We start from the raw sequence: 56,863 nt of genomic DNA on the forward strand, positions 1-56,863 counted from the left end.
ACGCCGCCATCTGGCACAACTGGCAGGTAGGCGCCCCCACCAAACGATCACTCACCGCCTACGACCACTAACCAAATTTCACATCAACGATCTAGCGGCGGCGGGTCGGTTCGTCTCGGCGGCGGTCGATGATCGGCCCGGCGATCGCGCCGGCGATCGCGCAGAGCGGTGGGAGGAGCGCGACGGCCGCCGGGCGGTCGGGGTCGTCCAGCAGGAGCTCGCCCATCAGCCCGATGAGCACCTCCAGGAAGAAGCCGGCGACGAGTCCTCCGATGAGGCCGAGCAGGACCGCTCCGAGCGTTCTCATGTGGATGCGTTCTCCGGGTGGGTGCACGGGGTGGACGCACCGATTGTGGGCGGAGCGGGCCCGGTCGCGGATCCTGCGTGAGGGGGCAATCGGCCTACGCGTCTGGCGCAGGCGGCGGGTGCCCGTCTACTGCGCGAGATGTAGCGGGAGGCGTTCGCCTCAGGGGGTGGGGAGCGTCGCGGTGACGGTGAAGCCGCCGTCCGGGCGCGGGCCCGCGGTGAGGGTGCCGCCCAGGGATTCGGCGCGTTCGGTCATGCCGCGGATGCCGTTGCCGGGTTCGGCGGCGGCGGCATGGGCGCCGTCGTCGTCGACCTGGATCCGGACCGAGCCGGGCTCGTAGCGGATCCGGACCGTCACGGTGGTGGCGTCGGAGTGCTTGGTGACGTTGGTGAGCGACTCCTGGACGATGCGGAACGCGGCCAGGTCGGCGTCGGCGGGGAGGGCACGCGGCTCGCCCTCGATCTCGGTGCGGACGCGCGGGCCGACGCCGCGTTCGGTCAGCTCGGCGAGGCGGTCCAGGCCGGGGGCCGGCGTGACCGGCGCGGCCTCGTCCACCTGGCGGAGCACCCCGAGGGTGGCGCGCAGTTCGCGCAGCGTCTCCTTGCTGGTGTCCTTGATCGCGGCGAGCGCCTCGGTGGCGCGGTCGGGGTCCTTGCCGTGCAGGGCGGCGCCGGCCTGCACGTTGATCAGTGAGATGTTGTGGCCGAGGACGTCGTGCAGCTCGCGGGCGATGCGCAGGCGTTCCTCGGTGGCGCGGCGCCGCGCCTCCTCCTCGCGGCCGCGTTCGGCGGCGGCCTCGCGCAGCTCGGTCTCGCGCAGGTAGGCCCGGCGGTTGTGCGCCACGGCGCCGACCGCGATCACCGCCACGAACCAGCCGGCCAGCAGGTAGAGCGCGGCGTCCGCGAGGTGGTTGACGTCGCTGCGCAGCTCGCCGTACGCGGTGGCGGCCATCGCTCCCCCGCCGGCGACCGAGGCGATCAGCAGGTGCCCGGCGGCGGCGGCGGAGTAGAGCGCGACGACGAACGTCAGCATCATCGGCCCGTCGGGCTCGGCCAGCGGGTAGTAGGCGGCGCTCGCCATGCCCGTGACGGCGACGGCGACGACGGGGTGGCTCCGCCGCCAGACCAGGGCGGCGCAGCCGGCGACCAGCAGCAGCCAGCCGGCGACCGGGACCGGGGCCCGTGCGGACTGCTCGGCCGACTGCGTCAGCGTCGCGCCCACGATCAGGACGAACACGAGCAGGGCGAACGCGACGTCGCCGACCGCGCCGCGCAACGGCCATGACCACCTCACGTCCCAATCCTGCCAGCAAACCCACCCATTGCGGGTCTGCGAGAAGATGTAGTAGAACTACTATCAAATACAGCGGACATGCTGAGGCATGTCGCGGTGATACGAAGAGAGGAGGGACGCGAGCCGATGACCCCGGGCAAGGACGACAAGGAGCAGGTCCACAACCGGATCCCCATGCTCCGCGCCGAGCGCGGCATCTCCCGTCGCGACCTGGCCGCCGCCCTCGGCGTGCACTACCAGACCATCGGCTACCTCGAACGCGGCGAGTACAGCCCCAGCCTCCACCTGGCGCTGCGCATCGCCGAGCACTTCGAGGTCCCCGTCGAGGTCGTCTTCTCCCTGACCCCGTTCCCCCGGATTGGAGCCCCATCATGATGAGCGCGACGCGCAAGAAGGCCCAGGACAGGCGCACCCGGCGGATCCAGGACCTGGACGCCGAGCTGGAGGAGCGCATGAAGGGCCGCTACACCACGCGGCGCAGCCGCCGGACGCTGGCCGGCCTCGGCGCCGCGGTGCTGAGCCTGCTGTGGGTGGACGCGGCCGTGTCGTGGGTACTGGCGCCGAGCGACGCCGCGATGATCACCAACTTCGTGGTCCTGGGCGTCCTGCTGGTGGTCGGGATCCCGGTCGCCGGGCAGCTGGTCGCGACCACCCGGGGCGTCACCGCCAAACGCGAGCACGAGCTGGACGAACGTCAGCTGACCGCGCGCCTCCAGGCGTTCCGGACGGCGCACAAGGGCACCTCGGTGGTCATGCTCGCGGTCGTCCTCGTGACGTCGGTCGCCGACCGGGACGGCCGCGACTCGCAGATCCCCGGGGCCGCGCTCTTCCTGATCCTCTTCGCGCTCCTGGTCACCCACCTGCTCCTGCCGCTGGTGGTGGCCGGCTGGCAGAGCCCCGACCCGCTGCCCGACGAGGACGACGACGTGGCGGGCGCGAGCTGATCAGCGGAGGTCTCCGTTGGTCATGCCGTGCGGCGCGGGCGGCAGCGCGACCAGGCCCATCTCGGCGCGGGTCGAGAGCATCGGATGGCGCGGCACGACGCGCACGCTGTAGCCGAACGCGCCGCTGCGGCCCAGCGGGACCATGCCGAGGTAGCGCAGCAGCCCCTTCTCGACCGGCTCGCCGCCGGTGAGCTCCAGGTAGGACGGCTCGATCAGGGCGTCGGTCTCGTCCACCCGGCCGTAGGCGATCTCCACCGCCACGTCGGAGCGCTCCAGCCCGCCCAGATCGACGACCACCCGGACCGGCAGGTCGGAGCCGACGTGCGGGCTCTCCTCGCCGCTCGACTCGACGTGCTCGACCGCGACGCCCGGCCAGGCCTTGACGACCTTCTGCTTCCACGCCGCCAGGGACCGCGCGCCCGCGTGCTCGTCGGCCGCCATCGCCCGGCCGGACGCCGCCGCGGGCGCGTAGAGGTCCAGCACGTAGTCGCGGACCATGCGCGAGGCCAGCACCTTGGGCCCGAGCGTGGCGACGGTGTGCTTGACCATCTCCAGCCAGCGCCGCGGCAGCCCGGCCGGGTCGCGATCGTAGAACATCACCGCGACGTGGTCCTCGATCAGCTCGTACAGCGCCGCCGACTCGATCACGTCCCGGCGGTCGGGGGCGGCCAGCCCGTCCGCCGACGGGATCGCCCACCCGTTCTGCCCGTCGAACCACTCGTCCCACCAGCCGTCGCGGATCGACAGGTTGAGCCCGCCGTTCAGCGCCGCCTTCATGCCGGACGTGCCGCACGCCTCCAGCGGGCGCAGCGGGTTGTTCATCCAGACGTCGCACCCCTGGACGAGCGACCGGCCGAGGGCCATGTCGTAGTCGGGCAGGAACACGATCCGGTGCCGCACGTCCTCCTGGTCGGCGAACCGCACGATGTCCTGGATCAGCCGCTTGCCTCCCTCGTCGGCCGGGTGCGCCTTGCCCGCGATCACGATCTGCACGGGCCGTTCCGGGTGCAGCAGCGACGCCCGCAGCCGGTCCGGGTCGCGCATCATCAGCGTCAGCCTCTTGTACGAGGGGACGCGCCGCGCGAAGCCGATCGTCAGCACGTCCGGGTCGAGCACGTCGTCGACCCACGACAGCTCGGCCCCGCTGGCGCCGCGCTGCCGCCACGACTCGCCGAGCCGCCGCCGCGCGTCGCGCACGAGCCGTTCGCGCAGGGTGCGGCGCACCCGCCACACCTCGTTCTCCGAGACGTCGCGCACGCCCTCCCAGCCGCGCGCCTGCTCGACCACGTCCGGCACCTCGCGCGCCGCCAGTTCGAGGATCTCGCGGGCCACCCAGGTGCCCGCGTGCACGCCGTTGGTGATCGAGCCGACCGGCACCTCGGCGGTGTCGAAGCCGCCCCACAACCCGCCGAACATCTCCCGGCTGACCTCGCCGTGCAGCCTGCTGACGCCGTTGACGCGCTGCGCCAGCCGCATGCCCATCACGGCCATGTTGAACACGGTGCGGTCGCCGTCGGGGTAGTCCTCGGCGCCCAGTGCGAGCACCCGCTCGGCCGGGACGTCGCGCTCCTCGTTGACGCCGCCGAAGTAACGTTCGATCAGGTCGCGCGGGAACCGGTCGATGCCCGCCGGCACCGGCGTGTGCGTGGTGAACACCGTGCCCGCCCGCACCACCTCCAGCGCCTCGTCGAAGCTCAGCCCGGACTCCGACACCAGGACGCGGATACGTTCGAGGCCGAGGAACCCGGCGTGCCCCTCGTTGGTGTGGAACACCTCGGGCGCCGGGTGCCCGGTGATCCCGCAGTACGCGCGGATCGCGCGCACGCCGCCGATGCCGAGCAACATCTCCTGGAGCAGCCGGTGGTCGCCGCCGCCCCCGTACAGCCGGTCGGTGACGTCGCGCGCGGCCTGGTCGTTGTCCTCGACGTCGGAGTCGAGCAGCAGCTGCGGCACCCGGCCGACCTGCGCCAGCCACACCTGGGCGTGCAGGTCACGGCCCTGTGGCAGGCCGATGGTGATGCGCACCGGCAGTCCGGCGGCGTCGCGCAGGAGCGTGAGCGGCAGGCCGTTGGGGTCGAACGTCGGATAGCGCTCCAGCTGCCAGCCGTCGGGCGACAACGACTGCGAGAAGTAGCCGTGGCGGTAGAGCAGCCCCACACCGATGATCGGCACGCCGAGATCGCTGGCGGTCTTGAGATGGTCGCCCGCCAGGATGCCCAGGCCGCCGGAGTACTGCGGCAGCGCGGCGGTGATCCCGTACTCGGGCGAGAAGTAGGCGATGGCCTCGGGGACGTCCCGGAGGTTCTGGTACCAGCGCGGCGCGGTCAGGTACTCGTGCAGGTCCTCGGCGGTGTCCTGCAGGCGGCGCAGGAAACGCCGGTCGACCGCGAGGAGCGCGAGCCGCTCCGGCGACACCTCGCCGAGCAGCCGGACGGGGTCGTGCCCGACGGCCTCCCAGAGAACGGGGTCGACCGCGCGGAAGAGGTCGAGGGTCTCGTGGTGCCATGACCAGCGAAGATTGAGCACCAGCTCGTCGAGCCGCTGGAGTGGGGCGGGAAGGACAGAACGTACGGTGAATCGTCTGATTGCCTTCACGTAGCGCAACGCTAGGCGCAGAACGGGCCATAACGCGACCCCGGTGGACGATAACGTCACCGGAAGGTCCCTATGTGAGGCGCACGTTACCGCGACGTCGCAAACGCAGGAACGCGGCGGCCGCCACCGCGCCCACGGCCACGCCGAACGAGTTGAACGCCCAGTCCCCCGGGTCGCACCAGCGTCCCGGGTCGAGGGTCTGCACGAACTCCACCACCACGAAGCCGCCCGCGACCGCCGCCGGCGCCGCGACGGCCCGCCGCGTCGCCAGGACGGCGAAGAGCCCGCACGGCACCCACAGCACCACGTTCATGACGTCCTCGACACCGCGCGCGCCGAACGTCCGCACCATCCCCGACGCCCCGGCGGCCGGATCGGCGAGGCAGTTCGCCAGCCGCGCGCCGGTGCCGGGCTCGACGGTCGTCGGCAGGGTCAGGGCCAGCACGAGCCCGGTCCAGACCAGCAGGGCCAGGGTCGGCCGCGGCGCCCAGCCGGTGCGCCGCGTCAGGGGCCGCCAGGCGAGCACCATCGCCCCGGCGAGCACCACCCACAGCGTGAGCGCGTAGACGGCCTGCATGGGCAGGTGCCGCGACACGTCGGGAAGAACCGCCAGGTCGAAAGGGAGCGTCACACCAGGAGAGACGCCACCACCGCCCGCGGGGTTGCATCGGTCCACGGCCACTGGCGGTCACCTGACGGACAGTGTCCGCATTCTCGCCCAAAGTTATCCAAAACTACAGGACGGTAAGGGCCCGATCGCGGGCATGGACGGTTTTGGAAATCGCGAGCGGGTAGAGGTGGCGCATGCGAGTCGAGTCCAGAATGTCCGGCAGGACCGTTACGCCAAAGATCGGCCGCATCCCCATCCTGGACGTCGAACCCGCCCGCACCTGCGCTCCCTGGACCGCCAAGGCCGTCACCGGCGAGACCTTCACGGTGAGCGCGACGGTGTTCCGCGAGGGCCACGAGATGCTCGGCGCCGCGGTCGTGCTGCGCACGCCCGGCGGCGAGGCGCTCCCGCCCGAACGCATGACGCCGCACGACGACGGCACCGACCGGATGAGCGCCGAGGTCACCCCGACCGCCGCCGGCCACTGGCACTACCGGATCGAGGCCTGGGGCGACCCGATCGCGCACTGGCGGCACGACGCGCTCATCAAGGTGCCGCGCGGCCAGGACGTCGAGCTGATGTTCACCGAGGGCGCCCAGCTGTTCCGGCGCGCCGCCGAAGGCGTGCCCGGCAAGGACCGCCCGCGGCTCACCCGCCTGGCCTGGCTGCTCACCGACGTGACCGCCGACGCCGCCGCCCGGCTCGAGGCCGCCACCGACCCGGACGTGCTCGACCTCCTCGACCGGCATCCGCTGCGCGAGCCGGTCACCGAGTCGGAGTGGTTCCCGCTCGTCGTGCACCGCGAGCGCGCGCTCACCGGCTCCTGGTACGAGTTCTTCCCGCGCTCGGAGGGCGCCACGTCCGACCCGATGGGGCGCCGGGGCCCGCAGTCTGGCACGTTCCGAACGGCGGCCAAGCGGCTCCCGGCGATCGCCGCCATGGGCTTCGACGTGGTCTACCTGCCCCCGGTGCACCCCATCGGGACCACGTTCCGCAAGGGCCCCAACAACACCCTCGACGCCGGCCCGTACGACCCCGGGTCGCCGTGGGCGATCGGCTCGCCGGAGGGCGGCCACGACGCCGTGCACCCCGACCTCGGCACGCTCGACGACTTCAAGGCGTTCGTCGAGGCGGCCGCCGACGCCGGCCTGGAGGTCGCGCTCGACCTGGCGCTCCAGTGCTCCCCCGACCACCCCTGGGTCGAGGAGCACCCCGAGTGGTTCACCACCCGCGCCGACGGCACCATCGCCTACGCCGAGAACCCGCCCAAGAAGTACCAGGACATCTATCCGCTCAACTTCGACAACGACCCCGAGGGCATCTACGCCGAGGTCATGCGCGTCGTCCGGCACTGGATGGACCACGGCGTGCGGATCTTCCGCGTCGACAACCCGCACACCAAGCCGGTGCCGTTCTGGGAACGGCTGCTGGCCGAGATCGCCGGGACCGACCCGGACGTGATCTTCCTCGCCGAGGCGTTCACCCGGCCCGCGATGATGCACACCCTCGCCAAGATCGGGTTTCACCAGTCGTACACCTACTTCACGTGGAAGAACTCCCAGTGGGAGCTGGAGGGGTACTTCCGCGAGCTGGCCGGGCCCGCCGCCGCCTACATGCGGCCCAACGTCTTCGTCAACACACCCGACATCCTCAACGAGTACCTCGTGCACGGCGGCCGCCCCGCGTTCGAGATCCGGGCGATCCTGGCCGCCCTGCTGTCCCCGACCTGGGGTGTCTACTCCGGCTACGAGCTGATCGAGCACACCCCCGTCCGCCCCGGCAGTGAGGAGTACCGCGACTCTGAGAAGTACCAGTTCAAGCCGCGCGACTGGGAGCGGGCCGAACGGGAGGGCGCGAGCATCGCGCCGCTCATCGGCCGGCTCAACAGTTTCCGACGAGCACACCCGGCCCTGCACAGGCTGCGCAACCTGAGGTTCCACTCGGTCGACCAGCACGAGATCCTCTGCTTCTCCAAGCGGTACCTCGACGACGTGGTGCTCGCCGTGGTCAACCTCAATCCCCATCAGGCCCGCGAGGCGACCGTCCATCTCGACCTGCTCGCCCTGGGCCTGGCAGCCGACGCGGAGTTCGCCGTGACCGACGAGCTCTCCGGCGAGACCTACACCTGGCACCAGGCGAACTACGTACGCCTCGACCCTCATGTCCAGCCGGCCCACATCTTCACGCTCCGGAGAAACGCGAGTTGAGCAACCCCCGACCGTCATCACCAGGGCAAGTACCCAAAGACGAACCGATCCCCGAGATCCCGCCCGAAGCGATCCCCGTTCCCTCCGAACCCGTCCCGGACTCGTTCAGCCCGGGGACGCCGCGCGACCCGCACTGGTACAAGACCGCCGTCTTCTACGAGGTGGCGGTGCGCAGCTTCCACGACTCCGACGGCAACGGCGTCGGCGACCTGCGCGGACTGATCCAGCGGCTCGACTATCTGGAGTGGCTGGGCGTCGACTGCCTGTGGCTGCTGCCGCTCTACCAGTCGCCCCTGCGCGACGGCGGGTACGACATCGCCGACTTCACCAAGATCCTTCCGGAGTTCGGCGAGCTGGGCGACTTCGTGGAGCTGATCGAGGAGGCGCACGCACGCGGCATCCGCGTGATCGCCGACCTGGTCATGAACCACACCTCCGACCAGCACCCGTGGTTCCAGGCGTCCCAGAACGACCCGGACGGGCCGTTCGGCGACTTCTACGTCTGGTCCGACAACGACGAGAGCTACTCCGACGCCCGGATCATCTTCGTCGACACCGAGACCTCCAACTGGCAGTACGACCCGGTGCGCGGGGCCTACTACTGGCACCGCTTCTTCTCGCACCAGCCCGACCTCAACTACGACAACCCCGCCGTGCAGGAGGCGATGCTGGAGGTCCTGCGCTTCTGGCTCGACCTCGGCATCGACGGATTCCGGCTCGACGCCGTGCCCTACCTGTTCGAACGTGAGGGCACCAACTGCGAGAACCTCCCCGAGACGCACGCGTACCTCAAGAAGGTCCGCAAGGAGGTCGACCGGCTCTACCCCGACCGGGTGCTGCTGGCCGAGGCCAACCAGTGGCCCGCCGACGTGGTCGAGTACTTCGGCGACCCCGGGGTGGGCGGCGACGAGTGCCACATGGCGTTCCACTTCCCGGTGATGCCGCGCATCTTCATGGCGGTGCGCCGCGAGCAGCGTTACCCGATCTCGGAGATCATGGCGCAGACTCCGAAGATCCCCGAGAACTGCCAGTGGGGCATCTTCCTGCGCAACCACGACGAGCTCACGCTCGAGATGGTCACCGACGAAGAGCGCGACTACATGTACTCCGAGTACGCCAAGGATCCCCGGATGAAGGCCAACATCGGGATCCGGCGGCGGCTCGCCCCGCTGCTCGACAACGACCGCAACCAGCTGGAGCTGTTCACCGCCCTGCTGATGTCGCTGCCCGGCTCGCCCGTGCTCTACTACGGCGACGAGATCGGCATGGGCGACAACATCTGGCTCGGCGACCGCGACGCCGTCCGCACACCGATGCAGTGGGAGCCCGACCGCAACGCGGGCTTCTCCAAGTGCGACCCGGCCCGGCTGTACCTCCCGGTCATCATGGACCCGATCTACGGGTACCAGGCCGTGAACGTCGAGGCCCAGCGCAACAACCCCGGCTCGCTGCTGCACTGGACCCGCAAGATGATCGAGATCAGGCAGCGGCACCCGGTGTTCGGCGTCGGCGAGTACGTGGAGCTGGCCGCGTCCAACCCGAGCGTGCTGGCGTTCGTCCGCGAGTTCAACGGCGGCGGCAAGACCGACGCGCAGGGCAACCAGTGGGGCGGGGTCGACCGGGTCCTGTGCGTCAACAACCTGTCCCGGTTCCCGCAGCCGGTGGAGCTCGACCTGCGCCGTTTCCAGGGGTCCACCCCGATCGAGTGCATGGGCGGGGTGCAGTTCCCGGCCATCGGCGAGCTGCCCTACCTGCTCACGCTGCCGGGCCACGGCTTCTACTGGTTCCTGCTGCCCCCGCCGCCCGACGCCCAGGAGACGAGGTGATCTGACCGTGCGGCCGTCCGACCGGCCCGTGACCGAACTGATCGCCGGCTGGCTGCCCCGGCAGCGGTGGTTCGCCGGCAAGGACCGCGCCATCGGCGAGGTCTCCGTGGCCGCCGCCACCGAGCTGCGGTCCGGCGACCCGGCCGTGCACCACCTGGTCCTCGCCGTACGGCAGGACGAGGAGGTCGACCACTACCAGGTGCTGCTCGGCATGCGGGGCCACCTGCCCGAACGGCTCCGGACCGGCGAGATCGGCCGGCTGCCGGGGCCGGACGGGCCGTGGCTCTACGACGCCGCCCACGATCCGGAGGCGTCGCGGGTGCTGCTGGAGCACATCGCGGCGGACGCGGTGGTGGGACCGCTGCGGTTCCGCCGCGCGCCCGGCGCGACGATCGACACCGGGCTGGAGGGCCTGGTCGGCACGGCCGAGCAGAGCAACACCTCGGTGGTGTACGGCGACCAGAGCATCTGCAAGCTCTTCCGGCGGCTCTCCCCCGGCGTCAATCCCGACCTCGAGGTCAACCTCGCGCTGTCGGCCGCCGGGTCCGAGCACGTTCCCGCCGTGCACGGCTGGATCGAGCTGGATCCCGCCGGGCCGCTCTCCGGAGGGGGCTCGCGGGCGCCGGCCGCGGCCGCGTCCTCGGCCGAGGAGTGGGCCGAGGAGGGGGCCGAGGAGGGGGCCGAGCCCACGACGCTCGCGCTGCTGTCGGAGTTCCTGCGCACCGGCACCGACGGCTGGCAGCTCGCGGTGACGAGCGTCCGCGACTGGTTCGCGCGCACGCTTCCCGCGGGCGTCACGCCGGACCCGGGCACCGCCGGCGGCGACTTCGCGGCCGAGTCCGAACGGCTCGGGGCCGCGACGGCGGCGGTGCACCGCGATCTGGCGTCGGCGTTCGGGGAGGTGCCGCAGACCGCCGCCGCCGTGCGCGCGGCGGCCGGCGACATGCACCGGCAGCTGGCCGAGGTGCGCCGGGACGTCCCCGACCTGGCGCCCTTCTCCGCCGCCATCGGCGCGGCCTTCGACGACCTGGCCGCCCTGGGCGCGCTGCCGCCGTTCCAGCGTGTCCACGGCGACCTGCACCTCGGCCAGGCCATGCGGACCGACGGGGGGTGGGTGCTGCTCGACTTCGAGGGCGAGCCGGCCCGGTCCCCCGGCGAACGCCGGGCACTGTCGCATCCGCTGCGGGACGTGGCCGGGATGTTGCGTTCCTTCGAATACGCGGCGCGCTTCCTGCTCGCCGACGCGGAGAGCCTGTCCCCGGAGGGCGCGCGCGAACTCGAATTGCGCGCGCACTCCTGGGCGAAGCGTAACCGCACGGCATTCTGCCGCGGCTATGCGGAGGCCGGCGGCGCCGACCCGGTGGCGCACTCGGCCATCGTCAAGGCATTCGAACTCGACAAGGCGGTGTACGAGGTCCGATATGAAGCGCGCAATCGGCCGTCATGGCTGCACGTGCCCCTTCGTTCGCTCGCGCATCTGGCCGCCTGACCGTGGCCGGACGGACACGGATCGCCGTCCACTCGCACCGGCGATCCGTTTTCCGTCGGCCATTCAGGGCCTTGCTCAGTGCCTGCCGGGCGTCCGCCTGAGGGGTGTGACGTTCTCCGCCTGCCCGACCGTCCTCGCGCCCGTTCTCCGCCCGTACTCGTAGGCGACGCTCATGGCGGTGGAGCGGAGCTCGAGCCAGGCGCCGAGGGTCAGGACGACACCGACGGCGAGCGCGACGAAGAACAACAGGTGAATCGGATGCAGTCCCGGATGCGGATCGATGACCTCGGCGACGACGATGCCGAGCGCGAATATCCACGAAGCGCCAGCGACTCCGGTCAGGACCCACCGCTGCGTCCTACGCATGGATCTGCCCTTTCTGTGAATTGTCGCTAGCCCCCGACAGCGGAGATCTTAGTCAGATATGTGACGAATGCGAAAGTCCGGCTTTCAGGTGGGACGTATCCGGCTTCGCGGCGCCCCACGGCGGACATCGGGAGGGGCGGTAATGCGACGGCCGTCGTCACATACCGGCAATTCTCCCGTCATACGACGCCACCTTGACGCCGTTGTGACTTTGCCTGCCCTTTACTATTTGACCGTGTCATTTTCCCAGGTCGGAAGCCTATTCAGGCGCCGCCGCCGACGACCCGGATCATGGTGCGGAACTGGTCCTGGAGGTTCTGCACGTCCCGCTGGAGGCCGGTCACGAAGGCCTCTTCGAGCTGCCGGCGCTGCCCCGCGGACAGCCGGTCGTCGGTCCGGATCTCGTCCAGGACCTGAAGGATCTGCTGGAGCAGCGCGACCGGGGTGGCCTCGGGCTGCACGATCCCCGCCAGGGCCGGCTCGGTCTCCGCACGGTCCCGGGTCACGGCGCTCAGGATGCGGGCCGCGTCCGCGCGCCCGGCCTCCTCGAGCTGCTCGGGGCCGATGCCGAGGACCTTGGCGATGTCGGCCAGGGTCTGCGCGCGGGCCTGGGTCGGACGCCCGTTGGCGTCCAGGCCGCGCTCGATGTCCCGCCACCGCTTGCCGCTGATGCCGATGACCTTCGCCAGCTTCTCCGGCGAACGCGGCGGGATGAGCTCTTCGCGATGCCTGCGGACGAGCTCCGCCTCCAGCGGCGCCCCCGCACTCTCCTGCACCATCGGGCCGCACGCTCCTTCCACCCGCACCCGGTTGAACGGACATGCAGACGATAACAGAAACGTGCAGAGGTTTACCCCGAGTTGGCAAGGGGAATGGACCACTTTAGAGAGTTGCTAAAAGTTGCTAGAAGGTATTGCACCTTCTAGCCGCTGGCCCCTAGGGTCGTTCCCGTGACCGAAACCCCTGTGCAAACGGTCGGCCGGGCCGGCGGCGGCACCGCCGTCATGGAGATCGAGCCGATCCTGCTGGACATCTACAAGGCGGCGGCCGTCCTGAGCCTCAGCCCGCGCAAGGTCTACGACCTCATCTACGCGGGCGAGCTGGAGACGGTGATGATCGGCCGCTCCCGCCGCGTCCTCTATTCGTCGGTGCGCACGTTCGTCCAGAGCCTGCGCCGCCACGACGAGGGCCCGCGGTCCCCGTCGCCGGGCGCGCACCGCGCCGGGGCGCACCCGCCGACGCCGATCCCCGACCCGAGAGAGATCCGATGAAGACCACCGTCAAGGTCCCGGTGGAAGGCCGGGACGTGCAACTGGGCGACCTCCTCTTCGACTCCGCCGGCATCCCGTGCCGGATCACCAGGTTCGACCCGGTCCACGGGCTGCTGCGGGAGTACTTCGGGGAGGGGACCCGGGTCGCCTACCACCGCGCCCGCCCGATCCGCGTCATCACGCCGCAGGACCGCGTCGTCCTGCTGCTCCACCGCGGCGACGTCCGCTGCGACGACCGGGAGGTGGTGGCGTCATGAGGGAGATCTACGTGCACGACCGCGGCGTCGAGGTGCCGGACGTGACCCTGCGCGCCGACGAGCACGAGATCGCGCTCCAGATCGGCAACCTGCGCCTGGTCGGCGCGCTCGCCACCGACGGGGCGCGCGACATCCGCTCCTCCCGCGCCACGCTGCGCCAGGTCGAACGGGCCGCGGGCCAGGCCTGCAAGGCGCTGGACGTGCTCCTCCACCGCCTGGAGTCCGAGCGGCCCGCTCCCTGACCCGGTCGGGGTACGAGCACAGCTCCCCCGACCGTGCGGCCGGACCGTTTCCGGGGGGCTCCGGTCCGGCCCGCGCCCGCCCTCCTCCGTCCGCGCTCACACATCCCGGAGGAGGGCGGGCGCTCTCTACGCGGCATCGAGGCCGCACCACCCTGGGAGCGCCCGAGAGAAACGGGGTCTCGCCCGCTTTGCCCGAGGGGACGGGGACGGGCGAGGCCTCGCGGAAGTGTGCGCTGCCCGTCCCCATTCCCGGACGGGCAGCCGGAACGCCGCACGGGGGCTAGCCGGACGTTTCGCGTTCCACCATCTAGTCCTCCCGGCGGCCACGAAAGGTTGCCGCGATTCCCAGCTTTTTCGGTGCTTTCTTTCCGACCGCGCCGCCGGGCGCCGGCGCCGACCCGCCGCCGGTGGCCGATCCGCCGGCGCGGACGGCGATGATGCGGTCCAGCAACCGCGCGCGAATACGGCGCCGATCCGGCCGGTGACGCCCGGCCTCGGCCGTCAGGACGGCGCGCAGCCGCTCTTCCCTCCGTGACATGTACGGTCCTTCCCCGTCGGAGACGCCCCTCCTCAGTGACAGGGGGTCCGCGCACCGGGCGCCGTCTCCTCGCCGCCGCGCGGGCCACGCGTTTCCAGCGGCTCGAGCCGGCCGGCGAGCAGCCGTTCCAGTTCGGCCGCCCCCTTGGACGTCTGACTCTTGACCGTACCGACCGAAATCCCCAAAATCTCGGCCGTTTCCCGTTCTGAAAGATCGAAAGCGTGGCGGAGGACGACGCATGCGCGTTTTCTGAGCGGCAGGCACTGCAATGCGTCACGGATATCGACCACCGCCGCGACATCCGGACCCTCGGTCCGGTCGACGAGGAATGGCCCGAGCGCCTCGATGCGGCCCCGGTCGCGCACCAGCGATTTGATGCGGTCTCCGGCGATATTCACCAGAATGCGACGGACATAGGCGATGGGACTGTCGGCGCGCCTGATCCGCGCCCAGGACCGCCACGCCTCGAACAGAGCGTCGGCCGCGAGGTCGTCGGCGGCGTCGGGATCACCCGTGAGCAGGTAACCGAGCCGTGCCAGCTCCCGGTGATGCCGCTCGAAGAAATCATGGAAAGAGCGCTGGATCGCCTACTCCTCCCCGACGGACCTGGGGAAATACCGGCGTACTTCGGACCGGATCGGATGATCTTAACAAAGCCATCCGGACGTGCCCATATGTGGTCAGCGGACCCTAGATCATTGTGGCCGGATGCGGACACGCGGCGATCGGCGCCGCCGTCCCCTTTCCCCCCTGCTGACCGGCGAAGCGGTCCGTGACGAGGCCCTTACCACTCGGAGCCGTACGCGTTGCGTAGCCGATCCTGCGCCGCTTACGGGAGTCCTCGCCGGGGGCGCCTGAACATGATGGGCGAACGCGCCATCTAACCATTCAAGACGCCGATCAATTACGGGGACTTCCCATGCATACTCCTGACTCCGTGCGCGCTACGGGGCGCGGCTCGGGGCGCGCAGACGCGGCGCCGAGGGCGGCCTCGGTACAGCACGCGCGTCCCGCAAGCCTCATGTCCGTAAGCGGTCACAGCCGCCGCTGGCCGACCGTCACCGCGGTCGTCCCGACCCTCAACGAAGCCGCCAACCTCCGATGGCTCATGCCGCGGCTGACGGCGGTGGACGAGATCGTGATCGTCGACGGCCAGTCCACCGACGGGACCGTCGAGTACGTGCTGTCCGTCCGCCCGGACGCGCGGATCATCATCGAGCCGCCCACCGGCAAGGGCACCGCGATGCGGACCGGCATGGCCGCCGCGACCTCCGAGATGATCATCATGCTGGACGCCGACGGCAGCATGGACCCCGCCGAGTTCGACTCGTTCCTCGCCCTGCTCTGCCGCGGCTACGACTTCGTCAAGGGCACGCGGTACGGCTGCGGCGGCGGCTCTGACGACCTGACCGGCCTGCGCCGGCTCGGCAACTCCGTCCTCACCGGCCTGGCCAACCGCCTCTACCGGCAGAACTGGTCGGACCTCTGCTACGGCTACGTGGCCATGCGCCGCGACGCGGTCGAGCGGCTCCGGCTCGAGTCGACCGGCTTCGAGATCGAGACCGAGATGTGCGTCAACGCGGTCCGCGCCGGGCTGCGCATCGCCGAGGTCGCCAGCCACGAGACCGAGCGCCGCCACGGCGAGTCCAACCTCAACACCTGGCGCGACGGCTGGCGCGTGCTCAAGACCATGGTCCGGCTGCGCTTCGCCAAGCCGCTGGCCACCGAGGCCGGTCCGCCCGCCGCGGAACCCGTGCCGATCCACATCCAGGCGGCGGCCTTCAGCCCGACCGGCACGGAGTAGGGACCTCGGCACGTGAAGATCTCCATCGTCCGCCCGCGTGACCTCGGCGAGGCCGAGGTCAAGCGATGGCGTGATCTCCAACTGACCGACCCCGCCCTGGCGAGCCCGTTCCTCTCCCCCGAGTTCACCATCGGCGTCGGCCTGTTCCGGGACGACGTCCGGGTGGCGGTCGTGGAGGACGGCACCGAGACCGTCGCGTTCTTCCCGTACGAACGCGGCGGCCTGGGCACCGGCCATCCGGTCGGGTTCGGCCTGACCGACCTGCAGGGCATCGTGGCCCCGCCCGGCCTGGGGCTGGACGCGCGCGTCCTGCTGCGGGCCTGCGGCCTCGGCGTCTGGGACTTCGATCACCTGCTGGCCCACCAGGCGACGTTCGCCCCGTTCCACGCCGTGCGGCGGGTCGAGCCGGTGATGGACCTGAGCGGCGGATTCGAGTCGTTCATCGGCGAGGCGCGCAAGGCCGCGCCCAAGACGCACAAGACCATCAAGTACAAGGAGCGCAAGCTCGGGCGCGATGTCGGCGAGGTGCGCTACGTCTTCGAGTCCGACGACCCGGCCGAGCTTCGCCGGCTCATGGACTGGAAGTCCGACCAGTACACCCGCACCGGCCGGACCGACCGGTTCGCCCGCCCCTGGATCGTCAAGCTCGTCGAGCACTTCCACACGACCGGCTTCGGCGTGCTGAGCGTGCTGTACGCGGGCGACGAGCCGGTGTCGGCCCACTTCGGGCTACGCAACGGGCACGTCATGGCGGGCTGGTTCCCGGCCTACGACACCCGGTTCGGCAAGTACTCCCCCGGCATGATCGGGCACATCCACCTCGCGGCGGGATGCGCCGCCAACGGCATCACCGAGATCGCGATGGGCCGCGGCGGCAAGGAGTTCAAGGTGGGCTTCACGAGCCGCGAGATCCCCATCGCCGAGGGCCGGGTCGCCCGCCGCACCGCCGGCGCCGCCCTGCACTGGACGCGCACCACCCCGCTCAACAGGGCGCGCGGCGCCGTCCTGGACAACCCGGCGCTCTACAAGCGCGCCGACCGGGTGCTCAAGACCTACGCGCGCCTGAGGGGGCGGACCAGATGACCCACTCCGGCGACGGCAACGGCGTGACGTTCTCGGTGGTGATCTGCGCCTACACCGACAAGCGTTGGGACGACGTGCACGCGGCGGTGGCCTCGGTGCGGGCGCAGCGGCGCGCGCCCACGGAGATCATCGTGGTGGTCGACCACAACCCGGCGCTGCACGCGCGCCTGCGGCGGTCGCTCACCGGCGTCACCGTGGTGGAGAACCGCGAGGGCCGCGGGCTGTCCGGCGGCAAGAACACCGGCGTCGCGGTGGCGACCGGCGACGTGGTCGCGTTCCTGGACGACGACGCGGTCGCCGCGCCGGGCTGGCTGGAGGCGTTCGCGCGCCACTACGACGACCCCGCGGTGGCGGGCGTCGGCGGGCTGACCCTGCCGATGTGGCCGGGGTCCACCCCGTCCAGCGCGCTCGTCACGGCGCCCGTGCCCGAGACCACGGGCACCAGGCCCGGCTGGTTCCCCGAGGAGTTCGACTGGACGGTCGGCTGCACCTACCGCGGCATGCGGCCGGGCCTGATCCGCAACCTGATGGGCGGCAACGCCTCGTTCCGCCGCGAGATGTTCCCGGTCGCGGGCGGATTCGCCACCGGCATCGGGCGCAGCCACCACAAGCGGCCGCTGGGCTGCGAGGAGACCGAGTTCTGCATCCGGCTGCGGCAGCGCAGCCCCGAGTCGGAGCTGGTCTACGACGACCAGGCCGTGATCTGGCACCGGGTGCCGCGCGAGCGGGCACGGTTCTCCTACTTCCGCGAACGCTGCTACGCCGAGGGCCTGTCCAAGGCGCTCGTCACGCAGAGCGTCGGCAGCGAGGACGGGCTGGCCAGCGAACGTTCGCACGCCCTCAAGACGTTGCCGCGCGGCGCCGTCAAGGGCGCCGGCGACGCCGTCCGCGGCGACCTCGCCGGCCTGGGGCGGGCGAGCGCGATCACGATCGGGCTCGCCTGGACCGCGTGGGGCTACGCCGTGGGCCTGGCCGCCGCCCGCCGCCAGGCGCGCCGCGACCGGCGCGCGGTCGCCCGCGGGCGGACGGCATGAGCTCCCCGGGCGGCATGGGCTCCGCGAGCGGCACGAGCTCCGCGGGCGGCGGGATCCCGGTGCTGATGTACCACTCGATCCGCGAGCACCCGCCGCGCGAGACGGCGGGGCTCGCGGTGCGGCCGGGCGCGTTCGCCGACCAGATGGCGCTGCTCGCCGACCGCGGCTTCACCCCGATCCCGTTCTCCGCGCTGCGCGGCGGCGGCGACCTGCCCCGCCGGCCGGTCGTGATCACCTTCGACGACGGCTACGCCGACTTCCACGAGCACGCGCTGCCGGTGCTGGACGGGCACGGGTTCACCGCGACCGTCTTCGTGACGACCGGCTGGCTGGCCGACGCCGGCGCCGACGCGGCCGGGCGGCCGCTCGACGCCATGCTCTCCTGGGCGCAGGTCGGCGAGGCGACCGCGCACGGCATCGAGATCGGCGGCCACAGCCACAGCCATCCGCAGCTCGACCAGCTCGGCGACGCCGCGCTGCGCGACGAGCTGACCCGCAACCGCGGCCTGCTCGAAGACCGGCTCGGCCGCCCGGTGCGCACCATGGCCTATCCGTTCGGTTACTCCAGCGTGCGGGTCCGGCGTGCGGTCCGGGCGGCAGGGTATGACGCCGCGTGCTCGGTCGAGAACAGACTCGGTGGCGTCGACGACGTGCTGGCGATCCCCCGCCTGACCGTCCGCATGTCCACCTCGCTCGGCACGTTCGAACGGGTCGCGGACGGAAGGGGCATCCCCCTGATCTACCTCAAGGACCGCGTGCTCACCCGGGGGTACGCCGTCGTCCGGCGCACCCGGTTCGCCGCGCGGAAGGCGGCGGGCCGTGTCTGATCCCGGGGTGCTGGCGCCCCAGCCCGCGGACGAGCCTGGCTGGCTGCGCCGCGAGCTGTCCAACCCGCTGTTCCGCAACGCCTACGCGCTGGTGGCCAACGGCGGTCTCACCGGCCTGCTCGGGCTGGCCTACTGGGCGCTGGGCGCCAAGTTCTACGCGCCCGACGACGTCGGGCGCAACTGGGCCGTGATCCAGGCGATCATGTTCGTCGGCAGCGTCACGATGCTCAACTTCGTGCTGATCCGGTTCGTCCCGCAGACCGCGCGGAGCACGCGCCCGCTGGTGATGGCCTGCTACGGCATCGGCGCGGCGGCCGCCGCGCTGCTGGCGATCGGCTTCCTGCTCACGCTGGACCTGTGGGGGCCGTCCTTCGACCACCTGCACAACTGGAAGTCGGCCGCCTGGTTCCTGGCGATGGCCGTCGCCTGGAACCTGTGGAACCAGCAGGAGGGCGTCTTCACCGGCCTGCGGCACGCCGGCTGGGTGCCGGTCGTCAACGTCGTCTTCGGCGCGACCAAGCTGGTGATGCTGGTCGCGCTGGCCGCGGCCTTCCCCGACAACGGCGTGACGCTCTCGTGGTTCGTGCCGGTGATGATCGCGCTGGTCCCGGTGAGCTTCCTGATCTTCGGACGGATGATCCCCGCGCACCGCCGCGAGAACTTCGGCCGCGGCCCGCGCCCCACCTACCGCGAGATCGCCCGCTACACCGGCGGCGCGTACGTGGGCGGCGCGTTCCAGTACGCCTCGATCAGCCTCATCCCGGTCGTGGTCGCCGCGCACATCAGCGAGACCGCCAACGCCTACTTCCAGATGGCCTGGGCGCTCGGCATGATGCTCGACCTGCTGGCCCTCACGTTGTCGCTGTCACTGACCGTGGAGGGCTCGTTCGACCGCGCCAGGCTCGCCGAGTCGACCCGCGCGGCGCTGCGCCGCACGGTGACGCTGATGACGCCGGTCGTGGTGATCGTGATCGTCGCGGCGCCGTTCGCGCTGGAGTTCTTCGGCCACGAATACAGCGAGAAGGGCGCGCCGCTCCTCCAGATCCTGGCGCTCGCGGTGCTGCCCAAGGCGCTCATCGAGCTCTACATCGGCGTGCTGCGGGTGGAGAACCGCACGCGCCTCATCGCGATCCTCCAGGCGGTCCGGTTCTTCGGCGTGCTGGCGCTCATCCTGGCGTTGTTCGACTCCGAGCACCTGGCCACGATCGGCCTGATCATCGTCGGCGTGAACGTCGTGGTCGCGGCGGCCGTCCTGCCGGGGTTGCTGAGGGCTTCCCGGCCGAAACCTTCCCTCGATACCGAAGGCGGGATATCTGTAGATGGGGGCGGTGGGAGTAGTCATGGGGGGTGAAACACGTGTGACGGTTCGCCAGGCTTCGCAGAGCGAGGGGGGCGCCCCTCGCGAGGAGCCGGCCGCTCAGCCGCCGGTGCCGCAGACCCCCCGGGCGGTACTGGCCGCCCTGGGCGGGATGCTGACCCTCGGCCTCGCGCTCTTCTGGTTGCCGCTGCGCGGCGTCGACCTCGAGGCGATGGACGGCTACGGGCTGATCGGCGTGCTGCCGGTCGCCACGCTGCTCGGCGCGGCGCTGCTGGTGCTGACGTTCATGGCGACGCTCGCGCTCGCCCGGCCGCAACGGCTGCTGCTCGCGCTGCAGATCCTGCTGCTCATCCTCGCGCTGCACGGGGTGACGCTGGCGCTCGAGCCCAACGCGCGGTTCCCCACGGCGTGGCAGACCGCCGGGTTCATCGAGTACGTCACCCGCAACCACGACGTGAGCTGGGACCTCGACGCACGCTTCTCGACCCCGGGCTTCTTCGTGTTCGTCGCGTTCGTCATGAAGGCGGTCGGCCAGAACGACATCGAGCCGATCCTGCGCTGGGCGCCCGCCGTCACCAACATGCTCTACCTGCTGCCGTACGCGCTGATCCTGCGGACGCTGCGGGCGACCTGGCGGGCCAAGTGGTTCGCGGCGTGGCTCTTCATCGCGGCCAACTGGGTCGGCCAGGACTACCTGTCGCCCCAGGCGTTCGCCTACCTGCTCTACCTGTTCTTCGTGGCGATCCTGGTCAACTGGTTCCGCCACCACGACGAGACCACCCAGCGGTCCGGCCGGCGGCGCAGCACCGTCACCCGCGAGCGCCGCGGCGGGCTCTGGCGGATCTACAACTGGCTGTTCGGGCCCAAGGACCCGGGCGAGCTGCCCGCCAAGCCGGTCGGCGTCCGCGAGCAGTCGATCCTGCTGATCCTGCTCTTCGTCCTGATCCTCGTCGGCACCGCCGCGCACCAGCTCACCCCGTTCCTGATGACCGCGTCGTGCGCCGGGCTGGTCATCGTCCGCCGCTGCAGCCTGCGCGGCCTGCCGTTCATCGCGGGCGTGGTGTACGCGGCGTGGATCAGCTTCATGACCGTGGGCTACTGGTCCAGCCGCAAGGGCGAGCTGTTCGGCGGGCTGGGCAAGGTGTTCACCAACGTCCAGCAGAGCACCGGCGGCCGCATCGGCACCGCGGCGGGCGCCACCCAGGACATCCAGCTGCTGCGCATCCTCATCGCCCTGGCGGTGGTGAGCCTGGCGGTGGCCGGCCTGATGCGGCGCCGGTCGCGCGGCATCGACGACCGGGTGGCCCTGGTCCTGCTGCTGGTGCCGTTCTCCTCGTTCGGCCTGCAGAACTACGGCGGCGAGCTCGCGCTGCGCATCTACTTCTTCATGTTGCCGGCGGCCTGCCTGCTGATCGCCTATCTCTTCTTCCCCGCGCCGTTCGACGCGCCGCGGGTGCGCGATCCGAAGGTCAAGCTGTGGCTGGGCCGGCTGCGCACCGGCTCGCGCCGGCACTGGCCCGCCGTCGCCGCGGCGTCGGTCTTCGCGGTCCTGCTCGTCGGCGGCTTCCTGTCGGTCCGGTACGGCAACGAGAAGTACGAGCAGGTGCGCAAGAGCGACGTCAAGGCGTTCGACGTCATGTTGCGCTCGACCGACGGCGCGGTGGGCGTGGTGTGGCTGAGCGCGGAGAATCCCGAGCTGGTCGGCGGCGAGCCGGTCATGCCGTGGTCGTACCGCAGCTGGGAGCGCTTCACCCGGACGCCCGTCGTGGCCAACCGCAACAACCCGGCCGACATCTCGCAGATCGTCCAGCGGCTCAAGGAGCAGGGCCCTGGCGGCTTCTTCGTCACCACCCGCAGCCACGAGGACTACCAGGTGCTCTCCGGCGGGCTGGCGCCCGACTACGCCGTCAAGCTGAGACGGGCGATGGCCGCCTCGCCAGAGATCACCACGGTGTTCGCCGACCGGGACGCGGCCGTCTACCGGCTCAAGAACCCGCCGGCCGAGCCGCGCCCCACCGTGCCGACGACCGCCGGTCTCGGCATGCGCAACTCCCCCTGGACCCCGGCGGGCCTGATCTACCTGCCCGTGCTGCTGGGCGTGCTGCTGGCCCGCGAGCTGCGCCGCCTGCGGCTGCTCGCGCCCAGGCAGGCCCGCCCCGGCGTCCCGGCCGCCCCCGGCGACATGCGCCGGCTCCGTCCGCTCACCGTCCTCGCGATCCCCCTGCTCATCAGCGTGGTCGCGGTCATCATCGAGAGGTTCGTGATCATCTCGTGACGATCGTGCTGGCGCTCCTGCTGTTCGCCGTTCCGGGCGCGGCGTTCTGGTCGCTCATGCGCGGCTTCGACCCGGTCGGCCGGCTGGTCGTGTCCACCGCCGCGAGCATCGTCACCGTCGCCGGTGCCGCGCAGATCCTGCTCATGGCCAGTGCCTGGTCGCCCGGCGCCGGGCTGGTCGCGGTGCTGGTGCTGAGCGGGCTCGTGGCGGGCCTGGCCCGGCTCCACAGGCCGCGCCGGCTGAGCCACCTGGCGATGCCGATACCGCGCCCGCCACGCCCGCCCGCGGACGTGACCAGGCGCGACCTCCCGATCCGCCGCCGCGACGACGACAGTGAGGACTGGCTCTACCAGGACTGACGGCGGCGGAGGGTCGGGAGCGGTGATCGTTCGAAAGGGTCGTCAGAGGTCGATGGAGTAGTCGAGGACGACACGGTCGGCGGGGATGACGATCTCGCGGCACACCTCGAGGACGCGGGCGCGGGAGATCATGCGACGGGTGATGGCCAGGACGGGAACACCGGAGGAGATGTGCAGGGTATCGGCCTCCTCGGGGGTCGGCATGCGGGAGCGCACGGCCTCCTCGACCCGGGTGGGCGGGTGACCGAGGTATTCGAGCTGGGCGAGCGTGCCGCCCGGCCAGGGTTCCCTGTCCGGGTCGGCCACAGGTGTCTCACCGACGACGTCCCACGGCAGGTAGTTGACCGAGATCTGCTGGGGATCACCGCGGGCGAAGAAGACGAACCTGCGTCTCAGCAGCTCGACGCCGGTCGGGAGCTCGAACAGCGACGCGAGGCCGGCGTCCGCGCGGGTCCGCCGGTATTCGCGGTCGAGCCGGTAGTCGGACCAGCCGATGCGCTGGTCGTGGGTGAACGTGGTCGCCGGCACCGCGAGCGGCCGGGCGACCGCGCGGTACCTGTCCATCGCCACCCGCCGCGCGGGCGGGGCGACCTTCACGATCGTGCCGCCGCCACGCCGGGTCTCGATGAGCCCCTCACCTCGCAGGTTGGCGATGGCCTGACGGACGACGATCTCGGAGACGCCATGGCTCACGGTCAGCTCCGACATGGTCGGCAACCGCGAACCCGGCGGGTAGGTACCGTCCCGGATCTGGTCGCGCAGCCTGTCTGCGATCCGGAGGTACGCGGGACGGTCGGGCATAGGCGCCACCTCCCCTCGTCGCGCCACCCGCTATCCGCGGGGGGACGGTCCGCTTACGGACAGCTTGACACCACTTATAACCGAGTAAGACTTGTGTATACGAAACATCCTCCTCGGGGAAAGGACGACCTTGATGGGCGACTTCGAGGATCTGAAGGCGGCCATCGAGTCCGAGCACCCCGGGTGGCTGGTCTGGCGCAGCGACGCCGGACGCTGGTACGCGACCCGGAGCGGTGATCTCACCGACGCCCAACTCCAGGCGGGATACGCGATGACGCTCGCCGCCGACGACGAGGGCGGGCTGCGGGAGTTGCTGATCGATCAGGCCCGCAAGGACACCGAGGGGATCTGATGCCGGAGCGGCATGCCAGGCGGCCCGATCCGCTGACGGGGGCGGACCGGGCCGGATGGTGTCGCCGGGACGGAAGGGACCTCTGTCGCTGAGGTGACAGAGGAGTGGAGACCCGGGCGGTGGGGTGGAGGTCACCGCCCGGGCGACAAAGACGTGGCCGCACGGGCGGCACATGGCGCGACCCCCCGACACTGTGTCGTGCCGTCCGTGCGGTCGCCATTGATCAATTGCGGTTCCGCGCACTCAACGTGACCGGAACCCTTGGGGGACGGTGTCCCATTCCGGCCATGCTCGGTAAGGCGACCTCGCCCTGGCCGTGGGTTGCAGGCCGGCGCACCCGAAGGTAAGCCAGATATCACGGAAACCTGCGCCGACCGACGAACTCCCACCCTCTTCCCGGCGTTCTAACAGTTGTGCCGAATCCGTTGCGGCGCGTCTTGTACTTACGGCCGAGGCCGTCCCTTTCCCGGAGGCCCCCCATTGGACGTTCGACCCCGTACCGAACCGGGCCGCGCCGCGCTGTTCAGCAATCGCCACGGGCGCCATGGCCGCCAGGGCGGCCCCCGGCGGCGCCTGTTCCTCATCGCGCTCGCCGCCGCGCTCGCCGGCGTGCTGACCTCGACCGTCGTGCTCGCGGTGACGGGCTGGCGACCCGGCGGAGGCGAGCCGGCCGTGGACGCGCCCGCCGCCCCCGCCACGCGGGTCGGCGCCGGGGTGTCGTCCGGCTGGCCCGCGTGGGGCATCACCCACACGCAGAACTCCGTGGACCATGAGCAGGGTCCCGCTCAGGGGCTCGCCGACCTCTCGGCGACACCGATTCCGCAGGTCACACCCATCATGGGCTGGGGCGTCGACAACCCGCTGCCACGGCCGGGCGAGGTCAACTGGGCCTCGCTGGACCGCCGGATGCAGACCATCAAGCAGACCAAGGGCACCCCGGTGGTCACCCTCTGCTGCGCCCCGGACTGGATGAAGGGCGGACCGGCGGGCAACACCGACTGGAGCCGGCTGGAACTGGCCGTCGAACCACGACATTTCGACGATTTCGCCAAACTCGCCGCCGCGGTCGCGAAGCGTTATCCGGAGGTCCGCTACTACGCGGTCTGGAATGAGTTCAAGGGGTTCTGGTATCCGCCCGGCAACCGCTGGGACTACGCGGGTTACACCAAGCTCTACAACAAGGTCTATACCGCCCTCAAAAAGGTCAATAAGGAAATCAAGGTGGGCGGCCCCTACATGGTCCTCAACAGCAACGCCCCCGGCCGCGAGACCGGCCCGTCGGAGGTGCGCGGCTCGTGGGGCAGCATGGACCAGCGCGATCTCAACGCGATCAAATACTGGATGAAGCACAAGAAGGGCGCCGACTTCCTCGTCGTCGACGGGCACAGCATGCCGGTCCAGAAGGAGATCCGGCCGAACGAGTTCCAGGTGTTGTCGAAGTTCTCCGACCTCACCCGGTGGTTGCGGGCCCTCGGCGGCGACCTGCCGGTGTGGTGGGCCGAGTGGTACGTCGAGCCGGTGCCCTCCGACTGGACCGACCAGCGCCGCGGCGCCGTGCAGACCGCCGCGATGATGGAGTTCGTGCGAGGCGGCGCGGCCGCCGCCTACTACTGGAGCCCCCAGACCACGACCACCACCGACTGCGCGGGCTGCCTGTGGTCGGGCACCGCGCGGGGCGGCGGCGCGACCCCGACGCTCGGGATGTTGCAGAACTTCGCGCGCTGGTTCCCGCCCGGCACCGGCCTGAGCAGCGTCACGTCGTCCAACCCGGCGATCCGGGTGCTGGCGCAGCCGCGGCAGATCGTCGCCGTCAACACCACCGCCCAGCCCGCGCAGACCCGGCTCGAGGGCAGCCCGCTCGCCCTCGGCCCGTACGAGGTGAAGTGGATCAGCCGATGACCCTCGACTCCTACTCTCCGGCGCGAGCGCGCGAACTGGGCGTCGACCTGGTCGACATCGCCTTCTGGGACCGGCCGGGCGAGGCCCGGCTGGCCGACTTCGCCCGGCTCCGCGACGCCGGCGCGCCCGTCTACTTCGCCGAGCCGCGGGTGCCGTTCGTCCGGGCCGGCAAGGGTTTCCACGCCCTGGTCAGGCATGCCGACGTGGTCGAGGCCAGCCGCAACGCCAAGGTCTTCTCCAGCGAGCCGGCCGCCACCTCGCCGGAGCCGCCGCCCTGGCTGGCCAAGCTGTTCGGCACGCCGATGGTCAACATGGACGACCCGGCGCACGCCCGGCTGCGGCGCATCGTGTTCCGCGCGTTCACCCCGAAGATGCTGGCCCGGATCGAGGACGAGGTGCACGCGATCGCCACCGGCATCATCGACCGGGTGGCCGAGGAGGGGCCGCGCGACTTCGTCGCCCAGGTCGCCGCGCCGTTCCAGCTCGCGGTCATCTGCGCGATGATGGGCATCCCCGAGAAGACCCGGCCGTACGTGCTGTCGCGGGTCGACGCGATGACCGAATACTCCGGCGTGCGCGGCTCGCTCGCCAGCCCGCGCACGCTGCGGCTGCTCTACGGCAACCTCAAGGCCATCGTCGACCTGCACCGGCTGGTGGCCAGGCTGGGCCGGATCCGCCGCGAGCACCCCGCCGACGACCTGGTGTCGGCCCTGGTCAACGCCAACCCCGACGGTGAACGCCTGTCGATCCGCGAGCTCGGCTCGTTCTTCGACCTGCTGCTGGTGGCCGGCAACGAGACGACGCGCAACACGCTCACCCACGGCCTGAGGTTGTTCACCGACCATCCGGACCAGCGCGACCTGCTGCTGGCGGACTACGACGCGCGCATCGGCCCCGCGATCGAGGAGCTGGTGCGCTACGTCTCCCCGATCATCCAGTTCCGGCGCACCCTCACCACCGACCACGAGCTGGGCGGGCACGCCTTCAAGGCCGGCGACAAGGTGGTGCTGTTCTACCTGGCCGCCAACCGCGATCCGGCGGTGTTCAAGGATCCCGACACCTTCGACATCACCCGCGAGCCCAACAAGCACGTCGCGTTCGGCGGACCGGGCCCGCACCTGTGCCTGGGCGCGAACCTCGCCCGGATGGAGCTCAAGATCATGTTCCGCGAGCTCTACACCCGGCTGCCCGGCCTGCGCGCCACCGGCGAGCCCGACTACCTGCTGTCGAACTTCGACAACGGCATCACCCGGCTGCCCTTCACCTACGACCGGTAGCCACGACCCACGCTTCCCGCGTTCTGGAGACGCCCCATGCACGTGTCCGTGATCCGTCCCGGTGAGCTCGGCGCGGCCGAGCTCACCGCCTGGCAGAAGATGCAGGTGGACCTTCCCCACCTCGCCAACCCCTTCCTCTCGGCGGGGTACGCCGTCGCCGTCGGCGAGGTCGTCGACGGCGCCCGGGTGGCCGTCCTCAGCGACGGCCAGGACATCGTCGGCTTCTTCCCGTTCGAGCTGCACGGCCGCGTCACCGCCGGCGCCATCGGCGGCTGGTTGTCGCTCGGCCAGGGCCTGGTGCACACGCCCGGCCTGGAGCTCGACGCCCGGGGGCTGCTGGGGTCCTGCGGCCTGGCCGCCTGGGAGTTCGGCACGCTGGTCGGCGACCAGCCGTGGTTCGCGCCGTACGCCACCAAGCACCTCGACTCGGCCCTGATGGACCTGGGCGGCGGCTTCGACGGCTTCACCGAGGCGCTCAGGGCCAAGGGCTCCAAGGTCGTCAAGCAGACCCGCTACAAGGAGCGCAAGCTCGGCCGCGACGTCGGCGAGGTGTCGTTCGACTTCGACGTGCGCGACGACGCGGCGCTGGCCCTGGTCCGCGCGTGGAAGTCCGACCAGTACCGCGCGATGGGCCGGGCCGACCGGTTCGCCAAGCCGTGGGTCGTCGAGCTGGTCGAACGGCTGCACCACACCCACGACGAACGGTTCGCCGGCTCGTTGTCGATGCTCTACGCCGACGGCAGGCCGGTGGCCGGGCACTTCGGGCTGCGCAGCGACCACACGCTCGTCACCTGGTTCCCGGTGTACGACCCGGAGTTCGCCAAGTACTCCCCCGGCCTGGCCCTGCACCTGCGGATGGCCGAGGAGGCCGCGGCGCTCGGCGTCCAGCAGATCGACATGGGCCCGTCCATCGGCTGGCGCTACAAGCAGGAGCTCCAGACCCGCTCGCACGTGGTGTCCGAGGGCGTGGTCCGCCGCCCGTCGCCCGCCGCCGCCGCGCACTGGCTGCGCCACGAGCCGGCCGCCCGCGCCCGCGACATGATCCTCAACAACGAGCGGTTGTACGGGATGGCCGACCGCGCCATGCGCCGCATGGGCCGCTGGCGCTCGCGGAAGGCGGCCGGCTAGCCCCCGCGAAACCAGACCGTCACAAAACAGACCGATCCCGCACGTGAGAGAAGCCGATCTCGGGGCAGGCCTACGTTCGTAGTCACGGACCCTGCGATGAGGAGGCCATGGAGCGATGGCACGGGTGACGCGCGCCGAGATCGACCGACTCGTCGGCGGAGACCACCACGACCCACACGGCATCCTCGGCGCCCATCCGGGCCGGGACGGCGTGACGATCCGGGCCCTGCGGCCTCTGGCCGAGCAGGTCGAGGTGATCCTGCCGGACGGCGGACGCCACCCGCTGAGGCACTTCCACGAGGGCGTCTTCACCGGCACGCTGCCCCCGGAGACGTCCCTGTCCGGATCCGGACAGGACGAGCCGCCGCTCGCGGTCCCCGACTACCGGCTCGCGGTGCGCTACGCCGACGGCGAGGAGGTCGTCCAGGACGACCCGTACCGCCATGCGCCCACCCTCGGCGAGCTCGACCTGCACCTGATCAGCGAGGGCCGGCACGAGGAGCTCTGGCGGGCGCTGGGCGCGCGGACGCGCCGGTACACGTCCGCGTTCGGGGCCGTCACCGGCACCGGCTTCGCGGTGTGGGCGCCGACCGCGCGCGGCATCCGCGTCGTCGGTGACTTCAACCACTGGGACGGGCGCGCGTATCCGATGCGGTCGCTGGGCTCGACCGGGGTCTGGGAGCTGTTCCTGCCGGACGTCGCCGACGGTGCCACCTACAAGTACGAGATCCTCGGCCCGGACGGGGTGTGGCGGGGCAAGGCCGACCCGATGGCGCAGGCCACCGAGACGCCGCCCGCCACCGGCTCGCGCGTCTTCACCTCGCGCTACGAGTGGGCCGACGGCGACTGGATGGACCGCCGCAAGGAACGTTCGTGGGTCAACGAGCCGATGAGCGTGTACGAGGTGCATCTGGGGTCGTGGCGGCCCGGGCTCGGCTATCGCGAGCTCGCCGAGGAGCTCACCGACTACGTGCGCGACATGGGGTTCACGCACGTGGAGTTCCTGCCGGTCGCCGAACACCCGTACGGCCCGTCCTGGGGATACCAGGTCACCTCCTACTACGCGCCGAGCGCGCGGTTCGGCGACCCGGACGGCTTCCGCCACCTGGTCGACCGGCTGCACCAGGCGGGCGTCGGAGTGATCGTCGACTGGGTGCCCGCGCACTTCCCGAAGGACGAGTGGGCGCTGGCCCGCTTCGACGGCAGCGCGCTGTACGAGCACGACGACCCGGCGCGCGGCGAGCACCCCGACTGGGGCACGCTGGTCTTCAACTTCGGGCGCGCCGAGGTGCGCAACTTCCTGGTGGCCAACGCCTGCTACTGGCTGGAGGAGTTCCACGTCGACGGGCTGCGGGTGGACGCCGTGGCCTCGATGCTCTACCTCGACTACTCGCGCGAGGACGGCGAGTGGACGCCCAACGTCTACGGCGGCCGGGAGAACCTCGAGGCGATCTCGTTCCTCCAGGAGATGAACGCGACCGCCTACAAGCGCAACCCCGGGGTCATGACGATCGCCGAGGAGTCGACGGCCTGGCCCGGCGTCACCCGGCCCACCCATCTCGGCGGGCTCGGCTTCGGCTTCAAGTGGAACATGGGGTGGATGCACGACACCCTGGAGTACCTGCGCCACGAGCCGGTGTTCCGGCACTACCACCACGGCGAGATCACGTTCTCGATGGTGTACGCGTTCTCCGAGAACTACCTGCTGCCGCTGTCGCACGACGAGGTCGTCCACCTCAAGGGCTCGCTGCTGGGCAAGATGCCGGGCGACTCCTGGCAGAAGTTCGCCGGGCTCCGCGTGCTGCTCGCGTACATGTGGTCGCATCCGGGCAAGCAGCTGGTCTTCATGGGCGGCGAGTTCGGCCAGGGCGCCGAGTGGGCCGAGGAGCGCCCGCTGGACTGGTGGCTGCTGGACGACGCGGCCGAGGGCGCCGAGCATCTGGGCGCCCAGCGGCTGGTCCGCGACCTCAACCGGCACTACCGTGCCCAGCCCGCCCTGTGGACGCGCGACAACGAGCCGGAGGGCTTCCACTGGATCGACGCCAACGACGCCGCGGGCAACGTGCTGTCGTTCCTGCGGTACGGGACGGCGGCGGCCGGCGACGACGAGCCGCCGGTCGTGGCGTGCGTCGTCAACTTCTCCGGCAGCCCGCACGAGGACTACCGGCTGGGCCTGCCGCGCGCGGGCACCTGGCGCGAGATCCTCAACACCGACGCGTTCGACTACGGCGGCAGCGGCGTCGGCAACCTCGGCCAGGTCGAGGCGGTCGCCGAACCCTGGCACGCCCAGCCCGCCTCGACCGTCCTGCGGGTGCCGCCGATGGGCGCCATCTGGCTCGTCCCGGAGGAGCCCATCGAGAACATCGTCGACGTCGCCCCGGCCGAGATCGAGGCCGCCGTCGAGAACGACTTCCCGCCCGCCCCGTCCGGCGTACGCTCCGACGCCCCCACCGTTCCACCCGACGACGCCCCCGCCCCCGTACCCACCACCCAAACCCCGGCAGTCACCACAACAGCCGCCCCGGCGGACGCTCCCGCACCCGTCCCGGCGGACGCTCCGGCGGATGCTCCTGTGGCCGTTGTGGGGGGTGCTCCGGCGGGTGGGACGGCGGGCACGCCGGTCGACGTGCCGCCCGGCGGTGCGGCGGGCGACCTGGCGGGCGGGCTGTCGCCGAGCACGCCCGGAGCACCGGTGAGCACCGCCGCGACGAACGAGCCGCCGCGGGACGCACCGGCCGAGGAGGCGACCGATCCTCCGGACGCGCCGGACGCGCCGAGCGCCGTCGAGCGGGCGGCGGACGCGGGAGACCCTGGAGACGCGCGGGACGAGGAGGACGTCGCGGAGGACGTCGCCGACGACGAGGGCATGACGGCCGACGGCGACGGGACGGTGGGAGGCGAGCGCTGAGCCCGCCAGGGGGCGTTCGGGCGGCCCCTAGACTGCCCGCGTGACCTCATCTACCTCCCAGAAGCTGCACGTGGTGCCGGGCCAGTTCCTGGTGGAGCATCTGCCGAACGCGACGTTGCCCGAGGACGACGAGTGGATCTCGATGGTGCGGGCGCCGGAGGGGCTGACGGTGGTCCGCGAGGCGCCGCCGTACGCGGAGGTCGAGCGCTGGGTGGGCTTCTACGGCGGGGCCACCGCCCACGGCCTTGAGGTGACCGGCATGCTGGCCGCGATCGTCGGGCCGCTGGCCGCGGCGGGCATCTCGGTCTTCGTGTCCTCGACGTACCACGCCGACCTGGTGCTGGTGCCCGAGCACCGCTTGGAGCAGGCCACGCAGGCGCTCCGGGACGCCGGCCACCAGGTCAGCGCCTAGCTCCCGCAAGGCGGCGCCTGGCGCCCCCGCGGTCAGTGCGGGGTGATCCGGTCGAGGAGCCAGCGCGGGCCGGTGACGGCGGCGCCCTCGCGGACGCACCGTTCGCGCAGCTCGCGGTCGGCGGTCACCACCAGGTAGGTGACGTCGGGCGCCGGGTCGCGGACCAGGTCCACGATCTGGTCGTCGCCGCTGCGCGGCGCGGTCACGACGTCGACGCCCGGCACGCTCTCGATCCCGCGCGCCGCACCCTCGACCACCAGGACCACCTCGGGGAAGCTGCGGTCGAACGGCAGCAGCGCGGCCACGTTCTCGGGCAGGCCGGTGACGCCGTCGTCGAGCCGCTTCAGGTCGTCGCGCAGGCGGGTGTTGGCCCCGACGCGGTCCTTCCACCACCCGTCGGCGCGCGCGCCCACCACGTTCGCCGCGTCCACGACGAGCACCAGGCGGGTCATGGCGAGCCGCAGTCTCGGCCAGGACCGTGCGAACGGCTCGAACAGGCGCTTGCCGGTGACGTTCTCCACCGGCACCCAGGCGGCCTTGCGGGTCTCCATCGAGGCGGGCCTGACGTCGGGCATGCGGACCACCGACCCGACCACGGAGGCGAAGTCCCATCCGCCGTGGTCCTCGGTGCTGACCCCGTGCAGCCGTACCGTCGTGACATCGAGCGTGCACTCCTCGGCCGTCTCGCGTAGGGCGGCGGTCACCGGGTCCTCATGGCTGTGCCGCGCGCCGCCGAACATGCCCCACGTTCCGCCGCCGAGCCCCCACCAGGCGCGCTGTTGCAGGAGTACCCGGACGACGTCGTCCTTACCCCGGTGGAACGGCAGGAGCCCGGACGCGCCGAACCTGCCCCAGTGCGTGTGGCCCAGCTCGCAGCGGCCCCACCCGTCGCCGTCTCCACCCATGAAGGTGACCCTAACCGCTGCCCGCGCGGGCCCGGTGAGCAACGGCACATCGGCGGTGTGCGAATGTGAAGTTACCCTTGCGTACAGACATCGTGATCGTTTGGAGCGCTCCGTGAGCATCGACGAGGCCGCCGACCTCTGGAACACCCTGTCCGGCGCGGAACTGATCCACGCCATGGGCCAGGGCCGGTTCCCGGAGCTGGACGAGATCGGCACGCACCTCGGGCAGCGGGTCATCGTCGCCGAGCCGGGCCGGGTCGAGATCACCTGGACGCCCGGCGCGCACCTCTGCAACCCCGCGGGCGGCGTGCACGGCGGCTACATCGCGATGATCCTGGACAACACGGTCTGCTTCGCCGGGGCCAGCACGGGCAAGCACTTCGTGCCCCAGCTCACGCTCAACCTCAACGTCGACTACCTGCGCGGCGTCCAGGCGGGCGAGACGTACGGCGTCGTCGGCACCTGCCTGAAGCCGGGCCGCACCCGCCTGTTCTCGACGGCCCTCATCACCGACGCGCAGGGGCGCGCCGTGGCCCAGGCCAGCGGCAGCACGGTCCCCAACCAGGCGTTCGCCCGCTGAGCACATAGGCTGGGGCCATGGTGGATCCCGGCTCAGTTGTCAGTGCGATCAAGCAGGCCCGCGACCGGCGGACGGCACCGCTCGTCCTGGAGCTCGACCTCACCGAGGGAATCGTGGAGACCCCTCCGGCCGACCCGCTGGCGGCGCTCCTGTCCATGCGGCGCACCCACCTCCGCGACGTCCTCGACGGGCTGCGCCGGGCACGTTCCGACGCCCGCGTCCGCGCCCTCGTCGTCAAGATCACCGGCGGGATCGGGCTGGCCATGGCGCAGGAGCTGCGCGAGGCCGTGATCGCCGTGCGCGAGGCGGGCAAGCTCACCGTGGCCTGGGCCGAGACGTTCGGCGAGGGCGGCCGCGGGACGGTGCCCTACTACCTGGCCAGCGCGTTCGACCGCGTCTACCTCCAGCCGACCGGCGAGGTCGGCCTGACCGGCGTGGCCCTGGAGGAGCCGTTCTTCGCCGGGGCCCTGGAGAAGGCCGGCGTCAAGCCGGAGTTCGCCAAGCGCTACGAATACAAGACCGCGGCCAACACGTTCATGGAGAAGGCCTACACGCCCGAGCACGAGGAGTCGTCGCAACGCCTGGTGACCTCGCTCGGCGAGCAGATCACCGCGGGCGTCGCCGCGTCCCGCGGCCTGCCGGTCGACAAGGTCCGCGAGCTGACCGACCGGGGCCCGCTGCTGGCCTCCGAGGCGCTGGACGCCGGGCTGGTCGACCGGCTGGCCTACCGCGACGAGGTCTACGCCGACCTGCGCAAGGAGGCCGGCGACAACGCGCTGCTGCGGTACGTGGCACGCTACAACCGGACGCACTCGCTCTCCCGCCGCCTCCCCCAACCGGGCAAGCACGACGTGGTCGCGCTGGTCAACGCGCACGGCCCGATCCGGCTGGGCCGCAGCGGGCGCGGCGGCCCGCTGCCCGGCCAGGGGCCCGCGATGGGCTCCGACACGATCGGCGCCGCGCTGCGCTCCGCCGTCAAGGACGAGCGGGTCAAGGCGATCGTGCTGCGGGTCAACAGCCCGGGCGGCTCGGCGGTGGCCTCCGACGTCATCTGGCGCGAGGTCGTGCTGGCCCGCGAGGCGGGCAAGCCCGTCGTCGTCTCGATGGGCAACGTGGCGGCGTCCGGCGGCTACTACATCGCGATGGCGGCCGACACCATCGTGGCGCAGCCCGGCACGATCACCGGGTCGATCGGCGTCGTCGTCGGCAAGGCCGTGGTCAACGACCTGCTCGAACGGGTCGGCGTCGGGCTCGGCAGCGTCGCCGACGGCGAGCACGCGCGCATGTTCAGCGCCACCAAGGACTTCTCCGAGTCCGAGTGGGAGCGCATCAACGCCTCGCTCGACCAGATCTACGCCGACTTCACCGGCAAGGTCGCCGAGGGCCGCGGCCTGTCCCGCGAACGGGTGCACGAGCTGGCCCGCGGCCGGGTGTGGACCGGCTCCGACGCCAAGGAGCACGGCCTCGTCGACGAGCTCGGCGGGCTCGACCTCGCCCTCGACCTGGCCCGCAAGAAGGGCGGGCTCGCCACCGACGCGCCCGTCCGCCCCTACCCGCACACCTCCCCGCTGGAGCGGCTGCGCCCGCCGGAGTCGAGCGAGGACCGCACCGCGGCCGGCGCCCGGCTCGACGGCTGGGGGTCGCTCGGCGGCCTGGCCGCGCGGCTGGGCCTGCCCGCCGCCGGCCCGCTCACCCTGCCCGGCGTGTGGGAGGTCCGCTGAACGCGGAGGCCATGGACGAGGGCGAGTTCACCGAGGCGGTCGCCGGCTTCGCCACCGGGGTCGTCGTGCTGACCGTCCGGGACGGGCGCGACGACCTCGGCACCACCGTCACCTCGTTCATGTCGGTGTCGATGGAGCCGCCGATGGTGCTCGCCGGGGTCGCGTCCACCTCCTACCTCAGCGAGGTGCTCGGCCGCCGGGACCGCTGGGCCGCGACCGTGCTGAGCAGCGGGCAGCGCGCCCTGGCCGGCCGGTTCGCGGCGGAGGGGCGGCCGAGCGCCCGCCTGCTGCTGGCGAGCGAGCCGCACCACCGCGGGCCGCTGTCGGACGCCCTGATCCTGGACGACGGCCTGGCGGCGCTCGAATGCGAGACCCGCGAGCGCATCGTGGCCGGCGACCACCATCTCTTCGTCGCCGAGGTGCTGGCCGCCGACTACATCGCGCGCCGCGAGAAGCCCCTGATCCGCGTCAACCGCCGCTACCTCGGCTCGGGCTCCTCCTGAACGACCTGGATCAGCCCGTGCACGAAGCGCGCGAGGTAGTCACGGTCCTTCCAGGTGAACGCCACGCCCCAGTGGCCGGGGGCCGACCCCTCGACGTGCCGCGCGTCCTCGAACCGTTCCCCGATGTCGGAGACGACGCACGACCAGGGCGTCAGGTCGTCCACCCCGTTCAGCCCGGGGACGGGTGAGTCGCCGGCCCGCACCAGCCAGTGGTTCCAGGTGGAGCCGTCCGGCGCGCTCAGCACCTCGAACCGCAGATCGGGCCAGAGCGGCAGCTCCCACCAGGCGTACGAGCAGTCCAGGTCGCCGAACTTCCGCGGCCCCGTCTCCCCGGGCGGCCCCAGCACCATCCGGTAGCGGGCCATGCCCTTGGGGGCGGTCCGGGAGTAGGGCATCGACACCCACCGCCGGTGCGCGGCCCGCATCTGGACCCGGCTGGCGCCGATCTCGTTCAGCGCGTCCTCGACCCGGCCGGGGGCCAGGTCCAGCATCCGCCACATCAGCACCAGCTGGAACTCGAATCGCGCGAACCCCACCGCCATCTCTCAGCCGACCCGGCCGCCGGCTTTGAAGACCGCCGCCACCTGCGGAACTCCCGGCCGGTAGGCCAGATGGACGTACGAGGGGGCGTCGAGCACGAGCACGTCGCCGCGAGCCCCCGCCCCCAGCCGTCCCACATCGTCCCGCCGCAGCGCCTTCGCTCCCCCGGCCGTGGCGCTCCACACCGCCTCCGCGGGGGTCATCCTCATGTCCCTGACGGCCACCGCGATGCAGAACGCCATGCTGGAGCTGTAGCAGGAGCCCGGGTTGCAGTCGGTCGCCAGGGCCACCGTCGCCCCCGCCTCGATCAGCCGCCGCGCGTCCGGGTACGGCTGCCGGGTCGAGAACTCCACCCCCGGCAACAGCGTCGCGACCGTCTCCGACCCCGCCAGCGCGTCCACGTCCTCCTCGCTCAGGAACGTGCAATGATCGGCGGCCGCCGCGCCCAGCTCCACCGCCAGCCGCACGCCCGGCCCGTACGTCAGCTGGTTGGCGTGCACCCGCGGCGTGAGCCCCGCCTTGATGCCGGCCTCCAGCACCTCCCGCGCCTGGTCGGCGTCGAACGCCCCCTCCTCGCAGAAGACGTCCACCCACCGCGCGTAGGGCGCGCACGCCGCCATCATCTCGCCGGACACCAGTCGGACATACCTGCCCGTATCGTCTCCATACTCCGCAGGCACCACATGCGCCCCGAGAAAGGTCACCTCGTCGGCGATCTCCCCCGCGATCCGCACGGCCCGCCGTTCCTGCTCCACCGTCAGCCCGTACCCCGACTTGCACTCGACGGTCGTCGTCCCCTGCCGCGCCATCTCGCCGACGAGCCGCCGCACATTGCTCCGCAGCTCCTCGTCCGACGCGGCCCGGGTCTTCGCCACCGTCGTCCGGATGCCGCCCGCCCGATAGCTCTGACCGCTCATCCGCGCGGCGAACTCCTCGGCCCGCTCCCCCGCGAACACCAGATGCGCGTGCGAGTCCACATACCCGGGCAGCACCGCCCGCCCGCCGGCATCGACGACCTCGTCCGCCTCGGGCCCCTCCCCCGTCCCGACCCAGACGACCCGCCCCTCGTCCAGCACCAGCGAGGCGTCCCGCAACAGCCCGAGCGGCCCCTCGCCGACCCCGGGCTCGTTGGTGACCAGTTCCCCGATGTTCCTGATCAGAGTGCTCACCCGGCCAGGATCGCACCCGCCCGGCCCCCGCCCCAAGGCCACCCCCACCACACCCGTCTCGGATACGGGACAAGGTCACCACTAGATCAAGGATCTCCCCCCGCCCCCGTTCCCCGTGTATCGTCCCCGCCCGGAGGCGGCTAGGCGCCTGGTGGCCCTCCCGGTCTTCAAAACCGATGGTCCCGAGCACCTCGGGACGGCGGGTTCGATCCCCGCCCGCCTCCGCCAAGCTCTGCCACGACGGGTGCGAGCGTGTCGGCGAAGTCGGCGCCGAAGACGAAGTAGGAGAAGCCGATCTCCTCTCGCCGCCGCTGGATCTCCTCGGCGGCCGCCGCGGGGTCGTCCGGAAGCACCGCCAGCGAGTCCGCCGCGTGAAGTGCGGCGGGGTCGGTGTCGGGGGACGCCATGAACGGCGCGACAGCGTCGCCGATCACCGCCACGTGCTGCGCGAGTTCGACGTCTCGGACGGCGCGGAAGTCGCGTACCACCCGTGTGATTTCGTCCCGGTCGTCTCCCGGCATCAGCGCGAAGGCGACGGTGTCCGCGATCTCGGCCGCCATCGCCTGCGCCTTCGGCCCGCGCACGGCCATCACCACCGGCGTGTGCGAGTCGGCGCCGTCGAGATCTCGCAGCGCCGTCACGGTCTCACGCACCCGGGTCAGCCGCTGGCTCGGTGGCGCGACGGGCAGTCCCAGTTCGCGGAGTTCGTCTTCGATGCCGGGCCTGCCGGTGCCGATGCCCATCTCGAAGCGACCGCCGGTGAGCACCGACAGCGAGTGCGCCTCCCACGCGGTGCTCCAGGCCGGGCGCAGCGGGGAGGCATACACCCACGTGCCCACCCGCAGGTCGGTCAGGGTCGCCGCGACGGCCAGCGCGGGGGCGGGCGCCGGCTGCCATTTCGGGACGTCGGGCATCAGCAGCGTGGAGTAGCCACTGTCGGCGATACGGCGTACCCGGTCTCGCCACGTCCGCAGATCTGCCGTGAGCGGGGCGACGACCCCGAAACGGAAGGGCCTGGTACCGCCGGTCACCGTCGAATCAGTCATCGGTCCTGTCCTCATCAGTTCCAGGGATGGGCTTTCCGTACTGCTCTGTCACATGCTTGTGTCGGTTGGATGCTGTGGGGTCCGGCCGGGCGATGGACCTGGATCGTTACGCCCTTCGAGCCGGCTCGCGAGTCGACCGGGTCAAGCGCGGTGCCCGAGCCGCTGTCGGGGAACAGGCGGTCCAGTTCGGTCTGGAACGCGGCCCGATCGACGACCTAGGCGGGGCCGCGTCTCGGGCCCGGTGGACTGGTCCGTCATGGTGAGACCCTTGCCGGCGCCTCGGTGGGCTTTGCCGTGGCGGCCGGCGCGGGCTCGGGCACCGGCTCGGTCGCCTTGTCCTTGTTCGTGGTGTCGTCATGGCCGCCGTGTGCGTTCCGCACGTGCCTGAACGCCCACATGGCCAGTACGGCCAGGCCGGCGTAGAAGATGGCGCTGATGATGCCCACCGTGTGGATGCCGGAGGTGAACGCCTCGCGGGCCGCCGCCAGCAGGTCACCGCTCTGGGCTGCGGGCAGTTCACCAGCCGCGGTGACCGCGCGGTCGATACTCTCCCGGGCGGCATCGGCCGCGTCGGGTGGTACCGCGCCGAGCGCGCCCTCTACGTCGCTGCGGTATACCGCGGTCCCGAGGGTGGCGAGGGTGGCGATGCCGAGCCCGATCGCGAATTCGGTGGTCGTCTGCACGATCGAGGCCCCGGAGCCGGCCTTGTCCGACGGTACGGCTCCCATGGCCAGGTGGTTGCACAACGCGGCCAGCGGCGCGGTGCCGAACATGACCACGCACATCGCGATGAAGATCATCTCGGGGCCGGACGTCGCGTCGGCCAGCATGAAGATCAGGTAGCCGGCACCCGCGACGAGCAGTCCGCCCGCGATCAGGTACACCGGACGGATGCGGTCGGCCAGTTGCGGAGTGGCCAGACTGCCGACGATCATCAGCGCGTTGGGCAGCAGCAGGAGCAGGCCGGCCGCCAGCGGGGTGAGGCCGGTGACGTTCTGCAGGTACAGGGTGACGAGCAGGAGGGTACCGGCGCCCACCAGGGCGGTCACGAAGAACAAGCCCACCGTGGAACTGAACGTGCGATTGCCGAACAGCCGCAGTTCCAGCAGCGGGTGGGGCAGGTGCCGCTGCCGCTGGACGAACACCACCCCGGCCGCGACGCCGAACACCAGCGCCACGGCGGGCCACCACTCCCAGCCGTTGCGGGCCAGTTCCTTGAGGCCGTAAATGAAAGGCAGGATCGCCGCCAGGCACAGCACGACGCTGACCGGGTCGAGCTTCCCGGCCCGCGGCGCCTTCTGGTCGGGCAGCAGCCAGGGACCGAACAGCAGCAGCAGCACGATTCCCGGCACCGACACCAGGAACACCGAACCCCACCAGAAATACTCCAGCAGCACACCGCCCACCAGCGGGCCGAGCGTCATACCACCCATGAAACAGGCCGTATAGACGGCCAGGGCACGGCTACGTTGCTTCTGATCGGTGAACATAACGGTGACCAGGGCCATCACCGACGGCATCACCGCGGCACCGGCCACCCCCAGCAGCGCACGGCTGGCGATGAGCATCTCCGGGCTGGTGGAGAACGCCGCGGCCACTGAGGCGATGCCGAACACCGCGGCACCGACGAGCAACAGCTTCCTGCGGCCGATCCGATCACCGACGGTGCCCATGGTGACAAGGAAGCCCGCGATCAGAAAGCCGTAGATGTCCACGATCCACAGCTGCTGGACACCGCTGGGTGCCAGGTCGGCGGTCAGGTGTGGAACACCCAGGTACAGCACGGAGAAATCCATCGAGACGAGGAACGTAGGCAGGCCGAGCACGGCCAGCCCAACCCATTCCCGCCATCCGGCTCCGGACCTAATATTGGCAGTGGGTTTTACAGTGGTCACGATCTGATCCTTTCGTCGTTGGCGCGCACCTGAGGCGACGCGCAGTCATGCGGTTTGTCGTGGCGAGATCGGATCGAACGCCGGTTCTGTCGCCTCGGGAGGCTGCTCGATGCTCGCCACGGTGGCCGGCGCCCGAGCGCTCATCTCCGGACTCCGGAGGCGGATGTGCCCCAGAGTTGATTGATTGCGGCGGACACTGCGCGAAGCCCGCGTGGTTGGGATGGAGGTAGTCGCGCTGTGTCGGGGTGCCGTCGTACGCGGGGTTGAGCCGCCAGGATCCCGGTATAACTCCATCGATGGAGACGTTGGTGGTGGCCGCCAATTTCCTGGTGGTCAATTCACCGTCGAGGCTCCCTCTCGCTGAGTACGTCGTCGTTCGATTTCACCGGACCACTGCGGTAATTCGGCTGTCACGCGTTTTCCTGCGTGTCGACTCCATTGCGACCAAGCCCAACTCTCCGCCCCCGCCCCTGCCGCGACCAGATGCCCGATAGCCAACATGCGATAAAATCGGGCCATGCATCGCGTGGCCGTCCTTGCCCTCGACGGGGTCTGGCCGTTCGAGTTGGCGATACCGGCCCGGATCTTCGGGGCGGCGTTCGACCCTGACGGGCGTCCGCTCTACCAGGTCACCACCTGCTCCCTCGACGGCGGCCCCGTTCGCACCAACACCGACTACACGATCACGGTCGAGCATGGGCCCGAGGCCATCGCCGACGCCGACACCGTCGTACTGCCGCCCATCGGCGCCATCGTCCCGGCGCCACGCGCACCCAACCCACCTGCGCCGCTCACCGCGGCACTCACCACGGCACTCAGCCAGATGCGCCCCACAGGCCGCCTGGTCTCCCTGTGCGGCGCCGCCTTCCTTCTCGCCGCCACCGGACGACTCCAGGGACGCTCAGTCACCACACACTGGCTGCTGGCCGCAGAGTTCCGGCACCGCCACCCCGACCTCACACTCGATTCCGACGTGCTCTTCTCCGACGAGGGTGACGTCCTGACCGCCGCCGGAGCCGCCGCCGGAATCGACCTGTGTCTGCATCTGATCCGCCGCGACCACGGCAGCGACATCGCCAACCAGGTCGCGCGCCACTGCGTCTCGGCGCCTTACCGCGACGGGGGCCAACGCCAATTCATCCGCCGCCCGACCCCCGACCCGGCCGCCGCGACCACCGAGCCGTCCCGCCGCTGGGCGCTCGAACATCTCAACGAGCGCATCACACTGAGCCAACTCGCAGTCCACTCCCGATTGAGCGTCCGCTCGTTCACCCGCCGCTTCCGCGAAGAAGTGAACCAAACCCCCGGCCAGTGGCTGCTCCAGCAGCGACTGGAACGCGCGCGCACCCTACTCGAGTCGACCGATGCCTCGATCGAGCACATCTCGAGCGCCTGCGGCCTGGGCACCGCATGCAGCCTCCGCCTGCACTTCCGCCGCCACATCGGCGTGTCACCGTCGGCCTACCGACGCACCTTCCGCACCCGCCCCGCACCTGGGGGGATCCGCCCAGAGAATCCTGGAAGAGACCTTCGAGTCACGGGTTCAGATGATTGATTCCACGTTGCCTGGTCGTGGTCAGTGACCGTAGGCGGTGACGGCCATGATGCGGGTGATCACCCAGATGATGACCGCGTCATTCCCACCCCGACACGGGACGGGACCGCGTTGGTCGAGAGCGGGCCGTCGGGTCATTCGCCGATCTTCTTGCTGTAGAGCGTGATCGTGGTGTCGGCGCCGGCGACCTCGCCGGCCTTCGGGGATTGCCGGACGACCACCCAGTTGCGGTCCCAGACGAGCATCCGGTTCTGCCCGGTGGCGTCCTCCTCGGCGAGCGTGAAGAGGCCGGCCGCTTGCATGAGGTTCTGGGCGGCCTGGTGGTTCTTGCCAACGACGCGGGGCACCTTGACCTTCTTCGGGGGCGCAGCGGACGGCGTGGGCGCGGCCGGCGCCGCGGTGGTGGGCTCCGCGGCGGCGGGCAGGGTGTGCGGGAGCGCGGCCGTGGTCAGGTTGCGGTGGTTATGGCTTGTTCCAGGGCTGTGGCGACGTCGGGGACCAGGAGGTGGCGGGCTTCTTGGACTATTTGGCGGCCGGAGACTACGACGTGGCGGACGTCGGCGGCGGTGGCGGTGAAGACGGCGGTTTCGGCTTCGAAGCCGGGTGAGCCTGCCGTGCGGACGGAGTTCAGGGCGAGGGTGGTGAGGTCGGCGTAGGCGCCGGGTTCCAGGCGGCCGGCTTCGGGCCAGCCGAGGGCGTAGTGGCCGTTGGAGGTGGCGGCGGTGAGGAGCTCGCCGGCGCTCCAGTGGCCGCGGCGGCGGGTGCGGAGGCGTTCGTTCAGCTCGACGGCGCGGGCCTCTTCGAGGAGGTCGATGACGGCGTGCTGGTCGGAGCCGAGGCAGATCGGGGCGCCGGCGGTGGAGAGGTCGCGGGCGGGGCCGATGCCGTCGGCGAGGTCGCGTTCGGTGGTGGGGCACATGCAGATGCCGGTCATGGTGGTGCCGAGGAGGTCGATGTCCTCGCCGGTGAGGTGGGTGGCGTGGACGGCCACGGTGCGGGCGCCGAGGGCGCCCGACTCGGCCAGGAGGCGGGCGGGGGTGAGGCCGTACTCCGTCTGGCAGGCCTCGTTCTCGGCGGGCTGCTCGGAGAGGTGCACGTGGAGGGGGGCGTTGTGCTCCTTGGCCCAGGCGGCGACGGCGGCGATCTGCTCGCGGGGAACGGCGCGGACGGAGTGGATCGCGGCGCCGACGCGGGCGTGCAGGCGGCCCGCCTTGTCGGTGGCCTCGTAGAGGCTGTCGACGCGGCGCGCCCAGTTGCCCGCGGTGCCGTCGCCGAAGCGGAGCTGGGGGCCCTTGAGCGGCTGCCCGAACCCGCCGGTGAGGTAGCAGGTGTCCAGGAGCGTGATGCGGATGCCCGCGTCGGCGGCGGCGGCGATCAGGGCCTCGCCCATCACGTTGGGGTCGCCGTAGGGTTCGCCGCCGGGCCGGTGGTGCAGGTAGTGGAACTCGCCGACGCAGCTGATCCCGGCGAGGGCCATCTCCGCGTAGACGGCGGTGGCCAGGGCGCGGTAGGAGTCCGGGTCGAGCCGGTCGGCGATCTTGTACATGGTCTCGCGCCACGTCCAGAACGTGCCGCGGTCTCCCTGCGCCCGGCCGCGGAGGGCGCGGTGGAACGCGTGGGAGTGGGCGTTGGCCAGCCCGGGGAGGGTCAGGCCGGGGAGACGGGTGGCGTCCGCGGGCGCGGGGACGCCGGGGGTGACGGCGGTGAAACGTTCGCCGTCGGCCTCGATGAGGACGTCGCGGGCCACTCCGTCTCCGAGCCAGGCAAACTCGGCATGCCACTGCATAGTGGACATCTACCCGCCGGCCAGGTCTTTGAGCACGGTGGCGAGCGCCTCGACTCCGGCCAGGCAGTCGTCTAGCTCGGCGTGTTCGGACGGGGCGTGCGAGACGCCCGTCGGGTTGCGCACGAAGAGCATGGCCGTGGGCAGCCGGGACGCCAGGATCCCTGCGTCGTGCCCGGCGCCGGTGGGCAGCACCGGCGCGCCGCCGAGCGCCTTCACGACCCGGTCGCGCAGGTCCAGGTCGAGGCCGACGACCTCGGTGTAGGACTCCTCGGCGACGTCCAGCGTCACGCCGTGCGCGCCGGCGGCGACGCGGGCGTCCTCGCTGATGTCGGCCACCGTGCGCCGCACCGCGTCGTCCACCGGGCCGCGGCCGTCGAGCCAGGCCGCGACGTGCGACGGGATCGCGTTGACCCCGCCGGGCGTCACCCGCACCTTGCCGACGGTGGCCAGCGCGCCGTGCCGTTCGGCGGCCTGGCGGGCGGCGATGACCATGATCGCGAACGGGAGCATCGGGTCGTGCCGGTCGGTGATCCGGGTCGTCCCGGCGTGGTTGCCCTCGCCCGCGAAGTCGAACCGCCAGCGGCCGTGCGGCACGATCGAGCTCGCGACGCCGACCGGCTCGGTCAGCGCCCGGCCCTGCTCGACGTGCAGCTCGACGTAGCAGCCGATGCGGCCGAGGATCTCCTCGTCCGGGCCGATGGCGTCCGGGTCGAGGCCGTTCTCGGCGGCGACGTCGGCGAACGTGCGCCCATCGGCGTCGGTGAGGCGGCGGGCCCGGCCCGGGTCGATGGTGCCGGTGAGCAGCCGCGAGCCGAGGCAGGCGACACCGAAGCGGGCGCCCTCCTCCTCGGCGAACGCGCCGACCCCGATGGGGCGCGACGGCCGGACGCCGCGTTCGCGCAGCAGGTCGATCGCGGCGAACGCCGACACCACGCCGAGCGGCCCGTCGTACGCGCCGCCGCCGGGCACCGAGTCCAGGTGGCTGCCGGTCAGCACGCCCTCGGCGGAACGGTCGGCGCCGTCGGGGTACCACCAGGCGACGAGGTTGCCGTTGCGGTCACGTTCGACGTCGAAGCCGCGGACCCGCGCCTCGTCGAGGAACCACGCCCGGCACTCCAGCTCGGGCGGCGTCCACGTGAAGCGCCGGTAGCCGCCGCCCGCCGGGTCGCGGCCGACCGGCAGCAGCGCCGCCCACATCTCCTCGAAGCCCATGGTGCTCCCCGCTCTCGTCAGGACTCGGACATCGGGATCCGGACGCCGCGTTCGGCGGCGACCTCCCGGGCGCGGTCGTAGCCCGCGTCGGCGTGCCGCATGACGCCCGTGCCCGGGTCGTTGGTCAGCACGCGCTGGAGCTTCTCGCCGGCGAGCGCGGTGCCGTCGGCGACGCAGACCTGGCCGCTGTGGAGGGAACGGCCGATGCCGACGCCGCCGCCGTGGTGGATCGAGACCCAGGTGGCGCCGGACGCGGTGTTGAGCATCGCGTTCAGCAGCGGCCAGTCGGCGATCGCGTCCGAGCCGTCGAGCATGCCCTCGGTCTCGCGGTAGGGCGAGGCCACCGAGCCGGTGTCGAGGTGGTCGCGGCCGAGCACGATCGGCGCGCTGATCTCGCCGCGGGCGACCAGGTCGTTGAACAGCGCCCCGGCCTGGTCGCGCTCGCCGTAGCCGAGCCAGCAGATCCGCGACGGCAGGCCCTGGAAGTGCACCTTCTCCCTGGCCATCGTGATCCAGCGCTTCAGCGGCTCGTTGTCGGGGAAGAGGTCGAGGATCGCCTGGTCGGTGCGCGCGATGTCCTTGGGGTCGCCGGAGAGCGCGGCCCACCGGAACGGGCCCTTGCCCTCGCAGAACAGCGGCCGGATGTAGGCGGGCACGAAGCCCGGGAAGTCGAACGCCCGGTCGTAGCCGGCGATCTGCGCCTCGCCGCGGATCGAGTTGCCGTAGTCGAAGACCTCGGCGCCGGCGTCCTGGAAACCGACCATCGCCTCGACGTGCGCGGCCATCGACTCGCGGGCCCGGGTGACGAAGCCCTCGCGGTCCTTGTCGCGTTCGGCCTGCCAGTCCTCGAACGCCACGCCGCGCGGCAGGTAGGCCAGCGGGTCGTGCGCGCTGGTCTGGTCGGTGACGATGTCGATCGGGGCGCCGCGGCGCAGCAGCTCGGGCACGAGGTCGGCGGCGTTGCCGAGCACGCCGATGGACAGCGGGCGGCGGGCGGCCTTGGCCTCCTCGGCCTGCCGCAGCGCCTCGTCGAGGTCGTCGACGCGGATGTCGCAGTAGCGGTGCGCGACGCGGCGGTCGATGCGGGACGGGTCGACCTCGAGGCAGATCGCGACGCCGCCGTTCATGGTGACGGCGAGCGGCTGGGCGCCGCCCATGCCGCCGAGCCCGGCGGTGAGCGTGATCGTCCCGGCGAGGGTGCCGCCGAAGCGCTTCTCGGCCACGGCGGCGAACGTCTCGTACGTGCCCTGGAGGATGCCCTGGGTGCCGATGTAGATCCACGAGCCGGCGGTCATCTGGCCGTACATGGTGAGCCCGAGCGACTCCAGCCGCCGGAACTCGTCCCAGTTCGCCCACTGCGGCACCAGGTTGGAGTTGGCGATGAGCACGCGCGGCGCCCACTCGTGCGTGCGGAAGACGCCGACCGGCTTGCCGGACTGGACGAGCAGCGTCTCGTCGCCCTCCAGCCCGCTCAGCGACCGGATGATCCCGTCGAACGCGTCCCAGTCGCGCGCCGCCTTGCCGGTGCCGCCGTAGACGACCAGCTCGTCGGGGTGCTCGGCGACCTCGGGGTCGAGGTTGTTCTGGATCATGCGCAGGGCGGCCTCCTGCGGCCAGCCCTTGGCGGCCGTCAGCGAGGTGCCGCGCGGCGCGCGCACTGGGCGGGGACCGGACATGGGTTGCTCCTTCTGGTGAACGGACGGGCGCGGGCGGGCGCGGACGCGGGCGCGGCGCCTCAGGTGAGCGGGCCGATCACGCCTTCGGCGGCGGCGACGAGCGCGCCGTCCCGGACGAGGTCGGTGGCGGCGGCCATCTCGGGCGCCAGGTGACGGTCGGGGCCGGGGCCCGGCACCCGCTCGCGCAGCCGGGCGACGACCGCGCCGGTGGCGGGGCCGGGGCGCAGCGGCGTGCGCAGGTCGAGGGCGCGGGCGGCGGTGAGGATCTCGATGGCCACGACCTGGGCGAGGCCGTCCACGGCCTTGCGGAGCTTGCGCGCCGCGTTCCAGCCCATCGAGACGTGATCCTCCTGCATCGCCGAGCTCGGGATCGAGTCGGCGGACGCGGGCACGGCGAGCCGCTTCATCTCCGAGACGATCGCCGCCTGCGTGTACTGGGCGATCATGTGGCCGGAGTCGACGCCCGGGTCGTCGGCCAGGAACGGCGGCAGGCCGAACGAGCGGGCCTTGTCGAGCATGCGGTCGGTGCGGCGCTCGGACATCGAGCCGACGTCGGCGACCGGGATGGCCAGGAAGTCCAGCACGTACGCGACGGGCGCGCCGTGGAAGTTGCCGTTGGACTCCACCCGCCCGTCGGGCAGCACCACCGGGTTGTCGATGGCCGAGGCCAGCTCGCGGGTGGCGACCAGCTCGGCGTGCGCGAGCGTGTCGCGGGCGGCGCCGTTCACCTGCGGCGAGCAGCGCAGCGAGTAGGCGTCCTGGACGCGGGTGCAGTCGGGGCCGCGGTGCGAGTCCATGATCTCGGAGTCGGCGAGCAGGGCGCGCAGGTTGGCGGCGGAGACCGACTGCCCGGGGTGCGGCCGCAGGTCCTGGAGGTCGGCGGCGAAGACCCGGTCGGTGCCCAGCAGCGCCTCGACGGTCATCGCGGCGGCCAGGTCGGCGGTGGTGAGCAGCCGGCGCAGGTCGCGGATCGCCAGCACCAGCATGCCGAGCATGCCGTCCGTGCCGTTCAGCAGGGCGAGGCCCTCCTTCTCGCCGAGGGCGACCGGCGAGATCCCGGCCTCGGCCATCGCGTCGGCGGCGGGCCGGAGCTCGCCCCGGGCGTCGCGGACGGAGCCCTCGCCGATGAGGGCGAGGGCGACGTGGGCGAGCGGCGCGAGGTCGCCCGAACACCCGAGGCTGCCGTACTCGTGGACGATCGGCGTGATCCCGGCGTTGAGCAGGGCCGCCAGGGTCCGCGCGGTGACGGGCTGCACGCCCGTCCGGCCGGAGGCCAGGGTGCGCAGGCGCAGCAGCATCATCGCCCGCACGACCTCGCGTTCGACCTCGGGTCCCGACCCGGCCGCGTGCGAGCGGACGATGTTGAGCTGGAGCTTGGCCCGCAGCTCGGGGGCGATGTGCCGGGTGGCCAGTGCCCCGAAACCGGTGGAGACGCCGTAGACGGGCGTCGGGCGGGCGGACAGCTCGTCGATGTGCGCCCGGGTGGCCGCCATCCCCTTGAGCGCGTCGCCGCTGAGCGTGACCGGTGCGCCGTCCCGCGCGACCGCCACGACCTGATCGAAGGCCAGAGGTTCCGGTCCGACCTCGATGTTCCTGTCCCCCATGCCAAAACTCATACCCACCATTGGAACGCCCGGACCCGCGCCAACGAAGGGCCCCCTCGGGCTATCTGTCTCAAATACGAGACAATGTGGTGATTTCGGAAGGCCTCGTGACCACGGAAGGAGGCCGGCCATGAGCCAGGTGCCCGCGGCCCGCCGCGCCCTCGCCGTCCTCCGGCTGCTGGCCGCGTCGGCGGGCCCGCTGCCGGCGTCCTCCATCGCGCGGGCGCTGGACCTGCCGCGTTCCAGCACGTACCACCTGCTCACCGCCATGGCGGAGGACGGCTTCGTCTCCTACCTGCCGGAGGAGCGGCGGTGGGGGCTGGGCGTCGGCGCGTTCGAGGTCGGCTCGGCCTACCTGCGGCACGGCCCGCTGGAACGCCTCGCCCGGCCGCTGCTGCGGCGGCTCGTGGACCGGGTGGGCGACATCGCCCAGCTCGGCGTCCTGCACGGCGCCGAGACGCTCTACCTGCTGAAGGAGCAGCCCAGGCGGCACGTCACGCTGGTGACGGACGTGGGCGTCCGCATCCCCGCACCGCTCACGGCGAGCGGCAGGTCGATGCTGGCCTTCCTGCCCGCCGCCCAGGTCCGCGCGCTCTTCCCCGGGCCGTTCGTGGACCGCACGGGCCACGGGCCGACGTCGCTGCGCGAACTGCGGCGGGTCCTGGCCGAGGACGCCCGGCGCGGCTGGTCGATCGAGGACGGCCATGTCACCGAGGGCTTCGCCAGCATCGCCGCCTGCTCGTTCGACCACACCGGGCGTCCCGCCGCCGCCCTGACAGTGACGTTCCGCCGCGAGAAGCGCCCCGAGGACACCTGGCCCCAGCTCGCAGCCCAGATCCGCGCCACCGCCGCCGAACTCACCACCCGCCTGGGCGGCCACCCGCCGGCCGGGGAAACGGAGGGGAAACCGCCGCCCCGGTTGCATCACTCTCCATGACACGACACGCCTCATCTCCAGAATCTCCAGAACCTCCAGCACCGCCGGAACACCCTGGGACGTCGCGCCGGTCGGCGCTCCGGCTGATGGGCGGCGCGGCCCTCGCCACGGGCGCCGCCGCCGGCTCCGTGGCCGCGGCGCCCGGCGCCCTCGCGGGAACGAGCGCGGGCGGGCGGGTGCCCGAGGGGCTGCGGCCCGGCGGTGAGCTCGACCGGTACGTCGCGGGCCTGGCGGCCAAGGACGAGTTCTCCGGCTCGCTGCTCCTGACACGGCGCGGGAAGCCCGTGCTCAGCCGGTCGTACGGCATGGCCGACAAGGCCGCAGGGGTGCGCAACGGGCCGCGTACCCGCTTCGGCCTGGCGTCGCTGACCAAGATGTTCACCTCGGTCGCCGTGCACCGGCTCGCCCAGCAGGGCAAGGTGCGCTTCGACGAGAAGGTCGGCGCGTACCTCGACGGCCTTCCGGCCGAGATCGCGGACAAGGTGACCCTTCACCACCTGCTCACCCACTCGTCGGGGCTCGGCGACTTCCACAACCTGCCCGGCTACCGGGAGGCGGCGGCGAGCTGGGACGAGGCCGACGAGGTCCTGAACGGAACGGTCGAGTTCATCAAGGGCACCCGGCCGTCCTTCGCCCCCGGATCCGGCCACGCCTACAGCAACTCCGCGTTCTGCCTGCTCGGCGCGGTCGTCGCCGCCGTGTCCGGACGGTCCTACCACGCGTACATGGCGGAGAACGTCTTCGCCGCGGCCGGGATGGCCGACAGCGGCTTCTTCACCAAGCCCCGGTGGCGTGCCGACCGGAGGATGGCGCATCCCTACGCCCGCCGGCCCGGTGAGACCGAACGTTCCGACAGGCTCGAAGAGCACGCCTTCATCGCGCTCCCGGCCGGAGGGTCGTTCGCGACCTGCGCGGACCTCGGACGTTTCGCGCACGCGCTGCTGGACGACCGGCTGCTGCCCGCTCCCTACGGGGACCTGATGCTGAGCCCGAAGATCCCGATGCCCCCGCCCGCCCAGTCACCGCCCGGCAGCCCGCCGCCGTCGGGTCCGCCGCCGGTGTCGTTCACCGGGTACGGCATCATCACCACGCTGGCGGAGGGGCAGCGGATCCACGGCCACGGCGGCGGGAGCACGCTCGGCGCCTCCACCAGCATCGCGATCTTCCCCGACAGCGGCTGGGTCGCCGCCGTCCTGTGCAACTACGACTCGGGAGCCGAGGGCGTCGCCCAGCTGGCGAGGCGCCTCATCCTCCAGGACCGGCCACGTTCCTGAACTGAGACGCCGCGCCTCTGAATGCGGAACGGCCGCGCCCCGGTGCGGGACGCGGCCGTTCTCCTGCGGTCTCGGGTCAGGCGAGGCCGTTCTGGCCGAGCCAGGTCTTGGCGACCGTGGCGGGGTCGGTCTTCTTCTCCGACATCTCGCCGTTCATGGCGAGCAGGCCCTCGGTGGTCAGCTTGGCCGAGACGGCGTCGAGCACGCCGCGCGCGGTGGCGTCCACCCTCGACTTGTAGACCAGCGGCAGCACGTTCTGGGCGCCGAAGACGTTCTTGGGGTCCTGCAACGCGACGAAGTCGTTCTTCTGGATCGCCGCGTCGGTGGTGAAGAGGTCGGCGGCCTGGACCTGCCCCTTCGCCAGGTTGGACACCGTGATCGGGCCCGCCGTGTCGAGGGACTTGAACTCCTTGAACTTCAACCCGTAGACGCTCTCCAGCCCGACCAGGCCCTGCTTGCGCTCCTTGAACTCGGGCGGGCCGCCGACCACCATGTCCTTGGCCACCGGCGCGAGGTCGGCGATCGAGGTCAGCTTGTACTTGTCGGCCGTCGCCTTGGTGACGACGAGCGCGTCCTTGTCCTCGGCCTTGGAGGCGGTCAGCACCTCGAGCTCGGCCGGCAGCTTCTGCTTGAGCGCCGCGTCGACCTGCTCGGTCGTGCTGGCCGGGTTGTCCTTGTCGATGAACGCCAGCAGCGCCCCGTTGTACTCGGGGAAGATCTGGATGGAGCCGTTCTTGACCTGGTTGTAGTAGACCTCGCGCGAGCCGATGCCGAACTTGCGCTCGACCTTGATCTTCTTGGCCTCGAGCGCCTGCGCGTAGATCTCGCCGATCAGCCCGCTCTCGGGGAAGTCGGCGCCGCCGATGACGAGGGTCTTGCCGTCGCCGCCACCGCCGGCCAGCGGGTCGTCGCCGTCGTCGCCACCGCACGCGGTCAGCGCCAGAGCGGCGGCGGCCAGCAAGGCCACGCCACGAATCATTCTGGACATCTGGGTAGTTCCTTCCTCAGTGACCGTGCACGGTGCGTGCAGGTGAGACTCACGACGCCGCCGCCCGCTGCCGTACCCCGGGGGACACGGCGTACCGGTAGAGGCCCGCGAAGACGATCTGGGTCAGCACGGCGAGCAGGATCACCAGGATCGCGCCGCCGGCCATGCTGTCGTAGTTCTGCCGGGAGTAGCCGTCGACGATGTAGCGGCCGAGGCCGCCGAGCCCGACGTACGCCGCGATCGTCGCCGTCGAGATGATCTGGATCAGCGCGGTGCGGAGGCCGAGAAGGATCAGCGGGAGCGCGACCGGCAGCTCCAGGCGCAGCAGCACCTGGGAGCCCCTCATGCCCATGCCCTCGGCCGCGTCCCGCAGGCCCGGCTCGACCTGCTGGATGCCGGCGTAGGTGTTGACCAGCACCGGCGGCACGGCCAGCGCGATCAGCGGGATGAGGATCGGCACCAGATCGCCGGCGGAGGTGAGGATGACCGCCAGGATCAGCAGGCCGAGCGTCGGCAGGGCGCGGGCCGCGTTGGCCGAGGACATCACCAGGAAGCCCGACACCGAGGCCAGGCGCCCGTGCCGTACGTGCCCGAGGACCAGGCCCAGCGGCAGCGCGATGACGACCGTGATGGCGAACGCGAGCAGCGAGTACCAGATGTGCTCCAGCAGCCGGTTGGGGATGCCGTCGGAGCCGGTCCACTGCTCGGACTGGGTGAACCAGCCGAGCGCGTCGAGGATGGCGTTCACGCGGCGACCTCCCGCTCCACCGCGGCGACCTTGTCACGCGCCTTCGTACGGCGGCGTCCGGCCCGTTCCCAGGGTGTCAGCAGCCGCTGGACCAGCAGCAGGATCAGGTCGGCGAGCAGGGCCAGCAGGATGATCAGGACGATGGCCACGATGATCGGGGTGGCGAACCCGCCGCCGGGCCACTTCATGCCGGTGACCATCAGCTGGCCGAGGCCGCCGATGCCGATCAGCGCGCCCACGCTCACGAGGCTGATGTTGGCGACCGTGGCCACCCGCAGCCCGGCCATGACCACCGGCACCGCGATGGGCAGCTCGACCTGGACCAGCCGGCGCAGCTGGCCGAAGCCCATGGCCGTGGCGGACTGCCGGACATGGTCGGGCACCGAGCGCAGCCCGTCGACGACGCTGGGGACCAGCACCGACAGGGTGTAGAGCGACAGCGGGATGATCACCGTGGTGTAGGTCAGCTTGGTGAACGCCACGAAGATCACGAAGAGGCCGATCGCGGGGACCGAGTACAGGATGCTGGTCCCGGCCAGGACCGGCGGGTACAGCCGCGGCCAGCGCGCGCACGCCAGGCCGATCGGCAGCGCGATCAGCAGGCCGAGCAGGACCGGGGTGAACGACAGGACGAGGTGCTCCTGGAACGCCTCCCAGATGCTGCCGCTCAGGTTGTTCTCGATCCAGTCCCAGCGGATCAGCGGCTCGTCGTCGCCGATCGCCAGGGCCGTGGCCAGCGGGTTCACCGCTCGGCCGCCTTGGCGTCGGATGCGGATCCGGCGTCGGCCCCGGCCTCGGGCTCAGCGTCGGCCCCGGCCTCGGGCGCGGCGGCGGTCTCGGCCTCAGGCTCAGGCTCAGCGGCGGTCTGGGCCTCGGCCTGCGGCGCACTCGGCTCGCTCGCTGCCGCGGCGGCGGCGCGCTCGGCGGCCTCCTCGGCGTCCAGCTCCTGGGTGAAGCGCAGCCGCCTGATGCCGCGCTCGCCACCGAGGAAGTCGCGGACGAAGTCGTTGGCGGGCGCGTCGAGGATCTCCTGCGGGGACGCGTACTGCGCCAGCGTGCCGCCGACCTGGAAGACCGCGATCTTGTGACCGAGCTTGATCGCCTCGTCGATGTCGTGCGTGACGAAGACGATCGTCTTCTCCAGGTCGCTCTGCAACCGCAGGAACTCGTCCTGGAGGCTGGAGCGCACGATCGGGTCGACCGCGCTGAACGGCTCGTCCATCAGCATGATCGGCGGGTCGGCCGCCAGCGCCCGCGCGACGCCGACGCGCTGCTGCTGGCCGCCGGACAGCTGCGCCGGGAAACGTTTGGCCATCTTGGGGTCGAGCCCGACCCGGTCCATCAGCTCCCGGGCGGTGGCGCGGGCCTTCTTCTTGTCCCAGCCGAGCAGGAACGGCACGGTCGCGATGTTGTCGATGATCGTGCGGTGCGGGAAGAGCCCGGCCTGCTGGATCACGTACCCGATGCCGCGGCGCAACGTGGGCGGGTCGACGTCGCGGACGTTCTTGCCGTCCACGGCGACCACGCCCTCGCTGGCGTCCACCATGCGGTTGATCATGCGGAGCGTGGTGGTCTTGCCACACCCCGACGGGCCGACGAGCACGGTGATCCGGCCCGCGGCGATCTCCAGGTCAAGGTCGTCGACGGCCACGGTGCCGTCTGGATAGCGCTTGGTCACGCCCTCAAAGGTGATCAACGATTCACGTCCTCGCCGGGCGCTGGTCAACGCCGTCGTTCCGCTGCTCATGGGTCATGATGAAGATCGGATTCGGCTTCTACCCCACAGTAGTCATGGTTATCCTCGCCCCGACGCGATGCCCCCGCCAGTGGACCCGCATCCTGAGCATATCGATCTGAATACTACGGAAAGTAACGTTTGCCCGTGGACGACAGCCGAATCGTTATCGACGGCACGGCTCTTACCTGCCCAGGCGTGGCCCGCCTCGCGCGCGGGGATGTGACCGTCGCCATAGCCGCCGACGGCCTCAAACGTGCCGGCGAGGCCTGGCGCGTCGCGCTCCGGGTGGCCGAGACCCGCCCGGTCTACGGCCGCACCACGGGGGTCGGCGCCAACCGCGTGGTCGACGTCGAGTGGGAGGACGCCGACGCGCACGGCCTCCGGCTGCTCCGCAGCCACGCCGCGGGCGCCGGACCGCTGGTCGCGTCCGAGATCGTCCGGGCCATGCTGGCGATCCGGCTCAACCAGATCGCGGCGGGCGGTTCCGGCGTCGACCCGGGCGTGCTCCAGCCGCTGGCCGACGTGCTCAACCTCGGCCTGATGCCGCCGGTCCCCGTCTACGGCGCGATCGGCACCGGCGACCTGACCGCGCTCGCGTCCACCGCGTTGTGCCTGCTCGGCGAACGGTCCTGGCTGACCGGCGTGGACGGCGGGCAGGAACGCGGCCCGGGGTTCCGGCTCCGGTCGGCCGACGCGCTGGCGTTCATCAGCTCCAACGCCGCCACCCTCGGGGAGGCCGCGCTGGCCGCGACCGACCTGCGCGTGCTGCTGGCCGCCTCCACGGTCGTCGCGGCCCTCTCGCTCTTCGCCGTCCGCGGGTCGGAGGAGCCGTACGCGCCGGCGGTGCACGAGGCCTGCCCGCACCCCGGCCAGGCCGAGGTCGCCGCCACCGTGCGCATGTTGCTGGCGTTCGACCACTCCGAGCCCGGGCGCATCCAGGACCCGTACGGCTACCGCGCGTTCCCGCAGGTCCACGGCCCGGCCGTGGATTGCGCCGCGTACGCCGAGGACGTGATCACCCGCGAGATCAACGCGGCGGCCGAGAACCCGCTGATCGACCGGGCGGGCGGCACCGTCTGGCACAACGGCAACTTCCACACCGCCTATGTCGGTCTGGCGCTGGACTCGGCCCGCGCCGCGCTCTTCCAGACCATGGCCCTCTCGACGGCCCGCCTCGGCACCCTCACCGAGCCCTCGTTCACCGGGCTGCCGCCGTTCCAGGCCGCCACCGAGGCCTCATCGGGGATCATGGTGCTGGAGTACGTGGCGCACTCCGCGCTGGCCGACGTGCGCCGCTACGCCACCCCGGCGGCCCTCGGCGGCGCCGTCCTGTCGCGCGGCGTGGAGGAGCACGCGGGCTTCTCCACCCAGTCGGCGCGGGCCACCACCGACGCCATCGCCGCCTACCGCATCGGCCTCGGCTGCGAGCTGGTCGCCGCCGCCCGCGCGCTGCGCATGCAGGGCCGCGCGCCGTCGGGCGGGCCGCTCAAGGCCGCCTTCGACCTGGCGACCGGCGTGCTCGACCCGCGCATGGAGGACCGTCCCCTGGACGCCGACATCGCCGTCGCCGCCGACCTCCTCCCCCACCTCGCGCGCTGTGTCTAAGGCCTTACGGCCTCAAGGACCTCGCCCGGCGGCTCGGGCGGATCAGCCGGTGGAGGCGCGGGCGAGGAGGGTGGGCTCGCGGACGACGCGGCGGCTGCGCGGGGTGCCGTCGATGACCTCGACGATCAGGCGGACGGCGGCGTCGACGATGCCGTCGATGTCCCAGTCGACCGTGGTCAGCGGCGGGGTGAGCAGGGCCGACATCGGATGGTTGTCGTAACCGCAGACCGCCACGTCGCCGGGGAGGGCGAGGCCGAGCTCGCGGGTGGCCCCGTAGACCCCGTAGGCGATCGAGTCGGAGAAGCAGAAGACCGCCGAGGGGCGGTCGGCGCCGGACAGCACCCGGACGGCGACCTCGGTGGCCTCGGGGAGGCTCTGCGGAGCGACGATCAGGTCGACGTCGAGGCCGAGGCGCCGGGCCTCGGCGTTGACGTGCACGTCGGCGGGGCGGTCGGGGGTGCTGGCGAGGGTCGGGCTGAAGACGGCGATGCGACGGTGACCGTGGGCGTGCAGGTGCTCGAGGGCGAGGGTGACGCCGCGCCGGTTGTCGAACACGACCTCCCCCTGGGCGTGGTCGCCGCGCAGCGCGTCGCCGATGGACACCACCGGGGTCGTCTCGGCGAGCTCGGACCACAGGTCGGCGGACGGGTCGAGCGGCTGGACGATCAGCCCGTCCACCCGCTGGTCGCGCAGCTGGCGGGCCAGCGCCAGCTCGCGGGCGGGGTCGTTGCCGGCGTCGACGATCAGTGCGTAGCGTTCGCGGGCCAGCAGCTCGCGGCCGATGCCGACGGCCAGGGACTGCTGCCAGTAGTCGCCGAGCGACCCGCAGAGCAGGCCGACCATGCCGGTGCGGCCGCTGGCGAGGGCGCGGGCGATCGGGTGCGCCTCGTAGCCCAGCTGCTCGGCGGCGGCCCGGACGCGCTCCTGCGTCTCCTCGGAGGTCTGGATGCCGCGCAGCGCGTACGACACGGCCGCAGGCGACAACCCGGTCGCCTGCGCCACTTCCCTGATCGTCGCGCGCTTGCGCCTGTTCGGCACTCCACAACCTTATGGGGTGAGGGTGACGTTTCCAGGGGACGCGGCTTGACGCGGCGTGCCCTGAACCGGTTCACTGAAACGGTTAACTGATGCGGTTCAGTAACCCTGCCCTGGAGCAATGCAAAGCGTCGACATTCACCAGCATCTGTGGAGCGCCCCGTTCGTGGCGGCCCTCCGCGATCGTCGCACGCCTCCGTACCTGGACGGGTGGACGTTGTACCTCGACGGCGAGCCGCCGTTCGAGGTCGACCCCGACGATCACGATGTGGCGCTGCGCGCCGGGCTGCTGAAGGCGGACGGCGTCGAGCGCGCCCTCGTCTCGCTGTCGTCGCCGCTGGGCGTCGAATGGCTCCCGCCGGACGAGGCCCGCCCGCTGCTCGACGCCTACCACGCCGGGGCCGCCGCGCTGCCCGAGCCGTTCGGCTCCTGGGCCGCCGCGCCGGTCCGGGAGATCGACGCCGCCGGGCTCGGCCGCGACCTCGACCGGGGGTTCGCCGGGCTGCAACTGCCCGCGACCGCCCTGCTCGACCCGGCCGGCTACGACCGGTGCGGGCCGCTGCTGCACGTTCTGGAGGAGCGGGGCCTGCCGCTCTTCGTCCACCCCGGCCCGGCGCCCGGCGCCGACGGCGTGCCCGCCTGGTGGGCGGCGCTGGTGCCGTACGTGCAGCAGATGCACGCCGCCTGGTTCGCGTTCCGCGCGTTCGGGCGGCCGCGCCATCCCCGGCTGCGCGTCTGCTTCGCCATGCTCGCCGGGCTCGCGCCGCTGCACGGCGAGCGCCTGGCCGCCCGCGGCGGCGGCCGCGGCGAGGTCGATCCCGCCGCGTTCGTCGAGACCTCGTCGTACGGCCCGCGCGCCGCCGACGCCGTCGTCCGGGCGCTCGGCGTGGACGTGATCGTCCACGGCACCGACCGCCCGTACGC

General features: G+C 71.7%; 51 protein-coding genes, 1 tRNA gene and 2 pseudogenes (1 of these 54 cut by a window edge). 30 read left to right on the plus strand and 24 right to left on the minus strand.

Going from position 1 to position 56,863, the window contains the following annotated elements; translation table 11 throughout:
* Positions 1–91 precede the first annotated feature (91 nt).
* A complete protein-coding gene (locus ABZ810_RS44465; protein ID WP_358413713.1) occupies positions 92–307 on the minus strand; it encodes a DUF5957 family protein in 216 nt (71 codons plus the stop codon).
* A 159-nt stretch (positions 308–466) separates the two neighbouring features.
* Positions 467–1,600, minus strand: coding sequence for a histidine kinase (locus ABZ810_RS44470; protein WP_358413716.1), 1,134 nt, complete (start codon positions 1,598–1,600; stop codon positions 467–469).
* 126 nt (positions 1,601–1,726) lie between these two features.
* On the opposite strand from ABZ810_RS44470, the gene ABZ810_RS44475 reads away from it, so the two are divergent.
* Complete coding sequence (locus ABZ810_RS44475) at positions 1,727–1,975, plus strand: helix-turn-helix transcriptional regulator (protein WP_358413719.1); 249 nt, start codon at positions 1,727–1,729, stop codon at positions 1,973–1,975.
* A complete protein-coding gene (locus tag ABZ810_RS44480; RefSeq protein WP_358413721.1) occupies positions 1,972–2,544 on the plus strand; it encodes a hypothetical protein in 573 nt (190 codons plus the stop codon). The genes ABZ810_RS44475 and ABZ810_RS44480 overlap by 4 nt, the downstream gene beginning before the upstream one ends.
* On the opposite strand, the gene glgP is transcribed toward ABZ810_RS44480, so the two are convergent.
* Positions 2,545–5,139, minus strand: coding sequence for an alpha-glucan family phosphorylase (gene glgP / locus ABZ810_RS44485; protein ID WP_358413724.1), 2,595 nt, complete (start codon positions 5,137–5,139; stop codon positions 2,545–2,547).
* A 70-nt stretch (positions 5,140–5,209) separates the two neighbouring features.
* On the minus strand, positions 5,210–5,770 hold the full coding sequence (locus tag ABZ810_RS44490; RefSeq protein WP_358413727.1) for a VanZ family protein: 561 nt from the start codon (positions 5,768–5,770) through the stop codon (positions 5,210–5,212).
* A gap of 173 nt (positions 5,771–5,943) precedes the next feature.
* Between ABZ810_RS44490 and ABZ810_RS44495 the strand changes: the two genes are divergently transcribed.
* From ABZ810_RS44495 to ABZ810_RS44505, 3 genes are all read left to right on the plus strand, one after another.
* Positions 5,944–7,956: an alpha-1,4-glucan--maltose-1-phosphate maltosyltransferase gene (locus ABZ810_RS44495; RefSeq protein WP_358413730.1), complete on the plus strand. Its 2,013-nt coding sequence runs from the start codon at positions 5,944–5,946 to the stop codon at positions 7,954–7,956.
* A 71-nt stretch (positions 7,957–8,027) separates the two neighbouring features.
* Entirely contained in the window at positions 8,028–9,782 is a 1,755-nt protein-coding gene (treS, locus tag ABZ810_RS44500; RefSeq protein ID WP_358413944.1) for a maltose alpha-D-glucosyltransferase, read from the plus strand.
* Between the two features lie 28 nt (positions 9,783–9,810).
* A complete protein-coding gene (locus ABZ810_RS44505; protein WP_358413733.1) occupies positions 9,811–11,271 on the plus strand; it encodes a phosphotransferase in 1,461 nt (486 codons plus the stop codon).
* Between the two features lie 75 nt (positions 11,272–11,346).
* On the opposite strand, the gene ABZ810_RS44510 is transcribed toward ABZ810_RS44505, so the two are convergent.
* Complete coding sequence (locus ABZ810_RS44510) at positions 11,347–11,637, minus strand: hypothetical protein (protein WP_358413737.1); 291 nt, start codon at positions 11,635–11,637, stop codon at positions 11,347–11,349.
* A gap of 263 nt (positions 11,638–11,900) precedes the next feature.
* Positions 11,901–12,416 carry a helix-turn-helix transcriptional regulator gene (locus ABZ810_RS44515; protein WP_358413740.1) on the minus strand — a complete coding sequence of 172 codons (516 nt, stop codon included), beginning with the start codon at positions 12,414–12,416 and terminating at the stop codon, positions 11,901–11,903.
* A 171-nt stretch (positions 12,417–12,587) separates the two neighbouring features.
* Here ABZ810_RS44515 and ABZ810_RS44520 point away from each other — a divergent pair, with 171 nt between their 5' ends.
* The 3 genes from ABZ810_RS44520 to ABZ810_RS44530 are packed head-to-tail and all read left to right on the plus strand — an operon-like array spanning position 12,588 to position 13,407.
* Positions 12,588–12,908, plus strand: a complete 321-nt coding sequence (locus tag ABZ810_RS44520; RefSeq protein ID WP_358413743.1) for a helix-turn-helix domain-containing protein — start codon at positions 12,588–12,590, stop codon at positions 12,906–12,908.
* Positions 12,905–13,165, plus strand: coding sequence for a hypothetical protein (locus tag ABZ810_RS44525; RefSeq protein WP_358413746.1), 261 nt, complete (start codon positions 12,905–12,907; stop codon positions 13,163–13,165). Before ABZ810_RS44520 ends, ABZ810_RS44525 begins: the two co-directional genes overlap by 4 nt.
* Positions 13,162–13,407, plus strand: coding sequence for a hypothetical protein (locus ABZ810_RS44530; protein ID WP_358413749.1), 246 nt, complete (start codon positions 13,162–13,164; stop codon positions 13,405–13,407). The genes ABZ810_RS44525 and ABZ810_RS44530 overlap by 4 nt, the downstream gene beginning before the upstream one ends.
* 307 nt (positions 13,408–13,714) lie before the next feature.
* Here the strand turns inward: ABZ810_RS44530 and ABZ810_RS44535 are convergent, their stop codons facing one another.
* Both ABZ810_RS44535 and ABZ810_RS44540 read right to left on the minus strand, forming a co-directional pair.
* Positions 13,715–13,945, minus strand: coding sequence for a hypothetical protein (locus ABZ810_RS44535; protein ID WP_358413752.1), 231 nt, complete (start codon positions 13,943–13,945; stop codon positions 13,715–13,717).
* Positions 13,946–13,977: 32 nt separating this feature from the next.
* Positions 13,978–14,529, minus strand: a complete 552-nt coding sequence (locus tag ABZ810_RS44540) for a SigE family RNA polymerase sigma factor (protein ID WP_358413946.1) — start codon at positions 14,527–14,529, stop codon at positions 13,978–13,980.
* Positions 14,530–14,966: 437 nt separating this feature from the next.
* On the opposite strand from ABZ810_RS44540, the gene ABZ810_RS44545 reads away from it, so the two are divergent.
* The 7 genes from ABZ810_RS44545 to ABZ810_RS44575 all read left to right on the plus strand — a co-directional run bounded on the left by ABZ810_RS44545 (position 14,967) and on the right by ABZ810_RS44575 (position 22,645).
* A complete protein-coding gene (locus ABZ810_RS44545) occupies positions 14,967–15,749 on the plus strand; it encodes a glycosyltransferase family 2 protein (protein ID WP_358413755.1) in 783 nt (260 codons plus the stop codon).
* A 12-nt stretch (positions 15,750–15,761) separates the two neighbouring features.
* Entirely contained in the window at positions 15,762–16,832 is a 1,071-nt protein-coding gene (locus tag ABZ810_RS44550) for a GNAT family N-acetyltransferase (protein ID WP_358413757.1), read from the plus strand.
* Positions 16,829–17,866 (plus strand): glycosyltransferase family 2 protein, encoded by a 1,038-nt coding sequence (locus ABZ810_RS44555; RefSeq protein WP_358413760.1) that lies wholly within the window; start codon positions 16,829–16,831, stop codon positions 17,864–17,866. The genes ABZ810_RS44550 and ABZ810_RS44555 overlap by 4 nt, the downstream gene beginning before the upstream one ends.
* The gene (locus ABZ810_RS44560) at positions 17,863–18,693 is read left to right on the plus strand and encodes a polysaccharide deacetylase family protein (RefSeq protein ID WP_358413762.1); all 831 of its coding nucleotides are present in this window, start codon (positions 17,863–17,865) and stop codon (positions 18,691–18,693) included. The genes ABZ810_RS44555 and ABZ810_RS44560 overlap by 4 nt, the downstream gene beginning before the upstream one ends.
* Positions 18,686–20,044 carry a hypothetical protein gene (locus tag ABZ810_RS44565; protein WP_358413765.1) on the plus strand — a complete coding sequence of 453 codons (1,359 nt, stop codon included), beginning with the start codon at positions 18,686–18,688 and terminating at the stop codon, positions 20,042–20,044. The genes ABZ810_RS44560 and ABZ810_RS44565 overlap by 8 nt, the downstream gene beginning before the upstream one ends.
* 76 nt (positions 20,045–20,120) lie before the next feature.
* Positions 20,121–22,286 carry a hypothetical protein gene (locus ABZ810_RS44570; RefSeq protein WP_358413767.1) on the plus strand — a complete coding sequence of 722 codons (2,166 nt, stop codon included), beginning with the start codon at positions 20,121–20,123 and terminating at the stop codon, positions 22,284–22,286.
* Complete coding sequence (locus ABZ810_RS44575; protein ID WP_358413769.1) at positions 22,283–22,645, plus strand: hypothetical protein; 363 nt, start codon at positions 22,283–22,285, stop codon at positions 22,643–22,645. The genes ABZ810_RS44570 and ABZ810_RS44575 overlap by 4 nt, the downstream gene beginning before the upstream one ends.
* Before the next feature lie 42 nt (positions 22,646–22,687).
* Here the strand turns inward: ABZ810_RS44575 and ABZ810_RS44580 are convergent, their stop codons facing one another.
* The gene (locus tag ABZ810_RS44580) at positions 22,688–23,446 is read right to left on the minus strand and encodes a GntR family transcriptional regulator (RefSeq protein ID WP_358413771.1); all 759 of its coding nucleotides are present in this window, start codon (positions 23,444–23,446) and stop codon (positions 22,688–22,690) included.
* 133 nt (positions 23,447–23,579) lie between these two features.
* Here ABZ810_RS44580 and ABZ810_RS44585 point away from each other — a divergent pair, with 133 nt between their 5' ends.
* The 6 genes and pseudogenes from ABZ810_RS44585 (at position 23,580) to ABZ810_RS44610 (ending at position 31,422) form a co-directional block, all read left to right on the plus strand.
* Positions 23,580–23,798, plus strand: coding sequence for a hypothetical protein (locus tag ABZ810_RS44585; protein ID WP_358413774.1), 219 nt, complete (start codon positions 23,580–23,582; stop codon positions 23,796–23,798).
* Between the two features lie 480 nt (positions 23,799–24,278).
* Positions 24,279–25,697 (plus strand): xylan 1,4-beta-xylosidase, encoded by a 1,419-nt coding sequence (locus ABZ810_RS44590; RefSeq protein ID WP_358413777.1) that lies wholly within the window; start codon positions 24,279–24,281, stop codon positions 25,695–25,697.
* Positions 25,694–26,974, plus strand: a complete 1,281-nt coding sequence (locus ABZ810_RS44595) for a cytochrome P450 (protein WP_358413780.1) — start codon at positions 25,694–25,696, stop codon at positions 26,972–26,974. The genes ABZ810_RS44590 and ABZ810_RS44595 overlap by 4 nt, the downstream gene beginning before the upstream one ends.
* Positions 26,975–27,010: 36 nt before the next feature.
* Positions 27,011–28,102, plus strand: coding sequence for a GNAT family N-acetyltransferase (locus ABZ810_RS44600; RefSeq protein ID WP_358413783.1), 1,092 nt, complete (start codon positions 27,011–27,013; stop codon positions 28,100–28,102).
* 115 nt (positions 28,103–28,217) lie between these two features.
* A pseudogene (gene glgB / locus ABZ810_RS44605) lies at positions 28,218–30,443 on the plus strand (1,4-alpha-glucan branching protein GlgB); the annotation flags it as partial.
* Positions 30,444–31,050: 607 nt separating this feature from the next.
* On the plus strand, positions 31,051–31,422 hold the full coding sequence (locus tag ABZ810_RS44610; protein WP_358413786.1) for an ACT domain-containing protein: 372 nt from the start codon (positions 31,051–31,053) through the stop codon (positions 31,420–31,422).
* A gap of 32 nt (positions 31,423–31,454) precedes the next feature.
* Here the strand turns inward: ABZ810_RS44610 and ABZ810_RS44615 are convergent, their stop codons facing one another.
* The gene (locus ABZ810_RS44615; RefSeq protein WP_358413789.1) at positions 31,455–32,327 is read right to left on the minus strand and encodes an NUDIX hydrolase; all 873 of its coding nucleotides are present in this window, start codon (positions 32,325–32,327) and stop codon (positions 31,455–31,457) included.
* Between the two features lie 112 nt (positions 32,328–32,439).
* Between ABZ810_RS44615 and ABZ810_RS44620 the strand changes: the two genes are divergently transcribed.
* From ABZ810_RS44620 to ABZ810_RS44630, 3 genes are read left to right on the plus strand one after another with little or no spacing between them, the layout of a single operon-like run.
* Positions 32,440–32,907, plus strand: a complete 468-nt coding sequence (locus tag ABZ810_RS44620; RefSeq protein WP_358413792.1) for a PaaI family thioesterase — start codon at positions 32,440–32,442, stop codon at positions 32,905–32,907.
* A gap of 17 nt (positions 32,908–32,924) precedes the next feature.
* Positions 32,925–34,628: a signal peptide peptidase SppA gene (gene sppA, locus ABZ810_RS44625; protein WP_358413795.1), complete on the plus strand. Its 1,704-nt coding sequence runs from the start codon at positions 32,925–32,927 to the stop codon at positions 34,626–34,628.
* The gene (locus ABZ810_RS44630) at positions 34,613–35,131 is read left to right on the plus strand and encodes a flavin reductase family protein (protein WP_358413798.1); all 519 of its coding nucleotides are present in this window, start codon (positions 34,613–34,615) and stop codon (positions 35,129–35,131) included. Before sppA ends, ABZ810_RS44630 begins: the two co-directional genes overlap by 16 nt.
* On the opposite strand, the gene ABZ810_RS44635 is transcribed toward ABZ810_RS44630, so the two are convergent.
* Both ABZ810_RS44635 and hutI read right to left on the minus strand, forming a co-directional pair.
* Complete coding sequence (locus ABZ810_RS44635) at positions 35,107–35,667, minus strand: hypothetical protein (protein WP_358413800.1); 561 nt, start codon at positions 35,665–35,667, stop codon at positions 35,107–35,109. The genes ABZ810_RS44630 and ABZ810_RS44635 overlap by 25 nt on opposite strands.
* A gap of 9 nt (positions 35,668–35,676) precedes the next feature.
* Positions 35,677–36,840, minus strand: a complete 1,164-nt coding sequence (hutI, locus tag ABZ810_RS44640) for an imidazolonepropionase (RefSeq protein ID WP_358413803.1) — start codon at positions 36,838–36,840, stop codon at positions 35,677–35,679.
* Positions 36,841–36,972: 132 nt separating this feature from the next.
* Between hutI and ABZ810_RS44645 the strand changes: the two genes are divergently transcribed.
* A tRNA-Sec gene (locus tag ABZ810_RS44645) sits at positions 36,973–37,068 on the plus strand.
* Positions 37,069–37,265: 197 nt separating this feature from the next.
* Here ABZ810_RS44645 and ABZ810_RS44650 read toward each other — a convergent pair.
* Both ABZ810_RS44650 and ABZ810_RS44655 read right to left on the minus strand, forming a co-directional pair.
* Positions 37,266–37,901 (minus strand): annotated as a pseudogene (locus tag ABZ810_RS44650) (LLM class flavin-dependent oxidoreductase); the annotation flags it as partial.
* 239 nt (positions 37,902–38,140) lie between these two features.
* A complete protein-coding gene (locus ABZ810_RS44655) occupies positions 38,141–39,781 on the minus strand; it encodes an MFS transporter (protein ID WP_358413806.1) in 1,641 nt (546 codons plus the stop codon).
* A 517-nt stretch (positions 39,782–40,298) separates the two neighbouring features.
* Here ABZ810_RS44655 and ABZ810_RS44660 point away from each other — a divergent pair.
* Entirely contained in the window at positions 40,299–41,336 is a 1,038-nt protein-coding gene (locus ABZ810_RS44660) for a helix-turn-helix domain-containing protein (RefSeq protein WP_358413809.1), read from the plus strand.
* Between the two features lie 134 nt (positions 41,337–41,470).
* Here ABZ810_RS44660 and ABZ810_RS44665 read toward each other — a convergent pair whose 3' ends face one another.
* The 5 genes from ABZ810_RS44665 to hutH form a co-directional block, all read right to left on the minus strand.
* Positions 41,471–41,683 carry a PASTA domain-containing protein gene (locus ABZ810_RS44665; RefSeq protein WP_358413812.1) on the minus strand — a complete coding sequence of 71 codons (213 nt, stop codon included), beginning with the start codon at positions 41,681–41,683 and terminating at the stop codon, positions 41,471–41,473.
* A 101-nt stretch (positions 41,684–41,784) separates the two neighbouring features.
* Positions 41,785–43,122 (minus strand): formimidoylglutamate deiminase, encoded by a 1,338-nt coding sequence (locus ABZ810_RS44670; protein WP_358413949.1) that lies wholly within the window; start codon positions 43,120–43,122, stop codon positions 41,785–41,787.
* Positions 43,123–43,131: 9 nt separating this feature from the next.
* Complete coding sequence (locus ABZ810_RS44675) at positions 43,132–44,334, minus strand: allantoate amidohydrolase (RefSeq protein ID WP_358413815.1); 1,203 nt, start codon at positions 44,332–44,334, stop codon at positions 43,132–43,134.
* Between the two features lie 17 nt (positions 44,335–44,351).
* Positions 44,352–46,010: a urocanate hydratase gene (gene hutU / locus ABZ810_RS44680; protein WP_358413818.1), complete on the minus strand. Its 1,659-nt coding sequence runs from the start codon at positions 46,008–46,010 to the stop codon at positions 44,352–44,354.
* Positions 46,011–46,069: 59 nt separating this feature from the next.
* Complete coding sequence (hutH, locus tag ABZ810_RS44685) at positions 46,070–47,626, minus strand: histidine ammonia-lyase (RefSeq protein ID WP_358413821.1); 1,557 nt, start codon at positions 47,624–47,626, stop codon at positions 46,070–46,072.
* A 118-nt stretch (positions 47,627–47,744) separates the two neighbouring features.
* Here hutH and ABZ810_RS44690 point away from each other — a divergent pair, with 118 nt between their 5' ends.
* Both ABZ810_RS44690 and ABZ810_RS44695 read left to right on the plus strand, forming a co-directional pair.
* A complete protein-coding gene (locus ABZ810_RS44690; protein WP_358413823.1) occupies positions 47,745–48,551 on the plus strand; it encodes an IclR family transcriptional regulator in 807 nt (268 codons plus the stop codon).
* Between the two features lie 86 nt (positions 48,552–48,637).
* A complete protein-coding gene (locus ABZ810_RS44695; RefSeq protein WP_358413826.1) occupies positions 48,638–49,825 on the plus strand; it encodes a serine hydrolase domain-containing protein in 1,188 nt (395 codons plus the stop codon).
* Between the two features lie 76 nt (positions 49,826–49,901).
* Here ABZ810_RS44695 and ABZ810_RS44700 read toward each other — a convergent pair whose 3' ends face one another.
* From ABZ810_RS44700 to ABZ810_RS44715, 4 genes are all read right to left on the minus strand, one after another.
* Positions 49,902–50,792, minus strand: coding sequence for an ABC transporter substrate-binding protein (locus ABZ810_RS44700; protein ID WP_358413828.1), 891 nt, complete (start codon positions 50,790–50,792; stop codon positions 49,902–49,904).
* A 70-nt stretch (positions 50,793–50,862) separates the two neighbouring features.
* Complete coding sequence (locus ABZ810_RS44705) at positions 50,863–51,561, minus strand: ABC transporter permease (protein WP_358413831.1); 699 nt, start codon at positions 51,559–51,561, stop codon at positions 50,863–50,865.
* Complete coding sequence (locus tag ABZ810_RS44710; protein ID WP_358413834.1) at positions 51,558–52,307, minus strand: ABC transporter permease subunit; 750 nt, start codon at positions 52,305–52,307, stop codon at positions 51,558–51,560. Before ABZ810_RS44710 ends, ABZ810_RS44705 begins: the two co-directional genes overlap by 4 nt.
* Entirely contained in the window at positions 52,304–53,257 is a 954-nt protein-coding gene (locus ABZ810_RS44715) for an ATP-binding cassette domain-containing protein (protein WP_358413837.1), read from the minus strand. The genes ABZ810_RS44710 and ABZ810_RS44715 overlap by 4 nt, the downstream gene beginning before the upstream one ends.
* Before the next feature lie 186 nt (positions 53,258–53,443).
* Here ABZ810_RS44715 and ABZ810_RS44720 point away from each other — a divergent pair, with 186 nt between their 5' ends.
* A complete protein-coding gene (locus ABZ810_RS44720) occupies positions 53,444–54,904 on the plus strand; it encodes an aromatic amino acid ammonia-lyase (RefSeq protein ID WP_358413840.1) in 1,461 nt (486 codons plus the stop codon).
* Positions 54,905–54,946: 42 nt separating this feature from the next.
* Here ABZ810_RS44720 and ABZ810_RS44725 read toward each other — a convergent pair whose 3' ends face one another.
* Complete coding sequence (locus tag ABZ810_RS44725) at positions 54,947–55,942, minus strand: LacI family DNA-binding transcriptional regulator (RefSeq protein ID WP_358413843.1); 996 nt, start codon at positions 55,940–55,942, stop codon at positions 54,947–54,949.
* A gap of 118 nt (positions 55,943–56,060) precedes the next feature.
* On the opposite strand from ABZ810_RS44725, the gene ABZ810_RS44730 reads away from it, so the two are divergent.
* Positions 56,061–56,863: the 5' portion of an amidohydrolase gene (locus tag ABZ810_RS44730; RefSeq protein ID WP_358413846.1), read on the plus strand. The gene runs 106 nt beyond the window's last position; 803 of the gene's 909 nt are visible here — the first part of the coding sequence; the start codon lies at positions 56,061–56,063; its stop codon lies off the right edge, out of view.

The sequence above is a fragment of the Spirillospora sp. NPDC047279 genome (assembly GCF_040643285.1).
In the GTDB taxonomy this organism is placed as follows: Bacteria; Actinomycetota; Actinomycetes; order Streptosporangiales; family Streptosporangiaceae; genus Spirillospora.

Bases quoted from the DNA above. Each gene is read 5' to 3' on its own strand.
- ABZ810_RS44465 (WP_358413713.1), bottom strand. From the start codon at position 307: ATGAGAACGCTCGGAGCGGTCCTGCTCGGCCTCATCGGAGGACTCGTC.
- ABZ810_RS44475 (WP_358413719.1), top strand. From the start codon at position 1,727: ATGACCCCGGGCAAGGACGACAAGGAGCAGGTCCACAACCGGATCCCC.
- ABZ810_RS44480 (WP_358413721.1), top strand. From the start codon at position 1,972: ATGATGAGCGCGACGCGCAAGAAGGCCCAGGACAGGCGCACCCGGCGG.
- ABZ810_RS44495 (WP_358413730.1), top strand. From the start codon at position 5,944: ATGCGAGTCGAGTCCAGAATGTCCGGCAGGACCGTTACGCCAAAGATC.
- ABZ810_RS44510 (WP_358413737.1), bottom strand. From the start codon at position 11,637: ATGCGTAGGACGCAGCGGTGGGTCCTGACCGGAGTCGCTGGCGCTTCG.
- ABZ810_RS44515 (WP_358413740.1), bottom strand. From the start codon at position 12,416: ATGGTGCAGGAGAGTGCGGGGGCGCCGCTGGAGGCGGAGCTCGTCCGC.
- ABZ810_RS44525 (WP_358413746.1), top strand. From the start codon at position 12,905: ATGAAGACCACCGTCAAGGTCCCGGTGGAAGGCCGGGACGTGCAACTG.
- ABZ810_RS44530 (WP_358413749.1), top strand. From the start codon at position 13,162: ATGAGGGAGATCTACGTGCACGACCGCGGCGTCGAGGTGCCGGACGTG.
- ABZ810_RS44535 (WP_358413752.1), bottom strand. From the start codon at position 13,945: ATGTCACGGAGGGAAGAGCGGCTGCGCGCCGTCCTGACGGCCGAGGCC.
- ABZ810_RS44545 (WP_358413755.1), top strand. From the start codon at position 14,967: ATGTCCGTAAGCGGTCACAGCCGCCGCTGGCCGACCGTCACCGCGGTC.
- ABZ810_RS44555 (WP_358413760.1), top strand. From the start codon at position 16,829: ATGACCCACTCCGGCGACGGCAACGGCGTGACGTTCTCGGTGGTGATC.
- ABZ810_RS44560 (WP_358413762.1), top strand. From the start codon at position 17,863: ATGAGCTCCCCGGGCGGCATGGGCTCCGCGAGCGGCACGAGCTCCGCG.
- ABZ810_RS44580 (WP_358413771.1), bottom strand. From the start codon at position 23,446: ATGCCCGACCGTCCCGCGTACCTCCGGATCGCAGACAGGCTGCGCGAC.
- ABZ810_RS44585 (WP_358413774.1), top strand. From the start codon at position 23,580: ATGGGCGACTTCGAGGATCTGAAGGCGGCCATCGAGTCCGAGCACCCC.
- ABZ810_RS44595 (WP_358413780.1), top strand. From the start codon at position 25,694: ATGACCCTCGACTCCTACTCTCCGGCGCGAGCGCGCGAACTGGGCGTC.
- ABZ810_RS44600 (WP_358413783.1), top strand. From the start codon at position 27,011: ATGCACGTGTCCGTGATCCGTCCCGGTGAGCTCGGCGCGGCCGAGCTC.
- ABZ810_RS44615 (WP_358413789.1), bottom strand. From the start codon at position 32,327: ATGGGTGGAGACGGCGACGGGTGGGGCCGCTGCGAGCTGGGCCACACG.
- sppA (WP_358413795.1), top strand. From the start codon at position 32,925: ATGGTGGATCCCGGCTCAGTTGTCAGTGCGATCAAGCAGGCCCGCGAC.
- ABZ810_RS44660 (WP_358413809.1), top strand. From the start codon at position 40,299: ATGCATCGCGTGGCCGTCCTTGCCCTCGACGGGGTCTGGCCGTTCGAG.
- ABZ810_RS44670 (WP_358413949.1), bottom strand. From the start codon at position 43,122: ATGCAGTGGCATGCCGAGTTTGCCTGGCTCGGAGACGGAGTGGCCCGC.
- ABZ810_RS44675 (WP_358413815.1), bottom strand. From the start codon at position 44,334: ATGGGCTTCGAGGAGATGTGGGCGGCGCTGCTGCCGGTCGGCCGCGAC.
- hutU (WP_358413818.1), bottom strand. From the start codon at position 46,010: ATGTCCGGTCCCCGCCCAGTGCGCGCGCCGCGCGGCACCTCGCTGACG.
- hutH (WP_358413821.1), bottom strand. From the start codon at position 47,626: ATGAGTTTTGGCATGGGGGACAGGAACATCGAGGTCGGACCGGAACCT.
- ABZ810_RS44690 (WP_358413823.1), top strand. From the start codon at position 47,745: ATGAGCCAGGTGCCCGCGGCCCGCCGCGCCCTCGCCGTCCTCCGGCTG.
- ABZ810_RS44695 (WP_358413826.1), top strand. From the start codon at position 48,638: ATGGGCGGCGCGGCCCTCGCCACGGGCGCCGCCGCCGGCTCCGTGGCC.